The sequence below is a fragment of the Achromobacter sp. genome (assembly GCF_032113835.1).
Taxonomy (GTDB): domain Bacteria; phylum Pseudomonadota; class Gammaproteobacteria; order Burkholderiales; family Burkholderiaceae_B; genus Achromobacter.
The window spans coordinates 1-55603 of the sequence record NZ_DAMCTG010000022.1 but is presented as its reverse complement, the minus strand read 5'-3'; the positions used below and the strand labels follow the sequence as shown (position 1 = coordinate 55603).

Annotated in this window: 57 protein-coding genes (1 of these 57 cut by a window edge); 21 read left to right on the top strand and 36 right to left on the bottom strand. The window is 62.2% G+C overall.

What is annotated here, in order from left to right; all coding sequences use genetic code 11:
* The 9 genes from lipB to RT697_RS10775 all read right to left on the bottom strand — a co-directional run.
* Positions 1 to 333 carry the 5' portion of a lipoyl(octanoyl) transferase LipB gene (gene lipB, locus RT697_RS10815; protein WP_313698787.1) on the bottom strand. 306 nt of this gene lie to the left of the window's left edge, so the window shows 333 of its 639 coding nt (coding positions 1-333); its start codon is at positions 331 to 333; the stop codon falls past the left edge of the window.
* Between the two features lie 12 nt (positions 334 to 345).
* On the bottom strand, positions 346 to 621 hold the full coding sequence (locus tag RT697_RS10810; protein ID WP_312431014.1) for a YbeD family protein: 276 nt from the start codon (positions 619 to 621) through the stop codon (positions 346 to 348).
* 126 nt (positions 622 to 747) lie between these two features.
* Positions 748 to 1614 (bottom strand): D-amino acid aminotransferase, encoded by an 867-nt coding sequence (locus RT697_RS10805; RefSeq protein WP_313698785.1) that lies wholly within the window; start codon positions 1612 to 1614, stop codon positions 748 to 750.
* A 133-nt stretch (positions 1615 to 1747) separates the two neighbouring features.
* Positions 1748 to 3010, bottom strand: a complete 1263-nt coding sequence (locus RT697_RS10800; RefSeq protein WP_105241189.1) for a D-alanyl-D-alanine carboxypeptidase family protein — start codon at positions 3008 to 3010, stop codon at positions 1748 to 1750.
* Positions 3011 to 3163: 153 nt separating this feature from the next.
* On the bottom strand, positions 3164 to 3817 hold the full coding sequence (locus RT697_RS10795) for an alpha/beta family hydrolase (protein ID WP_313698784.1): 654 nt from the start codon (positions 3815 to 3817) through the stop codon (positions 3164 to 3166).
* Between the two features lie 103 nt (positions 3818 to 3920).
* The gene (locus tag RT697_RS10790) at positions 3921 to 4526 is read right to left on the bottom strand and encodes an ABC-type transport auxiliary lipoprotein family protein (RefSeq protein WP_313698783.1); all 606 of its coding nucleotides are present in this window, start codon (positions 4524 to 4526) and stop codon (positions 3921 to 3923) included.
* Between the two features lie 5 nt (positions 4527 to 4531).
* Positions 4532 to 5479 (bottom strand): MlaD family protein, encoded by a 948-nt coding sequence (locus RT697_RS10785; protein ID WP_313698781.1) that lies wholly within the window; start codon positions 5477 to 5479, stop codon positions 4532 to 4534.
* Entirely contained in the window at positions 5466 to 6305 is an 840-nt protein-coding gene (locus RT697_RS10780) for an ATP-binding cassette domain-containing protein (protein WP_312430826.1), read from the bottom strand. The genes RT697_RS10785 and RT697_RS10780 overlap by 14 nt, the downstream gene beginning before the upstream one ends.
* Positions 6305 to 7435 carry an ABC transporter permease gene (locus tag RT697_RS10775; protein WP_313698807.1) on the bottom strand — a complete coding sequence of 377 codons (1131 nt, stop codon included), beginning with the start codon at positions 7433 to 7435 and terminating at the stop codon, positions 6305 to 6307. The genes RT697_RS10780 and RT697_RS10775 overlap by 1 nt, the downstream gene beginning before the upstream one ends.
* A 94-nt stretch (positions 7436 to 7529) precedes the next feature.
* On the opposite strand from RT697_RS10775, the gene RT697_RS10770 reads away from it, so the two are divergent.
* From RT697_RS10770 to RT697_RS10760, 3 genes are read left to right on the top strand one after another with little or no spacing between them, the layout of a single operon-like run.
* Positions 7530 to 8375 carry a biotin--[acetyl-CoA-carboxylase] ligase gene (locus RT697_RS10770; protein ID WP_313698778.1) on the top strand — a complete coding sequence of 282 codons (846 nt, stop codon included), beginning with the start codon at positions 7530 to 7532 and terminating at the stop codon, positions 8373 to 8375.
* The gene (locus tag RT697_RS10765; RefSeq protein ID WP_313698776.1) at positions 8372 to 9178 is read left to right on the top strand and encodes a type III pantothenate kinase; all 807 of its coding nucleotides are present in this window, start codon (positions 8372 to 8374) and stop codon (positions 9176 to 9178) included. The genes RT697_RS10770 and RT697_RS10765 overlap by 4 nt, the downstream gene beginning before the upstream one ends.
* A 12-nt stretch (positions 9179 to 9190) precedes the next feature.
* Positions 9191 to 9355, top strand: coding sequence for a hypothetical protein (locus RT697_RS10760; protein ID WP_175124874.1), 165 nt, complete (start codon positions 9191 to 9193; stop codon positions 9353 to 9355).
* On the opposite strand, the gene RT697_RS10755 is transcribed toward RT697_RS10760, so the two are convergent.
* Together RT697_RS10755 and waaC are read right to left on the bottom strand one after the other, a co-directional pair.
* Positions 9352 to 10641 carry a 3-deoxy-D-manno-octulosonic acid transferase gene (locus tag RT697_RS10755; RefSeq protein ID WP_313698774.1) on the bottom strand — a complete coding sequence of 430 codons (1290 nt, stop codon included), beginning with the start codon at positions 10639 to 10641 and terminating at the stop codon, positions 9352 to 9354. The genes RT697_RS10760 and RT697_RS10755 overlap by 4 nt on opposite strands.
* 1 nt (position 10642) lies before the next feature.
* Positions 10643 to 11680: a lipopolysaccharide heptosyltransferase I gene (gene waaC / locus RT697_RS10750; RefSeq protein ID WP_313698773.1), complete on the bottom strand. Its 1038-nt coding sequence runs from the start codon at positions 11678 to 11680 to the stop codon at positions 10643 to 10645.
* A 365-nt stretch (positions 11681 to 12045) separates the two neighbouring features.
* On the opposite strand from waaC, the gene RT697_RS10745 reads away from it, so the two are divergent.
* The gene (locus RT697_RS10745) at positions 12046 to 12885 is read left to right on the top strand and encodes a hypothetical protein (protein ID WP_313698771.1); all 840 of its coding nucleotides are present in this window, start codon (positions 12046 to 12048) and stop codon (positions 12883 to 12885) included.
* Between the two features lie 30 nt (positions 12886 to 12915).
* The gene (locus RT697_RS10740; RefSeq protein WP_313698769.1) at positions 12916 to 14265 is read left to right on the top strand and encodes a hypothetical protein; all 1350 of its coding nucleotides are present in this window, start codon (positions 12916 to 12918) and stop codon (positions 14263 to 14265) included.
* Here RT697_RS10740 and RT697_RS10735 read toward each other — a convergent pair.
* From RT697_RS10735 to RT697_RS10725, 3 genes are read right to left on the bottom strand one after another with little or no spacing between them, the layout of a single operon-like run.
* The gene (locus RT697_RS10735) at positions 14252 to 15535 is read right to left on the bottom strand and encodes an oligosaccharide flippase family protein (protein WP_313698767.1); all 1284 of its coding nucleotides are present in this window, start codon (positions 15533 to 15535) and stop codon (positions 14252 to 14254) included. The two genes, RT697_RS10740 and RT697_RS10735, sit on opposite strands and share 14 nt — an antisense overlap.
* 54 nt (positions 15536 to 15589) lie before the next feature.
* Positions 15590 to 16735 carry a glycosyltransferase family 4 protein gene (locus tag RT697_RS10730; RefSeq protein ID WP_313698766.1) on the bottom strand — a complete coding sequence of 382 codons (1146 nt, stop codon included), beginning with the start codon at positions 16733 to 16735 and terminating at the stop codon, positions 15590 to 15592.
* On the bottom strand, positions 16732 to 17346 hold the full coding sequence (locus tag RT697_RS10725) for a CatB-related O-acetyltransferase (protein ID WP_313698764.1): 615 nt from the start codon (positions 17344 to 17346) through the stop codon (positions 16732 to 16734). The genes RT697_RS10730 and RT697_RS10725 overlap by 4 nt, the downstream gene beginning before the upstream one ends.
* A gap of 419 nt (positions 17347 to 17765) precedes the next feature.
* On the opposite strand from RT697_RS10725, the gene RT697_RS10720 reads away from it, so the two are divergent.
* The 13 genes from RT697_RS10720 to RT697_RS10660 all read left to right on the top strand — a co-directional run bounded on the left by RT697_RS10720 (position 17766) and on the right by RT697_RS10660 (position 31016).
* Positions 17766 to 18113: a hypothetical protein gene (locus RT697_RS10720; RefSeq protein ID WP_313698762.1), complete on the top strand. Its 348-nt coding sequence runs from the start codon at positions 17766 to 17768 to the stop codon at positions 18111 to 18113.
* Between the two features lie 79 nt (positions 18114 to 18192).
* Complete coding sequence (locus RT697_RS10715) at positions 18193 to 19332, top strand: N-acetyl sugar amidotransferase (protein ID WP_313698760.1); 1140 nt, start codon at positions 18193 to 18195, stop codon at positions 19330 to 19332.
* Positions 19329 to 19943 carry an imidazole glycerol phosphate synthase subunit HisH gene (gene hisH / locus RT697_RS10710; RefSeq protein WP_313698759.1) on the top strand — a complete coding sequence of 205 codons (615 nt, stop codon included), beginning with the start codon at positions 19329 to 19331 and terminating at the stop codon, positions 19941 to 19943. Before RT697_RS10715 ends, hisH begins: the two co-directional genes overlap by 4 nt.
* 1 nt (position 19944) lies before the next feature.
* Positions 19945 to 20730 (top strand): AglZ/HisF2 family acetamidino modification protein, encoded by a 786-nt coding sequence (locus RT697_RS10705; protein WP_313698757.1) that lies wholly within the window; start codon positions 19945 to 19947, stop codon positions 20728 to 20730.
* 38 nt (positions 20731 to 20768) lie between these two features.
* Complete coding sequence (locus tag RT697_RS10700; protein WP_313698755.1) at positions 20769 to 21806, top strand: polysaccharide biosynthesis protein; 1038 nt, start codon at positions 20769 to 20771, stop codon at positions 21804 to 21806.
* 2 nt (positions 21807 to 21808) lie between these two features.
* Positions 21809 to 22915 (top strand): UDP-2-acetamido-2,6-beta-L-arabino-hexul-4-ose reductase, encoded by a 1107-nt coding sequence (wbjC, locus tag RT697_RS10695; RefSeq protein ID WP_313698753.1) that lies wholly within the window; start codon positions 21809 to 21811, stop codon positions 22913 to 22915.
* A 1-nt stretch (position 22916) separates the two neighbouring features.
* Positions 22917 to 24050: a non-hydrolyzing UDP-N-acetylglucosamine 2-epimerase gene (gene wecB, locus RT697_RS10690; protein ID WP_313698751.1), complete on the top strand. Its 1134-nt coding sequence runs from the start codon at positions 22917 to 22919 to the stop codon at positions 24048 to 24050.
* Positions 24047 to 25285 carry a glycosyltransferase family 4 protein gene (locus RT697_RS10685; RefSeq protein ID WP_313698749.1) on the top strand — a complete coding sequence of 413 codons (1239 nt, stop codon included), beginning with the start codon at positions 24047 to 24049 and terminating at the stop codon, positions 25283 to 25285. The genes wecB and RT697_RS10685 overlap by 4 nt, the downstream gene beginning before the upstream one ends.
* Positions 25282 to 26163 (top strand): NAD-dependent epimerase/dehydratase family protein, encoded by an 882-nt coding sequence (locus RT697_RS10680; protein WP_313698747.1) that lies wholly within the window; start codon positions 25282 to 25284, stop codon positions 26161 to 26163. The genes RT697_RS10685 and RT697_RS10680 overlap by 4 nt, the downstream gene beginning before the upstream one ends.
* Positions 26164 to 26221: 58 nt before the next feature.
* Entirely contained in the window at positions 26222 to 27253 is a 1032-nt protein-coding gene (locus tag RT697_RS10675) for a glycosyltransferase family 4 protein (protein WP_313698745.1), read from the top strand.
* Between the two features lie 85 nt (positions 27254 to 27338).
* The gene (locus RT697_RS10670) at positions 27339 to 27926 is read left to right on the top strand and encodes an acetyltransferase (RefSeq protein ID WP_313698744.1); all 588 of its coding nucleotides are present in this window, start codon (positions 27339 to 27341) and stop codon (positions 27924 to 27926) included.
* A 19-nt stretch (positions 27927 to 27945) separates the two neighbouring features.
* A complete protein-coding gene (locus RT697_RS10665; RefSeq protein ID WP_313698742.1) occupies positions 27946 to 29781 on the top strand; it encodes a nucleoside-diphosphate sugar epimerase/dehydratase in 1836 nt (611 codons plus the stop codon).
* A gap of 317 nt (positions 29782 to 30098) precedes the next feature.
* Complete coding sequence (locus RT697_RS10660; protein ID WP_313698740.1) at positions 30099 to 31016, top strand: DapH/DapD/GlmU-related protein; 918 nt, start codon at positions 30099 to 30101, stop codon at positions 31014 to 31016.
* 88 nt (positions 31017 to 31104) lie between these two features.
* On the opposite strand, the gene rfbB (RT697_RS10655) is transcribed toward RT697_RS10660, so the two are convergent.
* From rfbB (RT697_RS10655) to RT697_RS10605, 11 genes are all read right to left on the bottom strand, one after another.
* Positions 31105 to 32190 carry a dTDP-glucose 4,6-dehydratase gene (rfbB, locus tag RT697_RS10655; RefSeq protein ID WP_313698738.1) on the bottom strand — a complete coding sequence of 362 codons (1086 nt, stop codon included), beginning with the start codon at positions 32188 to 32190 and terminating at the stop codon, positions 31105 to 31107.
* Entirely contained in the window at positions 32187 to 33350 is a 1164-nt protein-coding gene (gene rffA / locus RT697_RS10650; protein ID WP_313698736.1) for a dTDP-4-amino-4,6-dideoxygalactose transaminase, read from the bottom strand. Before rffA ends, rfbB (RT697_RS10655) begins: the two co-directional genes overlap by 4 nt.
* The gene (gene rfbA / locus RT697_RS10645; protein WP_313698734.1) at positions 33347 to 34234 is read right to left on the bottom strand and encodes a glucose-1-phosphate thymidylyltransferase RfbA; all 888 of its coding nucleotides are present in this window, start codon (positions 34232 to 34234) and stop codon (positions 33347 to 33349) included. The genes rffA and rfbA (RT697_RS10645) overlap by 4 nt, the downstream gene beginning before the upstream one ends.
* A gap of 69 nt (positions 34235 to 34303) precedes the next feature.
* Entirely contained in the window at positions 34304 to 35200 is an 897-nt protein-coding gene (locus RT697_RS10640) for a class I SAM-dependent methyltransferase (RefSeq protein ID WP_313698732.1), read from the bottom strand.
* Positions 35178 to 35576 (bottom strand): GtrA family protein, encoded by a 399-nt coding sequence (locus tag RT697_RS10635; RefSeq protein ID WP_313698730.1) that lies wholly within the window; start codon positions 35574 to 35576, stop codon positions 35178 to 35180. The genes RT697_RS10640 and RT697_RS10635 overlap by 23 nt, the downstream gene beginning before the upstream one ends.
* Before the next feature lie 34 nt (positions 35577 to 35610).
* Positions 35611 to 35847, bottom strand: coding sequence for an acyl carrier protein (locus RT697_RS10630; protein WP_313698728.1), 237 nt, complete (start codon positions 35845 to 35847; stop codon positions 35611 to 35613).
* Positions 35848 to 35849: 2 nt separating this feature from the next.
* A complete protein-coding gene (locus RT697_RS10625; RefSeq protein WP_313698727.1) occupies positions 35850 to 36773 on the bottom strand; it encodes a ketoacyl-ACP synthase III in 924 nt (307 codons plus the stop codon).
* On the bottom strand, positions 36770 to 37387 hold the full coding sequence (locus RT697_RS10620; RefSeq protein WP_313698726.1) for a hypothetical protein: 618 nt from the start codon (positions 37385 to 37387) through the stop codon (positions 36770 to 36772). Before RT697_RS10620 ends, RT697_RS10625 begins: the two co-directional genes overlap by 4 nt.
* Complete coding sequence (locus RT697_RS10615) at positions 37387 to 38301, bottom strand: hypothetical protein (RefSeq protein WP_313698724.1); 915 nt, start codon at positions 38299 to 38301, stop codon at positions 37387 to 37389. The genes RT697_RS10620 and RT697_RS10615 overlap by 1 nt, the downstream gene beginning before the upstream one ends.
* Positions 38301 to 39302 (bottom strand): glycosyltransferase family 2 protein, encoded by a 1002-nt coding sequence (locus RT697_RS10610; protein WP_313698722.1) that lies wholly within the window; start codon positions 39300 to 39302, stop codon positions 38301 to 38303. Before RT697_RS10610 ends, RT697_RS10615 begins: the two co-directional genes overlap by 1 nt.
* Positions 39302 to 41134: a hypothetical protein gene (locus RT697_RS10605; protein WP_313698720.1), complete on the bottom strand. Its 1833-nt coding sequence runs from the start codon at positions 41132 to 41134 to the stop codon at positions 39302 to 39304. The genes RT697_RS10610 and RT697_RS10605 overlap by 1 nt, the downstream gene beginning before the upstream one ends.
* A 170-nt stretch (positions 41135 to 41304) precedes the next feature.
* On the opposite strand from RT697_RS10605, the gene RT697_RS10600 reads away from it, so the two are divergent.
* The 3 genes from RT697_RS10600 to RT697_RS10590 all read left to right on the top strand — a co-directional run bounded on the left by RT697_RS10600 (position 41305) and on the right by RT697_RS10590 (position 44227).
* Positions 41305 to 41874: a carbon monoxide dehydrogenase subunit G gene (locus tag RT697_RS10600; protein ID WP_313698718.1), complete on the top strand. Its 570-nt coding sequence runs from the start codon at positions 41305 to 41307 to the stop codon at positions 41872 to 41874.
* Positions 41875 to 41979: 105 nt separating this feature from the next.
* Positions 41980 to 43338 carry an MFS transporter gene (locus RT697_RS10595; protein WP_313698806.1) on the top strand — a complete coding sequence of 453 codons (1359 nt, stop codon included), beginning with the start codon at positions 41980 to 41982 and terminating at the stop codon, positions 43336 to 43338.
* A gap of 13 nt (positions 43339 to 43351) precedes the next feature.
* The gene (locus tag RT697_RS10590) at positions 43352 to 44227 is read left to right on the top strand and encodes a DMT family transporter (protein ID WP_313698716.1); all 876 of its coding nucleotides are present in this window, start codon (positions 43352 to 43354) and stop codon (positions 44225 to 44227) included.
* A gap of 6 nt (positions 44228 to 44233) precedes the next feature.
* Here RT697_RS10590 and rfbC read toward each other — a convergent pair whose 3' ends face one another.
* From rfbC to RT697_RS10535, 11 genes are all read right to left on the bottom strand, one after another.
* The gene (gene rfbC, locus RT697_RS10585; protein ID WP_313698714.1) at positions 44234 to 44785 is read right to left on the bottom strand and encodes a dTDP-4-dehydrorhamnose 3,5-epimerase; all 552 of its coding nucleotides are present in this window, start codon (positions 44783 to 44785) and stop codon (positions 44234 to 44236) included.
* A complete protein-coding gene (rfbA, locus tag RT697_RS10580) occupies positions 44785 to 45678 on the bottom strand; it encodes a glucose-1-phosphate thymidylyltransferase RfbA (protein ID WP_313698712.1) in 894 nt (297 codons plus the stop codon). The genes rfbC and rfbA (RT697_RS10580) overlap by 1 nt, the downstream gene beginning before the upstream one ends.
* Positions 45675 to 46727 carry a dTDP-glucose 4,6-dehydratase gene (gene rfbB / locus RT697_RS10575; protein WP_313698710.1) on the bottom strand — a complete coding sequence of 351 codons (1053 nt, stop codon included), beginning with the start codon at positions 46725 to 46727 and terminating at the stop codon, positions 45675 to 45677. The genes rfbA (RT697_RS10580) and rfbB (RT697_RS10575) overlap by 4 nt, the downstream gene beginning before the upstream one ends.
* 71 nt (positions 46728 to 46798) lie before the next feature.
* On the bottom strand, positions 46799 to 48010 hold the full coding sequence (clsB, locus tag RT697_RS10570) for a cardiolipin synthase ClsB (RefSeq protein ID WP_313698708.1): 1212 nt from the start codon (positions 48008 to 48010) through the stop codon (positions 46799 to 46801).
* Positions 48007 to 48870: an endonuclease/exonuclease/phosphatase family protein gene (locus RT697_RS10565; protein WP_313698706.1), complete on the bottom strand. Its 864-nt coding sequence runs from the start codon at positions 48868 to 48870 to the stop codon at positions 48007 to 48009. The genes clsB and RT697_RS10565 overlap by 4 nt, the downstream gene beginning before the upstream one ends.
* Positions 48871 to 49176: 306 nt before the next feature.
* The gene (aspS, locus tag RT697_RS10560) at positions 49177 to 50964 is read right to left on the bottom strand and encodes an aspartate--tRNA ligase (protein WP_313698704.1); all 1788 of its coding nucleotides are present in this window, start codon (positions 50962 to 50964) and stop codon (positions 49177 to 49179) included.
* A gap of 36 nt (positions 50965 to 51000) precedes the next feature.
* The gene (locus tag RT697_RS10555) at positions 51001 to 51666 is read right to left on the bottom strand and encodes a DUF502 domain-containing protein (RefSeq protein WP_409517421.1); all 666 of its coding nucleotides are present in this window, start codon (positions 51664 to 51666) and stop codon (positions 51001 to 51003) included.
* Positions 51667 to 51683: 17 nt separating this feature from the next.
* Complete coding sequence (locus tag RT697_RS10550; protein WP_313698700.1) at positions 51684 to 52028, bottom strand: FmdB family zinc ribbon protein; 345 nt, start codon at positions 52026 to 52028, stop codon at positions 51684 to 51686.
* Between the two features lie 206 nt (positions 52029 to 52234).
* Complete coding sequence (locus RT697_RS10545; RefSeq protein ID WP_313698698.1) at positions 52235 to 53518, bottom strand: putative Na+/H+ antiporter; 1284 nt, start codon at positions 53516 to 53518, stop codon at positions 52235 to 52237.
* A gap of 124 nt (positions 53519 to 53642) precedes the next feature.
* Positions 53643 to 54539, bottom strand: a complete 897-nt coding sequence (locus RT697_RS10540) for a DUF6999 family protein (protein ID WP_313698696.1) — start codon at positions 54537 to 54539, stop codon at positions 53643 to 53645.
* Positions 54536 to 55603, bottom strand: a 1068-nt coding sequence (locus tag RT697_RS10535) for an iron-containing redox enzyme family protein (RefSeq protein ID WP_313698694.1), incomplete at its 5' end; no start/stop codon positions are given. The genes RT697_RS10540 and RT697_RS10535, both read right to left, overlap by 4 nt.

Sequence of the window (55603 nt, the reverse complement as noted above, 5' to 3'; positions counted from 1 at the left end):
CAGCTGCTCAAGCGTGTCGATGACGGCCGATTCCAGCAGCGCCACGTATTCCTTCACGTACATGTCGGCGCGGCGCAGATCAAACAGCGCGTACGCCATGACCTGACCGGGACCGTGATAGGTCACCTGGCCGCCGCGGTCGCAATGGACGATGGGAATGTCGCCGGGGTTGAGCACATGTTCCGGCAGGCCCGCCTGGCCCAGCGTGTAGACCGGCGGGTGTTCGCACAGCCAGATTTCATCCGGCGTGCTGGCGTCGCGCTGGCTGGTGTACGCCTGCATGTCCTGCCAGACCGGCAGATAGTCCGCCGGCCGCGCGAGCCACTTGATCACAGCGGTCTTGCCTTACAGGACGATGGACACCATGGGGTGGCCATGCAGCGCCCGGTACAGCGCATCCAGTTGCTCGCGCGAGGTGGCGCGCACCGTGAAGGTCAGGCCGAGGTAGTTGCCGCCCTTGCTGGGGCGCATTTCCACCGTCGCGGCGTCGAACGCGGGATCGAACTGCAACACGACCTCGGTCAGCGTCTGCGCAAACTCGGGATGCTGCTTGCCCATGACCTTGATGGGAAAGTCGCTGGGATACTCGATCAAAGAATCTTCGGGCGGAATGTTCATGATGTGCCTAAAAAGAGTTGCCCCTGAATGTTCTTATATGGGGGCAAGCGGCGCGCCGGCAAGTGCCGGCGGGCGCTGGGGCGGGCGGCCGCCGCCGGTTGAAGGCGAGTATGCCGCCCCGCGCCAGGACTACAGCGCCGCGATGCGGGCATCATAACCCGCACGCAATTGCTCAAAAACAGGGCCGGGCTTGCCCGAGCCCACGGGTTTGCCGTCCAGCGACACGATGGCCAGCACTTCCTTGGTGGCGGACGACAGCATCAGCTCGTCGGCCTGCTCCACCTCTTCTTGCGAGATGCGGCGCGACTCGAACGGGATGCCGGCCTCGGCGGCCAGTTCGCCCATCAGGCCGTAGCGGATGCCTTCAAGGATCAGGTTGTTCTTGGGCGGCGCCAGCAGCTTGCCGCCGGAGACGACCCAGATGTTGGTGGACGCGCCTTCGGTCAGATAGCCGTCGCGGAACTGCAGGACTTCGTCGACGTGGGCGTCCACGGCCTGCTGCTTGGCCAGCACGTTGCCCAGCAGGGACACGGACTTGATCTCGCAGTGCAGCCAGCGCTCGTCGGGGATGCTGATGGCGGACAGACCCTGTTCGCGCTGGGCGGCTGGCGGCGGCGACCAGGCCGCGATCATGCCGAACACCGTGGGCGTGACGGCCGGCATGGGGAACGGATGGTCGCGCTTGGCAACGCCGCGCGTCACCTGCAGGTAGACGATGCAGGTGTCCAGGTTGGAGCGGTCGAGCAGCTGCTGGATCAGGTCGATCCACCCGCTGCGGTCGAACGGCGGCGCGATGCGCAAGGCAGCCAGGCTGCGATCGAGGCGGTCGAGGTGTTCGGCCATGCGGAACGCATTGCCTTGGTACACGGGGACGACTTCGTAGATGCCGTCGCCGAAAATGAATCCGCGGTCCAGGACGGAGACCTTGGCCTCGTCCACGCGCAGGAATTCACCGTTGAGATACACCTGGCTTTCGCCCGGCACGCCCGGAATCATGAGGCACTCCTGAATTTGAAATGGAACAGGGACGAGCCGCGCGGCTCGCCCCCGAAGAATGCAAAACGGGCGTTTCGCGCACGAAACGCCCGCTGCTAGCTTACACCCGCGGCTGCGGCCGCGGGGCGCCGATTTACTGGAACCAGCGCTTGACGGTGTCGACCATGCGGCCAAAGAAGCCGGCGCGTTCGACGGCGTCCTGCACCACCAGCGGTTCGGTGCGCAGCACCTTGCCGTCCAGCGTGAATTGCAGCGTGCCCACCTGTTGGCCCTTGGCCAGCGGCGCGATGAGCGGATCGGTGCGCTGCGCGACCGGCTTCAATTCGCCAGCCTTGCCGCGCGGCACGGCGATCGACACCGGGTTGGGCGGACCGAGCTTGACGTTTTCGGCGGTGCCTTCCCAGACGCGGGCGTCGATGCCGGGCTGGCTCTTGTCGAACAGCTTGACCGTGTCGAAGTTCTGGAAGCTCCAGTTCAGGAGCTTCAGGCTTTCTTCGGCGCGCGTGGCTTCGCTGTCGGTGCCCACCACCACCACCAGGATGCGGCGATCGCCGCGCACGGCCGTCGACACCAGGCAGTAGCCGGCCGAATCCGTGTGGCCGGTCTTCATGCCGTCCACCGACGGGTCGGCCCACAGCAGGCGGTTGCGGTTGGGCTGCGTGATCTTGTTGTAGGTGTAGCTCTTCTGCTTGTAGTAGTGGAAGAAGTCCGGGTGATCGGTGATCAGGTGCGCCGACAGCGTGGCCAGATCGCGGGTGGAGGTCATGTGCTGCGGATCGGGCAGGCCCGTGGCGTTCATGAAGTGCGTGTTCTTCATGCCCAGGCGATCGGCTTCCTGGTTCATCAGCGCGGCAAAGGCGGACTCGCTGCCGCCCACGGCTTCGGCCAGCGCCACCGAGGCGTCGTTGCCCGATTGCACGATCATGCCCTGGTTCAGTTCGTCCACCGTGACCGGCTTGCGCGGCTCGATGAACATGCGCGAGCCGCCCGTGCGCCAGGCGTGCTCGGACACCGGCACGGTCTGCTCCAGCGTCAGGCGCTTTTCTTCCAGCGCGTTGAACACGACGTAGGCCGTCATGATCTTGGTGAGCGAGGCCGGCTCGACCTTCATGTCGGGATTGGAAGCGGCCAGCGTCTGGCCGCTGTTCACGTCAACGACGATCCAGGCCTTGGCCGCGATGGTGGGCGCCGGGACGGCCGAGACGTCGCCGACAGGCACCGCGCCCGTGGGCGACGGAGCCTGAGCCGCCGCGGCCGGCGCGGCGGCGGGTGCGGCTGGCGCCTGCTGCGCCCAAGCTGGCATGGAGGCCGCCAGCATCGCTGACAACACCGCGCCTGAAACGAGACGACGGGTAAAGACAACGGGGGATTGAGCGGAGTGAGGCAATTTCTTCATCGGCAACGTGGGTCCAGGAATGACGCCCGCCGGCGCGGGGCAAATGGCTGACAATTATAGGCAGTCGATCAGACCCATCCCGGGCGTGCAGGGTTCCCTGCGCGCCTAAAACATGCAACCTGATGCAACCTGCGAACTGCCGCGGGGCTGGATTCAGTCCAGCGCAACCTTCAAACGGGCCTGCACCAGTTGGCGCAGCACGAGCAACTTGCCGTGGAAGAAATGCGAGGCGCCCGGCACCACCACCACCGGAATCGAGCGCGGCCGCGCCCAGTCCATGGCTTCGGACAGCGGCACCACCTCGTCTTCTTCGCCGTGCACCATCAGCGTGTCGTCGGGCACCTGCACTTCATGCGACTGGAAGCGGTTGACGGCCGGGCCCATCAGCATCAGCGCCGACGGCAGCACGGCGTCGCCCGCATCGGCCAGCGCGGCGTAGGTCTGCGCGGCCACCGCCGTGCCGAACGAAAAGCCCGCCAGCACCCACGGCGCCTTTGCCAGTTCGGGATGCAGTTCCCGCATCTGCGCGACCACGGCCAGCATGTCCTGCGTTTCGCCGACGGATTTGTCGAACGTGCCTTCCGATTGGCCGACGCCGCGGAAGTTGGGGCGCACCGCCACCAGGCCATGCTGCACGCAGGCGCGCGACAGGGTCGTGACCACCTTGTTCTCGCGCGCGCCGCCCTGCAGTGGATGCGGATGCAGCACCAGCGCCCAGCCGCGCGGCGCGTCGGCAGGCCAGTCGATGGCGCAATCGATACGGCCGGCGGCGCCGGCAAAAGCGTGGATTTCAGTGCGTGCGGACATGGCGGGACTCAACGTGCGGAAAAAAGAAACGATGTTAACCGCCCGGCCCGCCCGGCGAAATGCCGGCTGACCGCAACCGGCGCGCGCGGGCGCGAGCCGAGACTCACTTTCCGCGCGCGGCGGCGGCGGGCGGCCTCAAGGTGGCGGCAAGCCACTGCGCGAGCTGGTCGCTCGCGTCGTCGGTGGCCTGGCGCAGCGCCGCGACGCCGCCTTCGGCATCCTGTGTGGGCGCGGGCGCGGCCACCAGGATGCGCTTCTGGTCCACGACGTTACGCCCGTCCAGCAGCACCGCCTGCAGCAGGACGCGTCCCTGGCTCGACTGGCCGTCCTCGGAAAAGACCTGTTCGAACTGCGCCAGCGAGACCTGCAGCTGCGGCGTCTGCAACGTGACGCGGTCGCTCAGGACCGCGCCTTGGCGCGACAGGCGATCGGTGATGCGTTGCCGGACGAGGTCAGCGGGCGACGCGGCCCAGCGGTACGTGGCATAGGAACGCGGCGCGGCGCTGTCGCCCACGCGCCAGATCATGCCGGTGTCGGTCAGGCCGGGCGCCGACTGGAACGTCAGCGCGATCGGATCGCGGGCCGGCAAGGCGGGCACGGGCCGCGCGTCCAGCCCCAGGTCGAACAGCGTGGGCGGCGCGTCCACGCGGCCGATGCCGCAACCGGCCAGGGCCAGGGTCAGGATCAGAATGGCGCTGCGCATCTTCATGAGGTCTATCTCCGGAATCCGGCAAAGCCGGGTTCGCCGGGTCCCGGCGCGATGGGCGCGGGACCGAACAGGAACGATTGCGGCGTGCTGTCCACACGGCGCAGGGTGATGGCGGCGCCGCGCGCGGCCGTGCTGACGTTGTTCGCCATGGTGGTGAAGGCCGGCAGCGTCTCGCCATCCAGCCGCGCGGCGGCCAGGGCGATGTCGTTCAGGCTGCGCGTTGCGATGGCCAGCGGGCCGTCGGGCGCATTCAGGCGCGCCAGCGACTGGCGGGCCTGCTGGGCCAGGTCGCCGATCTCGCGCGCGGCGCGGTCGGCCTGGCGCGACGTGCTGTTCAGCGAATCCATCAGCGGACCCAGCTTGGCCAGCGTGGGCGCGAGGTCGCGGCTGGCTTCCTTCAGGGACAGCGAGATATCGTTGGCGTTCTGCAGGCTGGCCGTGAGCGCCTGCACGTTCTGTTCGCTCAGCACGCGCTTCAACTGCTCGGTCGCGACTTCGACGTTGGAGATCAACTGGTCGCCGCGCTTCTCGATGCGGTCCAGAAAGCCCGGACGCAGCGGAATGGCTGCCGGATGCTCGGCGGTGGACGTCAGGCGCTTGAGCGACGAGCCATCGTCGCGCAGGTCCACGTTGGCCATGCCGGTCACGCCCTGCACACCCAGTTCGGCCCATGTCGATTCGGTGATCGGCGTGTTGGGCGCCACGCCGATGCGGATGCGGACCTGCCCAGGTTTGTTTGGATTGAGCGCCAGCGACTGCACGCGGCCAACAGGCACGCCCTGGTAGCGCACGGCCGACTGCGGGTTCAGGCCCGTGACGGCCGTGGCCGAAATGATTTCGTATGGCTGCAGTTGCGTCCGGTCGCGGCCGATCCAGATGGCCGTCAGCGTCGCGGCAGCCAGCAGGACCAGCGTGAAGATACCGGCCATGAGCGCATGACTACGGTTTTCCATGGTGCATTCCCTTCGGTGCCAGGTCTCCCAGCGCGCGCAGACCGCGCTCGCCCAGGAAGAATGTATGTATGAACGGGTGATCGAACTTCAGGACTTCAGGCACCGTGTCGCAAATGATCACCCGCTTCTCCGCCAGCACGGCCACGCGCGTGGCCAGCGCCAGCAGCGTGTCCAGGTCGTGCGTCACCATGACGACGGTAAAGCCAAGCTGCCGGTGCAGGCTGCGCACCAGGTCCACGAACTCGTCGGACCGCAGCGGATCGAGCCCGGCCGTGGGCTCGTCAAGGAACAGCAATTCCGGGTCCAGCGACAGCGCGCGCGCCAGCGCCACGCGCTTGACCATGCCGCCGGACAGATCCGACGGGCGCTTGTCCGCATCGCGCGACGACAGGCCCACCATGGCCAGCCGGCACATGACGACGTCGCGCACCAGGTCTTCCGGCACCGTGCGCAGTTCACGCAGCGGCAGCGCCACATTGTCGAACACCGACAGCGCCGAGAACAGCGCTCCCGCCTGGAACAGCATGCCCCAGCGGTATGACAGGCGCCGGCGCTCGCCCGCCGTCAGTTCCGACAGCGTGTGTCCCAACACCTTCACGGTGCCCGCGGCCGGCACGTCCAGCCCGATGATCTGCCGCAGGAGCACCGTCTTTCCTGTGCCGGAGCCGCCGACCAGCACCAGAATCTCGCCCGGAAACACCGTCAGGTCCAGATTCTCGTGAACAACGTGGTCGCCAAACGCGGTGCGCAGACCGCGCACGGTAATGACCGGCTCGACGGTCACGCCCTCTTCGGTGAACAGCCGATTCTGGGTGGCGTTGTTCATCAGATGCCCACCGAACTGAAGATGACCGCGTACACCGCATCCAGCAGAATCACGCCCGTGATCGACGTGACCACGGACGTGGTGGTGCCGCGGCCGAGGCTCTCGGTGTTGGGTTGGATGCGCAGGCCGAAATGGCAGGCGATGAGCGCGATCAGGATGCCGAAGGTCACGCCCTTCAACATGCCGATCCAGTAATTGGTCAGCGTGATCGCGTCGGGCAGCGATTGCAGGAACCATTGCGCGGACACGCCCAGCTGCGCCTGCGCCGCCAGCATGCCGCCCAGCAGCGCCATCGCGCTGGTCCACAGCACCAGCAGCGGCATCGTGATCGCCAGCGCCACCACGCGCGGCAGGATCAGCCGCTGGCCGTGCGAAATGCCCATGACCAGCATGGCGTCAAGTTCCTGGGTGACCCGCATCACGCCGATCTGCGCAGTGATTGCAGACCCTGAGCGGCCGGCCACCAGAATGGCCGCCAGCACGGGTCCCAGCTCACGCACGATGGAGACACCCAGCAGTCGCACGATGAAGCGATCGGCGCCGAACATCTGCAGTTGCTGCGCCGACAGATAGGACAGCACCACGCCGATCAGAAAGCCCACCAGCGCCGTGATGCCCAGCGCCTGCGCGCCGGTCCGGTACACCTGCGCGGAGATCTCGCGCCACGGACCCAGCCAGGGCCGGCGCAGCAGCGTGCCCACGTCCAGCACCAACTGGCCCAGCATGATGAGCAGCGCCTTGCCGTTTTCGGCGGCCTGCAGGATCGCGCCGCCCGTGGCGCGCACCCACGTCCAGGTTTCCGGTTTGGCGGCGGGCGCGGGCGCTTCGCCCTTGTTCATCGCCAGCGCGTTGAAGACGTCCTGCTGTCCGGCGCCCCAGCGCACGCGCTCGGGCAGCTTTTCACCCCAGGCCTGCCAGATGATCAGCGCGCCGATCGTATCCAGCCGGTGGATCGCGTGCATGTCCCAGCGCGCGCCGTCCTTGGCCGCCCGCGCGAGCGCCGCGCGCCTGCGTTCGACTTCGCCCGACTCGGCCAGCGCCAGGACGCTCCAGTCGCCGCCGACGTGGCAAACCCCGCCTTCATGGCGGAAAGGCGCGGCGGCGGTCGCAAGCAATGCGGAATGCGGCATGTCGTCGGGGTACGGATGCAAAAATGTATCGCCAATCATAAACGCAGGGACCCTGCAGCCGCGAGCGCGGCCCGCGTGCCCTACAATCGCGGCCATGCCCGCCCCCGATTGCCCCATCGACCTGCCCGCCCCGGAAATGCTTGCCCGGACGCTGGCGGAACGCCTGCCCGCCTTCCAGGACGTCACCTGGACCGGCAGCACCGGATCGACCAATGCCGACCTGCTCACGCGCGCGCGATCCGGCGCCGGCGCGGGCAAGCCCTGGCTCTTGGGCACGCATCAGCAGGACGCCGGCCGGGGTCGCGCGGGCCGTCCGTGGCAGAACCGCTCGGGCTCCACGCTGATGTTCTCGTGCGCCTTCGACGTGCATCTTCCCGCCATGCAGCTGGCGGCGCTGTCGCCGCTTGCCGGCGTCGCCGCCTGCGAAGCGCTGCGCACCGTCGCCGGACCGGCGTCGCGGGGCCTGTGCATGAAGTGGCCCAACGACATTCAATGGCACGACGCCAAGCTGGCGGGCATCCTGGTCGAGACCACCCGCAATCCGGGCGGCCGCGACACCGGCTACACCGTGGTGATCGGCATGGGCGTCAATCTTGCCGATGCGGCCGAGCTGTCGCGCGCGCTGGGCCGCGAGATCGCCGACTGGACGCAGGTGCAGGCCGGCGCCGCGAACGCAGCCGCGGACCTGATCTGCGCCAGCGCCGCGGCGTGGCACGAGGCGGTCCGCACACTTGAACGCGACGGCTTCGGCGCATTCCGGCAGCGTTTCGACCAGGTGGACGCGCTGGCGGGCCGCAAGGTGAACGTGCTGGACAAGGGCGCTATTCTTCTAAGCGGCACCGCCTGTGGCGTGGACGAGCAAGGCCGCCTGCTGGTGCAAACGCCCGAGGGCGCCACACCGATCTCGGTCGGTGAAATTTCGATTCGACGCCAAGCATGATTATTCTCATCGACTCCGGCAACAGCCGCCTCAAAGTGGGTTGGCTGGACGCCAGCAATCCAGACATGCCGCGCGAGCCCGCGGCCGTCGCCTTCGATGGCCTGGACCTGAACGCGCTGGATGATTGGCTTGCCGCCCTGCCCCAGCCGCCGCGGCGCGCGCTGGGCGTGAACGTGGCCGGCGCGGCGCGCGGCGACGCCATCGCGGCCATCCTGCAAAAGCACGGCTGCGCCGTCACCTGGTCGCCGTCGCAGGCGACGACGCTGGGGCTGGTCAACAGCTATCGCACCCCCACGCAACTGGGCGCCGACCGCTGGGCCTCGTTGCTAGGCGTGCTGTCGCGCCTGCCCGGCACGCACCCGCCCTTCGTGCTGGCCAGCTTCGGCACCGCCACCACCATCGACACCGTCGGACCGGACAACGTCTTTGCGGGCGGCCTGATCCTGCCGGGTCCGGCCATGATGCGCACGTCGCTTGCCCATGGCACGGCCAACCTGCCCATCGCCAACGGCCAGGTCGTGCCCTATCCCACGGACACGCACGAGGCCATCGCCTCGGGCATCGCCGCCGCGCAAGCCGGCGCCGTCGTGCGCCAATGGCTGGCGGGCCGCCAGCGCTACGGCCAGACCCCGCAGATCTACGCGGCCGGCGGCGGCTGGCCCGAAGTGCATCAGGAAATCGAGCGCTTGCTGGCCGACGCGGGCGGCGCTTTCGGCGCCACGCCGGTTCCCGTCTACCTCGACCATCCCGTCCTGGACGGCCTGGCCGCCGTGGCGCGCGCCACCTTGAACACCACTCCCTGACGAAGGTCCGGCATGCGCGTGCTCTTCATCCTGATCCTGCTGGCGAATCTGGGCGTCTATGCGCTGGGACAGGGCTGGCTAGGCGCCCGGCCCGAAGACGAAGGCCGCGATGGTCGGCGATTCAGCCAGGAATTGAATCCGGGCGCAGTCACGCTGGCGCCGCGTAAAACGCCTTAACGGCCCGGCGCCGGTCCATCCAGCCAGGGCCCCAACGCATCCATCGTCCGCCCCGTGGCGCCCGCATGCTGGTCGAACCACGCCCGCGCGGCCTTGCTCGCCTGCTGCCTGCGCGACCTGTCCTGCAATAGCGCGATCGCAGCGTCCACCGCCTGCGCCGGATCCTCGGCGCGCAGCGCGGCGCCGGCGTTGACGGCATCTTCCGCCGCCTGCTTGAAATTGAACGTGTGCGGCCCGACGATGACGGGCACACCCGCCGCGCAGGCTTCGATCAGGTTCTGACCGCCCAGCGGCGCAAAGCTGCCCGCCACGATCGCCACATCCGAAGCCGCGTAATAAAAAGCCATCTCGCCGAGCGAATCCCCAAGCAGCACGGCGGCATCCGTCGGCGCAAGCGTGCCGTCTGAACGGCGCGCAAATCCCACTTTCGCGTCCGACAGCAGACGCGCGGCTTCGTCAAAACGCTGGGGATGACGCGGGATCAACAAGAAAAGCGGCGCGCCCGGCGCGGCGGCCTGACGTTTGATCGCCTCGATGAACGGCGCGTCCTCGCCCTCGCGCGTGCTGGCGACGGCAACGACCTGGCGCCCGAGCTGCGCGCGCCACGCGCGTCCCGCCTCTACCTGGGCGGTCGGCAGCACCAGATCGAACTTGAGATTGCCGGTCACCATAGCCGCCGGCGCACCCGCCTCCGCGAGCCGTCCGGCATCTTCCGCCGTCTGCGCCAGCACCATGTCCAGCCCGGCCAGCGCCTCGCGCATCACGCTGCCCATCCGGCGCGCCTGGCGCAGCGACGACGCCGAGTAGCGCGCGCTGACCAGCGCCATGGGCACCCGTGCCTGCCGCGCGGCGGCCAGCAGGTTGGGCCAGATCTCGCGTTCCATCAGAAGGCCGCAGCGCGGCCGATGCGCCGCCAGGAACCGGCGGGTCGCGCCGGGAAAATCGTAGGGCAACCAAACCTGCCGCAGATGCCCCTGCGCGATGGCGTCCTTGAACAGACGCTCGCCCTCCGCGCGGCCGGTCGCCGTCGTATGCGTGAGAAGTACCGGCAGGCCACGCGCCAGCAGCGCGTTCAAGAGCGGCAGCGCGGCGCGGGTCTCGCCCAGGCTGACGGCATGGACCCAGACCGGGTTGTCCGGCAACACAGTGGCCGTATCTGGACGGCCGAAGCGTTCGGGCGAGAAGATTTCCCAGCGGCCCCCGGCGCGCTTGGCGCGGCGGGCCATCCATAGCCAGATCAGCGGCGCGAGAGCCCGAAGCCCAAGCGTGTAGACGCCGCGGTTCATGTCACTGCGCGGCGAGCGCCTGCTCGACCGACGCCATGACGGCCTCGCGCGACGGCGAGGCGCCGCGGTCACCCAGGCTGGCGGTGTAGTTGGAACCGACCAGGGGGGTACGCACGGGCGTCGACGCCCGGTAGATGCCGATCGTCGGGCGCCCCAGCGCAGCGGATAGGTGCGTCAGACCGCTATCCAGTCCCACCATCAGGCGGGCGCCGGCGAGCAGCTTGGCCACGGCGGACAGATCCATGCGGGGCATGACCTCGGCGCCCTCCATGCCGGCCACCAGCAGCTGGGCGCGCTCGGCTTCCTGTTCGTTGCCGGCCAGCAGCTTCAGCGTGCAACCGGCCTCGCGCAGACGGCGGAACACCACACGCCAGTCTTCCTCGGGCCACAGTTTGTCGTCTCGGCTGGCCGACGGCATGATCACCGCATAGCCGCGGTCGGTGTCCAGGTGGTGAAGCCGGGGCAGCTCGGCGGCGTCCAGACCGCCGCTGCCCACCTCCACGACCGGCTCGGGCGCCTGGGTCGCCTGACGCGCGAAAGCCTGCAGCCCAAAATCGGGCAGGCCGGCATGTTGATAGCCGAACGTCAGACCGGCCAGCTTGCGCTGGCGGATCACTGCGGGCTGCCAGAACTCGACGCGATGACGCACGTTGTAGAACAGCGAAGCCAGGGGCTCGCGCGCCGACCGCCAGTCCAGCCCATGCTTGACGCCCTGCGTCTGGCGCACCAGCCACGCCGATTTCAGCAGGGCCTGCATGTCCAGGACGACGTCGTAGCGCACGCCTCGCAGCCGTTCACGCAGCGCGCGGCGCTCGGCCCGCACCTGGGCGGACCACCACGACTTGCGCCAGCGCCGGTGCGCGACCTTGATGATGTCGTTGACGGCGGGATGCCACGACGGGATCTCGGCAAACGCTTCCTCGACGACCCAGTCAATCTGCGCGTCCGGCACGTGCCGGGCGATATCAGATATAGCGGGCAACATGTGCACCAGATCGCCGAGGGACGATGTGCGAACGATGAGAATGCGTGTAGGCATCAAGGCAAAGAAGGTTCAGTCAGAACCGCGAATGTACAACACAACGTCTTTCCTATAACGGCTAGCGGCCAGGTTGGTGTGCGACATGCTATGGCAACCCTTCTGCTCTGTGCTGCGGCCTGCCAGTCACAGCTTCAAAATCAAGGAGCGGCCACTTGCTTAACCTCAATTGGCATACAATTCCCACGTCAAAAAAAGACTCGAATGAACATCGAGCCACCAAAGTCCGGGGATTTCCCGAACTCTTCAGTCTCCTGATTTCCTACTCATAATTGCTGACACTGGCGATCGCCCAGGGTGCCATCATCCGCACCCGCTTGATCCGCAAGTGCCCGCTGTAGCACATCGACACGATAGACGCCCATATGAATGACAGGTCCCCCTCTTATAACGACTCCGAAGACAGCCGTTTTCTGCAAAATCTTCTGATTTCCCACTGGGTTGCAATAATCGGCGGAGCATTGGCTGGCCTTGTTATCGGCGTTGCGATTGCGATGGCTCAGCCGAAAGTCTGGCCCGCGATGGCGCTAGCGAAAATCGGCCAGATCGGCGGCGCACGCGCCGTAATCGAGCCCGCAGCCGTGCTCGCCCGCACCCAGTTTCCCTCGTTCATCCAGGATGCCCTGCGCGCAGCAGGCATGTCCCTCGATGTATCGGGCAACACCGAAGCAAAATTAGCCAAGAAAACATTCATTACGCAGGTGCAAAAGGGCCCGGACCTTTTCCAAATGCAGGTCAATGGCTATACCCCCGAAGAGGCCAAGCAATTCCTGACCGGCGCTCTCACCGTGTTGCAACGGGAACACAAAGTCTTGCTGGATCTCGCCATCAAGGAAAGACAGGATCGGCTCGATAGTTTGAAAACCGCTATCGAGGCCAATCAGAAGGAACACCAGGAGATTCTCAGCAGCATTAAATCCAATGCGGAGCTGGCGAATCAGCTGCCCGATACGATCTCGGTTTCCTATCTCTTGCGAGCCAATGAAGTGGAGCGCGCCCGTTTCCTGGAACAACAAACCATCCTGCAGGACCAGCTCCAAGAGGCCAAAACATATAACACCCGCCTGGAAGCGCCGATTTACGTGACCGAATCGCCCCAAGGCACCAGCAAGATCATCGCCGCCTTCGTCGGAGCCCTGCTGGGATTCGCGTTCATGGTGGCTCTCTTCGCCTTGCGGAAGTGGTTGTCGCCCAATCGCGCTTGACGCTCCGTCCCCGTCCGACGCTTTGCCAAAATGCCCGTAATCGCGCCCTCATCCCCTGCGAAGTCCAGATTCATCCTGCTCTGCGCAGTTTTGTTCTACGGATTCTCCATTTCCGTATCGCATGCGCTTTACCTCAGCGCTGAACAGGCATATTGGGGGTTTTTCCAGCCGTCGCTCGACGTCTCGAAAATCGTCGCGATGGTAATCATGCTGACGGTTACGACGTTGGCAATGCCCATCCGTTTCAACCGCGCGTCCTCAATCATCCTATTGCTGCTGTTCCTTCTTGTCTTCGTCCCGGCGGTCGTCATAAACCTGGAAAATTACGAAGATAGCCTGGAACGATATGGGTTCCTGATGGGCGCTCTGGCCTTGGGCATGACGCTGCTTTTCGCGTCTGTTCGCGCGTTCGGCTCAGAGCCATCCGCCACGCCTGTCTTTGTCCCCAGCAAAAGAGTTGCTTCGTTCTTCTTCCTTGCCTGGCTCGGTTGCTGCGCGGTGCTACTGGCGATCTACCACGACAGCATGAGCCTCCAGAGCCTCGGGGACGTTTACGGCCAAAGGGCAAGAGGTGCCGCGACGTCTCTCGCGGTTGGTTATGTGCAGGTCTATTTCGCCTTCCTCATCAACCCTTTCCTGTTCGCCTACGGTCTGGCGAACCGACGCTGGCTGGCTGTGGCCGTGGCCATGGGCGGATTCCTGATCGCCTATATGATCACCGCCGAGAGAACCATCTTCCTGCTGCCTTTCGCGATGTTTCTAATCTACAAGGTGGTACGCCTTAGATTTTTGACGATTCAGCACGTGACGGTGTTGGTTCTGGGATTCTCGACGCTCACGCTCTTGATCAGCTTTCTATGGCGGTCAGTGGGAGCCATGGAAAAACTAGGCTTCTACTTCCTGACGCGACTGCTCGCCTATCCCGGCGTTTTTGTGGCGCAGTATTACGATCTTTTTTCGCAGCTGGGCTATACGTATTGGTCCCATGTTTCAGGCGTGAATAGAGTAGTAGCCGCCCCCAACCTGCTCGACTACGACGCGAAATGGCCCATACTCGGACGCATGTTGGCCGAACGTTCGTTCAATGTGGAAAGCAACTCGAACGCCAGCCTGTTCGCCACGGATGGCGCGGCGGCCCTAGGGCCGGTTGGCATCGTCGTCATCAGCGTCTTGCTGGCATGCTGGCTGATCCTCCTGGACCGCGCCTCCCGCGATTGGAAACGGCAATTCGTGCTTCCGTTGCTGCTGCCTGTATCGTTGGCGTTGGTGAACGCGTCTTTCTTCACTGTGCTGCTGTCTTTCGGCGGCATTTTCTGGACCTTGTTTTTCTACGGCTCCAGAGTGTCCGCCGACCGCGTCGCACCGATCAGGCCGAAATAGGCTTGCCTATGGTCCGGCCGCATGCGGCCCAATACTGAAGAACGAAATGCAAGGCATACATGACGCAGAAACCGGCGACCAGGAACACCACTGAATAAAAAAGTGAATTCAGGAAGTACCACCCCGCCCAAATGCCTGCTGCCACCACGATGAGCCTGACCAGCTGGTATATCAGATCGAGCCGATACATCTTGGTCAGCAGCACGGTATAGCTCAACGGCGAAACCACCGTCTGGAAAAATATCAGGGCGCCCAGCACGGCAGATATTTCCCCCGCCTCTGCCCAAGCCTCTCCAAAAACGATAGGAAATAAATACGGAGACGCGACCATTGCGGCCACGGCAGGGACGGCGCCCAGGATCGCAAGCTTCTTGGCGCTCCTCAGGAACACCGAACGGCAATTACCCATCTTGTTGAACGCCGCAGACGCTTCCTGGCGATACACTTCCCCAATCGATGCCGCAATGAAGGCGCACGGCATGACCAACACCCGTTCAGGTAGGGAATACAGCCCGACGGCGTGCGAATCGTACAGAAGCGCCAGCAGGATGACCGGCGCCTGCCCTGATATGACGTTCGCCAGTTGGCCGATGACCATGAACCTTGGGAAATCCTTGTAGCGCTTGGCCGCCGCACACACACGCCTGAAGCTCGCCGTGCGCCAGAAACGGCGGAATTCCTCCGTATATTCGTGCACCAACTTGACCATCATGCAAAGCGCGCCGAATGCATGGCCGAGGATCAGTCCGAATCCGCTCAAAGACAACGCGCCCAGACTCAATTGCCCCGAACAAAGCGTGACCGCCTGGATGACACGGGCCTGCGAAATGCCCTTATAGCGTTTTCGTCTCGTTCCCCAGGACGTCAGGATCTGGTTGGTGGTCGTCAGAAATATCCCGATCGTCAGCATCGGGAATATCACGAAGGAGGGAATGTGCCGGGAGATCAGGTCGGGAACGGCCACCACGACAATTCCAGACAGAACAATGAAACCAGCACTGAAAATGCAGGTCAACCCGAAGGCGAGCAGCAGCAGGTAATAGGCATACCGGTCAGAAGGCGCCAGCACAATCGTCAACTCGAACCGAAGCGAGGCGAAAACTGCGCCGATAGCCGCCAACGATGCATAGACGGCCAGATACCCGAACTGCTCAGGGGAAAAGAACCGCGATAACAGCGGGCTCAACAAGAGTGCGATGAATAGCGCAATCGAACTGCCGCTCAAGAGCGTCAGCACGTTCTTGGAAAAATCGCTTTTTATTAATTTCACAGTCTTTCTGCAAGTTTGAGTATCGAGCGCAGCCTCATGCCATAGGTTCTCTCGCTACTGCAGAATGCGGCGCGCCATCTCTGAATAATCCAGCAAACGCCGTGCAACTTCGAGCGAGCGGCCCGACATGGCTTCGAGCCGGCCCTTGTCCGCCTCGATTTCAAGAAAAACCTTCTGCAGATCGCTCTCGCTGCGGACGAGCCAGCCGTTCCCCTCAACGAATGGCTGGTGGCTCAGCACATCATCCACGATAACGGGGCGGCGGCAGCACAACGCGGCCTGCATGGACGCCGACTGGCTTCCCGGCTGCACATAAACATCGGCTGCGCACAGCAGTTCGTGCAATTCCTCGGACGTCTTCCATCCGAGGAAACTGACCCTGGAATCAGCCGAAATAAGCGGATTGATCTCCGCCGCCACGCTATCGGAGATTGCTCCGGCCACGACGAACTTCAGCTTGGAGCCGGACGTCTTGGCGAATGCCCGCAAACTTTCGCCCAGTTTTTTCTTGGCGTCGAACTTGCCGGACTGAAGAAAAATTACTTCATCGGCGGCGAACCCGAATTTCTCTCGCGTGCGCTTGCGAACCTCGGCGTATTCCACATCATTCAGGATAGTTCCACCCAACGGGAAAAACTCCAGTTTCTCTCTGGGAATGTCGTACTGGCGATGGCAGAAGTCGATGGATTCCAGCGAAATGCTGAGTACCTTCCGGATATAAGGCAGGCATGCCTGAATAATCCGCCTGTAGTACTGCCTGTGCAGCAAATGCTTGGATATGAAATTCGTCGCGCTGTTATTCGCGTCTTCATGGCTGTCGGCGTAGAAAACCACCTCAGGATGCCGACGGACATATCGGGATACTGTAAGCAGTTCCCAACCGCACAATCCATGAAACATAATGGCGTCCGGTTTGATCCGCTCTAGAATGGCGTCAATGCCAGGATGCACGCGCAATTTTCGCCGGACCGCCTCCGGAAATGGTCCGGAGTAGGGCAACCGTATTACGTTGGCGCCTTCTTTACCGACATAAGATCCGGGTTCGATATAACCCAAATCCATATTGTTTACGAACGTTTCAGTTGAAGCAACTACGGTGACTTCGTGGCCGGCCTGCACATGCTCGCGTATGAGCTCGTTCTCTTGATATCGATAGCCATCGATGTAAAAACAGGATACGCAAAAATGGACGATCTTCACAGCAAGCCTTTTTCCTTGAGGAGCGCGATGGGGTCCACGAACAATGGCGCCATCGCCGATATTTCTTCGTCGCTCAGCGACCACCACTGCAACTGCTCCAACGCCGCAATCACGTCATCGGAAAAACGGCGGCGAATCAACTTCGCCGGGTTACCACCCACGATGGAATAGGCGGGCACATCCTTCGTAACCACGCTGCCCATTCCGATTACCGCGCCATCCCCGATCGAAACGCCTTCCTTTATCAGCACACGTTCGCCGATCCAGACATCATTGCCGATACGCGTTTCCAGCGAACTGGAATACACGTGACGAGACAGTTTCGTCTTAACGCTGTCTTTATGCGAAAGAAAAACCGGACTAGTGGACACATATTCGATCGGGTGCCTGACCCCTCCCACGATCACGGCATTGGAGATCGAGCAGAACGCGCCGACCCGGGTATTCAGAAACGTGCAGTCATACCCGCAAAATGAATGGCGATCAAAACTGGAATTTACCAGGACACTGCCAGATTCTATTTTGGAGGTAGGGTGAACTCTGGAATTCTGAATGGCGGAACCACGCAGCTTCCGCAGCACTCGCGAATATATATAGGAGAGAGATCTCATTAGACTCTGGGCAAAACAGGATTTTTTAAAAACGGTTTTCAGAAAAGAAGGCGCAGTTCGCGCGGCGCCGATCGTTTGCTCTCATCCCGGCAGCATCTTGCCCGATCGTTCTAATTGAAAGAACGCCTCAAAAACTATTCCACCATGTATTTTTTCGCAGCAAATTGCTAAACAGAATGGCACATAGGCCAGATATCACTGTTGCTGCAGCGCACTTTTGCAACCCGCAAAACCCGTCCCCCACGACTTATCCAGGTGGCAGAACGCAGGCGGCTATAGTATAGTCTCCGGCGTTGCTGTGCGCAGTTATAAAGCCCCGGATAGTCCCGAATGCCCAGCGCTTCGTCTACCAGCGATGTCGGGAGCAATGCCTTTCATTGCCCCCGTTCCTGCCTACTATTCGCCCTACAGTCGCCCCAATGAAGCACGTAGCCCACGTGGAAAGCTTTGACCGGCGCTATCACCACGCCCCAATCAGGGTGAACAGCCGGCTCGGTGCACCCCACGTGGCCATCCTGCTTCCCAAGCTGGAAGTCCTCGACGAAGCATGGGACTTGGCGCGAAGGTTGCGCGGCGGCCGAGCACAATCCGATTCCGCTGAACCAGCCGCCGGCTTTACGCGGCGGCTTGGCAAACCTCTTCCGCTCGGCGAGCATCTCGCCGAAGAGGTCATGAGCCTGCCCATGCACCCGTATCTGGACCAAGACGTCACACAGCAGATCATTCAGGCGGTCACTCAAGACATCGAACGCAACGCGCAGCGCTGATGCTTCGCCTGCGCCGCCACCACCCGTAGGCGGCGCAGACTTTTTGTATCGCCTTCCCTATCGCCAACCCCACGACAACATGAGCCAAAGCTACCGAATCTGCACCCGTACCATCATGGACACAAGCGACCCGAACATCACGTTCGACGAACGGGGCGAGTCCGACTACTGTGCGAATTTCGACACGCAAATCAAGCCTAATTGGCATACGGATGCGCGCGGCGAAGCTGAACTCATGCGAACCGCCGAGAAGATCAAGGCGGCAGGCAAAGGCAAGGACTTTGATTGCATCATCGGCTTGAGCGGCGGCCTGGACAGCTCGTATACGGCTTACATCGCGAAGGAAAAGATGGGCTTGCGCCCGCTGCTGTTCCATGTCGACGCAGGCTGGGATACCGACCAGGCCGTTGGCAACGTGGAAAAGCTGGTCGATGGGCTGGGCCTCGAGCTGTACACCGAGGTCATCAACTGGGAAGAAATGAAGGACCTGCAGGTCGCATTCCTGAAGTCGCAAATTCCCGACCAGGATCTGCCCCAGGACGTGGCGTTCTTCTCCGGCCTGTACAAGTTCGCGAACAAGCACAAACTCAAGTACGTGCTGACCGGCGGCAACTATTCGACCGAATGCTGCCGCGAGCCGGAAGAATGGGGCGGATATCCTGGCATCGACAAGCGCCTGATCCTGGACATCCACAAGAAATTCGGCAAGCGTCCGCTCAAGACGTTCCCGATCGTCGACATCCTGACGTACAAGCTCTACTACCGCTACGTGTTGGGGATGCAGGTGTTCAAGCCGCTGAACCTGGTGCCCTACATCAAGGCAGATGCCGAACAAGAGCTAGAATCGCGCTTCGGCTGGAAGAAATTCCAGCACAAGCACCACGAATCGCGGTTCACCCGTTTCTACGAAGACTATTGGATGCCCCGCAAATTCGGCTACGAAAAGCGCCGCGCCCACTTTTCCAGTCTGATCCTGACCGGCCAGATGACGCGCGACGAAGCGTTGGACCGTATCTCGCGTCCAGAGCTCGATGAGCACTTCTCCCGGCAGGAATTCCGGTACGTTGCGCACAAGCTGGACCTGACCGAAGACGAGTTGCAAGCCATTTTCGACGGCCCGAATCGGACCTTCCGCGACTATGCCAACAAGAAGGCGGTGATCGGTCTGGGCGCGACCGTCATGCAAAAGCTCGGCCTGGAAAAGAGGCTGTTCCGATGATTGCCATTATTGACTACGGGCTGGGCAACGTCCTGGCCTTCGCCAACATGTACCGCCGTATGGCGGTGCCCGTGTCCATCGCGCGCACCGCCGAAGAACTGGCGGATGCCACCAAATTGATCCTGCCCGGCGTGGGTGCGTTCGACTACGCGATGGAGTCGTTCCGCCGCTCGGGCATGTACGACGTCGCCGTCGAACGGGTCACCAAGGACAAGGTCCCTGTGCTGGGCATCTGCGTTGGCATGCAAATGCTGGCCGAAGGCAGCGAAGAAGGCTCGGCGCCCGGCTTGAATTGGGTGCCCGGCATGGTGCGCAAGCTCGACACCACCCATTTCACTCAGCGCACGCAATTGCCGCACATGGGCTGGAATGACGTGAATCCGAAGCAATCCTCGCCGCTGTTCGCCGGCCTGGAGACGGATGCACGCTTTTACTTCCTCCATTCCTACTATTTCGAATGCCAGGACCAGGCGGACATGCTGGCCACTGCAGAGTACGGCTCGCGGTTCGCATGCGCGGTCAATCACGAAAACGTGTACGGCGTGCAATTCCACCCCGAGAAGAGCCACGATTTCGGTGCGCGTCTCCTGAAGAACTTCGCGGATATCTAAAGTGCTTCGTCCCAGAATCATCCCCTGCCTGCTGGTCCGAGACAAAGGTCTGGTCAAGACCGTGAAGTTCTCGTCCGACAAATACGTCGGCGACCCCATCAATGCCGTCCGCATCTTCAACGAAAAGGAAGTGGACGAATTGATCGTGGTGGACATCGACGCGACCACTAAGGGCCTCGGCCCCGATCTGAAAATGATCGAGCGCCTTGCCGCTGAATGCCGCATGCCGTTCTGCTACGGCGGAGGCGTCAAGACGGTCGAACAGGCTCAGGCCATCATCAGCCTGGGCGTGGAGAAGGTTGCCCTGAGCTCCGCGCTGGTCGACGATCCGTCTCTGGCAAGCCGCATCGCCGACAAGCTCGGCCGCCAAAGCGTCGTTTCGGTGCTGGACGTCAAGAAGAAGCGCTTCAGCTCCCGCTACGAAGTCTGGACGCACAACGCGACCCGGAATACGCACTTGAATCCGTTGGAGCTGGCCCCCTTGCTGCAACAGCATGGCGTGGGCGAGATCGTCATCAACTCCATCGATCACGACGGTGTCATGAAGGGCTACGATCTCGGCATCGTCGAACAGATCCGCGACGTGACGACCGTCCCGATGTCGGTTCTCGGCGGAGCTGGATCCGTTGCCGACATCGGCGAACTGATCAAGAAATTTGGAATCATCGGCGCTGGCGCCGGGAGCCTGTTCGTATTCAAAGGCTCGTACAAGGCCGTGCTGATCAATTACCCCACATTGGCCGATCGCGAAGCGCTGGTGCGCGCGGCGCATCTGCGCAGTGCCTGAGCCGCATTGCGCCGTTCCACAGACAGAGACTTGCGAATATGTTGAAACCAAACGCCAAACTGCTTATTACCGGCGGCACGGGATCCTTCGGCAATGCCGTCCTGAAGCGATTCCTGCAGACCGACATCGGCGAGATCCGGATTTTCAGCCGTGACGAGAAGAAGCAGGATGACATGCGCAAGCGCTATTCGCATCCGAAGCTGAAGTTTTATATCGGCGACGTCCGCAATAGCCAGAGCCTGCTGAATGCGACGCGAGGCGTGGACTATATCTTCCATGCCGCCGCGCTCAAGCAGGTGCCTTCCTGTGAATTCCACCCGATGGAAGCGGTCTACACCAACATTCTCGGTACGGAAAATGTGCTGGAAGCGGCCATCCGCAACAAGGTCAGCAAGGTGGTCTGCCTGAGTACCGACAAGGCCGTCTACCCCATCAATGCAATGGGCATCTCCAAAGCAATGATGGAAAAGGTGATGGTTGCGAAATCGCGGGATCTGGATGCCAGCGAAACGGTCATTTGCGGCACGCGTTACGGCAACGTGATGGCATCGCGCGGTTCCGTCATTCCACTGTTCATCGACCAGATCCGGGCCGGCACGCCCATGTCGATCACCGACCCTGACATGACTCGGTTCATGATGACGCTGTCGGACGCGGTGGATTTGGTCCTGTACGCATTCGAGCACGGCAACAATGGCGACCTGTTCGTGCAGAAGGCCCCTGCGGCCACGGTGCAGACCTTGGCGCAAACGCTGGCACGCATGATGGGCAAGCCCGAACACTCCATCAATGTCATCGGCACACGCCACGGCGAGAAGCTCTACGAAGTGCTGCTGAGCCGCGAGGAAATGGCCAACGCGGAAGACATGGGCGATTACTACCGCATCCCGCCCGACCTGCGCGACCTCAACTACGCGAAGTTCGTCGAGCAGGGCGAAGAGAAGATCTCCCGCAGCGAAGACTACAACTCACACAATACCCAGCGCCTGGACACCAAAGGCATGGAGCAACTCCTGCTCAAGCTGGCGTTCATGCAAGCTATTCAGCGTGGCGAGCACGTCACGCCCGAGGAGTAAGCATGAAGGTTCTCATCACCGGCAGCAACGGATTCGTTGCGCAAAATCTCATCGCCACGCTGGCAGAACGCAACGACGTCGAAATCCTGCGCTTCACGCGCGATGACGACGTTTCCCGGCTGGACGAGCTGACGGGCCAGGCGGATTTCATTTTCCACCTGGCAGGCGTGAACCGCCCCCAGGACCCCGCCGACTTCAAAAGCGGCAATACCGGCCTGACACGGCAACTGTGCGACAGCATTGCGCGCAGTGGCCGGCGCACGCCGGTCATCTATTCCTCCTCGACCCAGGCCGCCCAGGACAATCCTTACGGTCAGAGCAAGCGCGAGGCGGAAGATGCGCTGTCGGCGCTGGCCGAGCAGCATGGCTCGCCGGTCCATCTCTTCCGACTGCCGAACGTATTCGGCAAATGGGCGCGCCCGAACTACAACTCCGCCGTCGCCACGTTCTGCCACAACATCAACCGCGGCCTGCCGATCCAGATCAATGACCCGACTGCGGCGATCACGCTGGTTTACGTCGATGACGTGGTAGCCCGTTTCGTCGAACTGATGGATGGCGCGGTATCGGACGACCGGTACTGCACCATTGCGCCGCAGTACCGCATCACGGTGGGCGATCTGGCCGCGCAATTGGAGACGTTCCGCGACAGCAGAAAGACGCTGATCACCGCGGCCGTCGGCACCGGCCTGACCCGCGCGCTCTACGCCACGTATGTCAGCTACCTGGAGCCCGAGAAGTTCTCCTATGAGGTGCCCAAGTACGGCGACCCGCGAGGCGTGTTTGTCGAAATGCTCAAAACGCAGGACAGCGGGCAGTTCTCGTACTTCACCGCCCATCCCGGCGTGACGCGCGGCGGCCACTATCACCACTCGAAAACCGAGAAATTCCTGGTCATCAAGGGACGCGCGCGCTTTCGCTTCCGCCACATCCTGACCGGCGAATTCCACGAGCAGGATACGGCCGGCGACAAGCCGGAAATCGTGGAAACCGTGCCCGGCTGGACGCACGACATCACGAATATCGGCGACGACGAAATGGTCGTCATGCTCTGGGCCAACGAGATCTTCGACCGCGCCCGCCCCGACACTTACGCCCGCCCTCTCTGACATGAAAAAACTCAAAGTCGCCACCGTCGTTGGCACCCGGCCGGAAATCATCAGGCTGTCGCGCGTGCTCGCGAGCCTGGACCGTCATTGCGACCACGTCCTGGTCCACACCGGCCAGAACTACGATTACGAACTCAACGAGATCTTCTTCCAGGACCTGGGCATCCGCAAACCGGACCATTTCCTGAACGCCGCGGGCGCCACCGGCGCCGAAACCATCGGCAAGGTGATCATCGCCACGGACCAGGCCCTGGCCGAGATTCAGCCCGACGCGCTCCTGGTGCTGGGCGACACCAACAGCTGCATGGCGGTCCTGCCGGCCAAGCGCCGCAAGATCCCGACCTTCCACATGGAAGCGGGCAATCGCTGTTTCGACCAACGCGTGCCCGAAGAGATCAACCGCCGCATCGTCGACCACACCTCCGACATCAATCTGACATACAGCGACATTGCGCGCGAGTACCTGCTGCGCGAAGGCTTGCCGGCCGACCGGATCATCAAGACCGGCAGCCCCATGTTCGAAGTGCTGAACCACTACCGCGACGGCATCGAAGCCTCCGACGTGCTTGACCGGCTTGGCCTGACCCCGGGCCAGTTCTTCGTCGTCAGCGCCCACCGCGAAGAGAATGTCGATTCGGACCACAACTTCGCCAAGCTCGTAAAGTTGCTGGATACGGTGGCCGCCACCTACGATCTGCCCGTTATCGTCTCCACCCATCCGCGCACGCAAAAGCGTGTGGACGCGATGGGGGTCGAGTTCCACGCGAACGTACGCCTGCTGAAACCCCTGGGCTTCAAGGATTACAACAAGCTGCAGGTGTCCTCGCGCGCCGTGCTGTCCGACAGCGGCACGATCACCGAAGAATCGTCGATCCTGAATTTTCCAGCCCTCAACATCCGCGAAGCGCACGAGCGTCCCGAAGGCATGGAGGAAGCGTCCGTGATGATGGTGGGCCTGGAAACCGACCGGGCGCTGCAGGCACTGGAGCTGTTGGCGCAACAGTCGCGCGGCGCAGATCGCGATTTCCGCCTGGTGGCGGACTACAGCATGCCGAACGTGTCCGAGAAGGTGGTGCGCATCATTCATAGCTACACCGACTACGTCAACCGCGTCGTATGGAAAAAGGCGAATTGAAGATCGCCCTCGTCACCCAGTACTTCTGGCCTGAGTCCTTTTCCATCAACGATCTCGTTGAAGCTCTGGTGGCCCAGGGCCATACCGTGGAGGTATTCACGGGCAAGCCGAACTATCCGGACGGAAAGATATTCCCCGGCTACCAGGCGGAAGGCGCATCCGAAGAACTGTTCAACGGTACCGTTCCCGTGCACCGCGCGCCGCTGCGTCCGCGTGGCGCGGGCGGCGCGGCGAACCTCGCGCGCAACTACGTTTCGTTCGTCTGGAACGGTCTTCGTCACTTCCCCCGTCAAGCCAAGGGCAAGTCGTTCGATGTCGTTTTCGTCTTTTCGCTGTCGCCCATCACGGCCGCCATTCCCGCGATCTACCTGAAATGGCGGCTGCGCAAGCCCATGGTCATGTGGGTGCTGGATCTCTGGCCGGAAAGCCTGAGCGCCACGGGCTTCATCAAGAACAAATTCGTGCTGGGCGCAATCGGCCTGATGGTCCGCTGGATCTATTCGTGCGCTGGCCTGATCATGGTGCAATCGCGTGCATTCATCGAGGCCGTCTCGCGCTATGCCGACCCTGCCAAGCTGGTCTACTACCCTAACTGTTCGCGCGACACGCCCACGGCACTGCCGGTCGACACGCAAGTGCCCCAAGCGTTGCTGCGTGAACTGGAGTCGCATTTCTGCGTCGTCTTCGCCGGCAACCTCGGCACAGCCCAGGCCGTCGAAACCCTGGCCGCTGCAGCCGAACAGCTCAAGCATCTGCCGGACGTCCGCATCGTGCTGGTCGGCAGCGGCAGCATGTCGGCTTGGCTGGCCGAGCAGAAGCAGGCGCGGAACCTGGACAACGTGATTCTGGCCGGGCGTTATCCCTCCAGCGAAATGCCGCAGTTCCTGTCACGTGCTCAAGGGCTGATCGTTTCGCTCAAGCGCAGCGAGATCTATGCGCAGACCGTACCCGCCAAGATCCAGTCCTATTTGAGCGCCGGCCGTCCCATCCTCGCATCGATCGATGGTGAAGGCGCCCGCGTGGTTGAGGAAGCCGGCGCCGGCCTGGTCAGCCCGGCTGAAGATGTCGATGAGCTGGCCCGCAATATCGAACGGCTTCACGGCATGTCCTCCGAGGCGCGTACCGCCATGGGCGAGCGCGCCCGCGCCTATTTCCTTGAGCACTTCGAACTGAACAAGCAGGCGTCCCGCCTGGCCGAATTGCTGCAGCAACACATTGACAGAGGTGCGCAATGAACGGACCCGTCACTGTTGGCGTCCTCGGCGCGACATCTCCGGCAGGCCGGCAAGTGCTGGCCCAGCTGACCGCCAGCGGGCATCGCGTCGTGGCCTTTTCCCGAAACGAACAACCCGCTTCCGAACTGGACGGCGTGCGTTGGATATCGCTGTCGGACCCCAACCTGGACACAACCACCCAGGCTGCAGGTCCGATTACGCACTGGATCGCGCTGTGCCATATCTGGGTCGTCGGCGAACATTTTGAATTCATGCGCAGAATGGGCGCGCAGCGCGTGGCCTGCCTGTCGTCGACCAGCCGCTACACCAAGATCAGCTCCCAGAACCCGTATGAAGAATCGCTGGTGCAGCGCCTCTCCGACGGCGAAAGCGCGCTGGCGAAGTGGGCCGAAGGGGCAGGCATCGGCTGGACCGTGCTGCGCCCGACCCTGATCTACGGTCGCAGCACCGATCGCAATCTGTCGGAGATCGTCCGCATCATCCGCAAGCTGCATGTCTTTCCGGTCTTCGGCGCGGCAGGCGGACTACGTCAGCCTGTCTATGTGGACGACGTTGCGCGGGCAGCCGTGATTTCCGTGTTTGCGCCAGCGGCTGCCAACAAGGGCTACAACATCTCCGGCGCCGAAGTGCTGAGCTACCGGGAGATGGTGACACGCATATTCAAAGCGATGGGAAGAAGGCCCCGTCTTCTGACCGTCCCGATCTGGCTGTTCAACACCGCCCTGTTTTTCCTGCATAAGATTCCGCGGTACCGAAACTGGAATGCGGACATGGTGCAGCGGATGAATCGCGACATGGTTTTTGACCACGACGATGCGGCACGGGATTTCGGCTATAAACCTCAGCCGTTCATCCTGCGTGATATCGACGTGCGCTGACTTTCAGAACGCCCTGTTCCCCATTGGCCCATATTCGGCTATTTCTGCATTTAAAAAGATGGATGCCATATCGCTACCGTGGTGGTTGTTCGCAATATTCGCGGCGCTCGCCTGGCTGTTGACCGGCGCGCTGCGGCGCTACGCGCTTACCCATAATGTCATCGACGTGCCGAACGCACGCAGTTCGCATAAAAGCCCCACCCCCCGGGGCGGCGGCATCGCGTTTGTCATCAGCTTTCTTCTGGGACTGGCAACGCTAGCCCTGACCGGCAATGTCGCGCCCGTGGACGCGCTGGCGCTCGGCGGCGCGGGCGCCTGGATCGCGCTCATCGGGTTCCTGGACGACCACGGTCATATCCAGGCCCGCTGGAGACTGCTGGCCCACTTCGTCGGGGCGGCATGGGTACTCTACTGGATCGGTGGAGTGCCCGTCGTTTCGTTCTGGGGTCTGGAGATGCAGAGCGGTTGGCTGCTGTCGGTCCTGGGAGCCTTCTATCTGGTCTGGATGCTCAACCTGTACAACTTCATGGACGGGATTGACGGCATCGCGAGCATCGAAGCCCTTTGCGTCACGGTGGGCGGCTGCGTCCTTTATGCACTGGCCGGGCAACCGCTGGCAGGAGCGCCCAGCGCGCTACTGGCCGCAACCGTGGCCGGCTTCCTACTCTGGAACTTCCCCCCGGCGAAGATTTTCATGGGTGACGGCGGCAGCGGCTTCCTTGGCCTGACACTGGGCGCGTTGTCCCTCTTGGCCGGTTGGCATTCGCCCGCCATGTTGTGGGCCTGGCTTGTAATGCTGGGCGTATTCATCGTCGATGCCACCGTCACCCTGATACGCAGGCTTTGCCGTGGCGAAAAGGTTTATGAGGCGCATCGGACGCATGCATATCAATATGCGAGCCGAAAATACTCAAGCCATCGCCGCGTAACGCTGACGGTGCTTGCGATTAATCTGTTGTGGTTATTCCCTTGGGCGATGGCTATATCAACCGAACGTCTGGACGGCATGACAGGCCTGATCTGCGCATATGTCCCGTTGATTGCGGCATCAATCTGGCTCAAGGCGGGAACGCCGGAAAGCGTCGACTGAACATTTGGTAGCGCGGCAGGCAGCGCACCTGAGTAAAATTCGCTATGCGCGCAGATGACGCGCTAGATTCGGAGTAATTGGCGTAATGATGGAATCCAAAGGCATTTTGCTCATTGTCGGCAGCGGTGGACACGGCCGTGCCGTGGCCGAGGCCGCTGCGCTGACGGGCGAATGGACCGAAGTCATGTTCGCCGACGATTCGTATCCCGCCCAGCAACAATCCGGAGATTGGCGCATTGTCGGTTCGACTCAGCAATTGCCGGAGTTGGCCGCCAGGTGCCAGGCAGCGATCGTCGCCATCGGCAATCAATCCGTGCGGGAACGCCTGATCGGGACTCTCGCGGATCTCGGCGTTCCTCTTGCCACTATCGTCCACCCCCGCGCCTGGGTCAGCAATCTGGCCGAGGTCGACGGCGGTTGCGCCATCATGGCGGGCGCTGTGGTCGGCGCCTGCGCCCGTGTTGGGCGGGGCGCGATCGTCAACGCCAACGTTACCGTCGATCACGACGCCATTCTTGGCGACTTTGCCCATCTGGGCGTCGGTGTGCAACTTGCCGGAGGGGTTGTCGTCGAAAGCCGAGCCTGGCTGCAGGCAGGGTCCTGCGCCGGATACCGCGTCCGGGTTCCAGAGGGAGCCGTATTACCTCCGGGGTCCCGTTTGATTGCGGATTGATTACTACAACTACTAGACAATGATCATCCCCACCCGCTTCCGAACCGCCCTGGTTTTTTTATTTGACCTGGCGGCGATCATCATCGCCTGGCTGGGCTCGTTCCTCATCCGCCTCAATTTCGAATGGCCGACCGAATGGGAAGGCCCGATTGCGCGCGCACTGCTCGTGTTGCTGCCTGTGCAGCTCATCGCCTGCCGCTGGGCCGGCCTGTATCGCGGCATGTGGATTTTCGCCAGCCTGTCGGACCTCAAGCGCGTCTTGAACGTCGTGATCGCGTCCACCATCACGCTGCTGCTCTTTGCCTTTCTCAATCGCGGCCAGCCCGCGTTGCCGCGCTCCATCCTGGTGCTGTACCCCCTGCTGCTGTTGCTGATCATGGGCGGCGGCCGGGCCGCCTGGCGCATGTGGAAGGAGTATTGGCTCTACCGCGAAGGCGTTGGCCATGGCAAGCCTGTCGTCGTCGTCGGCGCGGGAACCGCCGGCGCAATGTTGGTGCGGGAACTGGGCAGGAGCTCTGACTGGCATGTCGTGGCGCTCGTGGACGATGACCCCGCCAAACGCGGCCTGGAAATTTCCGGCTGTCGCGTCGCGGGCGGAACCAACCGGCTCCCCGAGATCCTCTCCGATTACGGTGCGAAGCACGTGATCCTGGCCATTCCTTCGGCAAAGGCGTCCTCTATTCGCCGGGTTTCCGACATTGCGACGCGTGCCGGCGCCGCGCTGTTCACCGTGCCGGGATTGAGCGAGTTGATGAGCGGACGCGTCGCGATCAACATGATGCGGCCCGTCAAGATCGAGGACCTGCTCGGCCGGGAATCGGTCAACATCGACAACATCAATATCAACGAGATGATCGCGGGCAAGCAGGTGTTGGTCACCGGTGCCGGTGGATCGATCGGCAGCGAACTGTGCCGCCAACTGGCACGATTTTCGCCGGCCGCGATCATCCTCTATGAGATCAGCGAATTCGCCCTTTACACCATTGAACAGTGGTTCAAGGACAACCAGCCATCCGTTCGCGTCATCCCGCTGGCGGGCGACGTGAAAGACGCCACGCGGGTGGAAGAAGTCTTCGCCCGCCATCGGCCGGATATCGTGTTCCACGCTGCCGCGTACAAGCACGTGCCGCTGATGGAGATCGACAACGCCTGGCAGGCTGTGCGCAATAACGTGCTCGGAACGCTGAATGTGGCGCAATGCGCGGAGCGTTTCCAGGCGCAGCGTTTCGTCCTTATTTCGACCGACAAGGCCGTCAATCCAACCAACGTCATGGGCGCAACGAAGCGCATGGCGGAAATGGTGTGCGAAGTGCTGCACGGCCGTAGCAGCAAAACCCGATTCCAGATCGTGCGCTTTGGCAACGTGCTGGGCAGCACGGGCAGTGTGATCCCCAGGTTCCAGGCCCAGATCTCGCGCGGCGGCCCTGTATCGGTCACGCATCCCGACATCACGCGCTATTTCATGTCCATTCCCGAGGCAGCCCAACTCGTGCTGCAGGCGGCAGTGATGGGCCGTGGCGGCGAGATTTTCGTGCTGGACATGGGCGAGCCCGTCAAGATCGCCGACCTGGCACGAAACATGATCCGCCTTTCGGGATTCACCGAAGAGGAAATCCGCATCGAGTTCACGGGCCTGCGCCCGGGCGAAAAACTCTATGAGGAATTGCTGGCGGACTGCGAAGAGACGTTGGAAACCCCACACCCGAAATTGCGCATCGCCCGCTCTCGCCCGGTGCCCGAAGGCTTCCAGGCTTCCGCCATCGGTTGGGTTGCCTGCATCGAGCCCGTCCCGGATGATGAGGTGCGCGCGGAACTCAAGCGCTGGATGCCCGAATACGAGCCGTCAAAACAGTAAGAGCGCAGTTCCAGGCGCCCCTGAAATCCCGACAGGGTTTCGACGGCAACGGCGCACTCAAAGCCCAGTCCGTCGCGTGGTAGCATCACCCACCCGACGGCGCCATCGCCCCTCGCATTAACGTCGCAATTGATCGACGGCGCGACGAGGGCAACGGTTGTGGCCGTTTGGAGACGACTCAGCAATAATAGGCCACACTACTATTAAAACCAGCCCACCGATTGCGTTGGAGAGGAAGAGCGCCTTGCCGGCGGTCGCATGATCCGTCGTTCTTCGTTCCCGGTGGCTTACTTTGCGGTCACACACCAGTGATACCGATGAAAGATCTATCCTACCTACAGATGCCGCTGCGCATCGATTCGGCATTGTTGAAGCGCGTGCTGGGCGTTGAATGCGAGGGCGCCAGCTTCGACGGCATCTCTGATGTGCACGGGCACAACGGAAATGCCTTGCTGACATTCCTCAGTGATCCCGAGTTCGTCGATACCGTCAATGCCAACCCCTGTGTTGCCGGCGTCTTCTGCCGTGAGCCGACGCGCGCGTTGTTGCGCGATGGTATCCAGCCGCTCGTGGTCGACGATCCAAAGTTCCATTTCTTTACGCTCATGGACTCGCTGGCGCGCGAGTATTGCGCGCAGTTTCCCAATACTATCGGCCGCGATTGCGTCATTGCGCCGAATGCATCGATCGCATCACACTCGGTTTGGATTGGCGACCGGGTGACGATCGAACCGGGCGTATTTATCGCCGCTGGCACTGTCCTTGCCGACGATGTAATCGTGCGCGCAAATGCGTCTATCGGTGTCGACGGTTTCCAGCATCAGCGCACCAGTCGAGGCATGGTCAGTCCGCTGCATTGCGGGTTGCTGTTTGTGGGCGCACGTGCAGAGATCGGCTATTCAGCCAACATCTCGCGCGGCTTCAGCTACCGGCATACGGTGATTGGCGCGGATGTTAAGACGGACGCATTCGTTTATATCGGGCACGGCACCGAGATAGGCGACCGCACCCTGGTATGTGCGCACGCCTGCGTCATGGGGCATGTCGCCGTTGGCAGCGACGCCTGGATCGGACCGAACTCTACCGTTACCAGTCGCGCCCGGCTCGGCAATAAAAGCGCAGTTTCGCTCGGTTCGGTGGTGACGAAAGATATACCGGACGGCGAGCGCTACAGCGGTAACTTTGCCATTCCGCATGATCGATTCATCGCCAATCTGAAATCACGATTGAACTAAATCTTGGCCTTTCCTCGCTGTGAGCCAACAATAAATCATCAGCGATGCGGCGGAATAGAACCAGAAGCTCAATCTTCGAATCAAACGATTAGGTCTTTCCCAAGCGCTCGCGCCGATAACTCCCAGCCTGTACCCGCCGGCACCAGTCCTGGTTATTCAAGTACCACTGTACGGTCTTTCGGATGCCAGTCTCGAATGTTTCGGCGGGCTGCCAGCCCAACTGACGCTGGATCTTCCCGGCATCGATGGCGTAGCGGCGGTCATGGCCCGGACGGTCTTGAACATGCGTAATCAGGTCACGGTATTGCTTGACCGGATGCTCCGCCGCGGGCGGTGCCAGCTCTTGCAGGATGTCACAAAGCGCCTGCACCACCTCCAGATTCCGTTTCTCGTTATGGCCGCCGATGTTGTAAGTCTCTCCGACTTTGCCCTTGGTGAGGACCGCGTAAAGCGCGCGCGCGTGGTCTTCGACATATAGCCAGTCGCGTATCTGGTCGCCGTTCCCGTAGACTGGAAGACGCTTTCCCTCCAGCGCGTTCAGGATCATCAATGGAATCAGCTTTTCCGGGAAATGGTAAGGGCCGTAGTTGTTGGAGCAATTGGTCAGCAGTGTCGGCAAACCGTAGGTCCGCATCCATGCGCGCACCAGATGATCAGAACTGGCTTTGCTGGCGGAATAGGGGCTGCTTGGAGCATATGCGGACGTTTCTGTGAACAAGTGGATTTCCGCTCCCTGGACATCGGCAGGGTGAGGCAGGTCTCCATAAACCTCATCCGTGGAGATGTGATGAAAGCGGAACGTCCGACTGCGCTCATTGTTCAACCCTTGCCAGTAGCTGCGCGCCGCCTCCAGCAACTGGTAGGTGCCGACGATATTCGTTTCAATGAACGCCGCCGGGCCGTCTATGGAGCGGTCGACGTGGCTCTCGGCCGCCAGGTGCATGACAAGGTCAGGTTGATGGACAGCGAACACCCGCTCCAGCGCCGCGCGATCGCAAATGTCGACCTGCTCGAACGCATAACGGGCGGAGCTGGCAACCTCGCGCAAGCTCTCCAGATTGCCGGCGTAGGTCAGCTTGTCGACATTGACAACACTGTCGCCGGTCTCGCGGATGATGTGTCGGATGACTGCCGAGCCAATAAAGCCGGCGCCTCCCGTAACCAGGATCTTCATTTCGGCCTTGTTTCTCTGGCGGCCCCGCCGACGGCATCGGCCAGGACCTTGGCAATGCCCTCTTGCTGTTCGAGCGTCAGGCCGACCCACAGCGGCAGTCGAACCAGCTGCTCCGACTGCCTGTCGGTGAATTTCAATTCGCCATGCGCGCGGCCATAGCGTTTTCCGCCCGGCGAGGAGTGCAATGGGACGTAATGGAACACCGAAAAAATATTGTGCTTCTTCAGTTCGTCGAGCACGGCTTGCCGCTCAACCTCCGGTGCCAGCAACACGTAGTACATGTGTGCGTTGTGCGCGCATTCATCCGGCACAATGGGCCGGCGCAGCATGCCCTTGGCCTCAAGAGGCTCGAGCAGAGCGTGATAACGGTCCCAGACATCGAGGCGATCCCTGGTGATCTGCTCCGCATTTTCCAGCTGGGCCCACAGGAATGCGGCGATCAGCTCGCTGGGCAGGAACGAGGAGCCCACCTCCTGCCAGGTGTACTTGTCCACTTCGCCGCGGAAAAAGCGGCTGCGGTCGGTGCCCTTCTCCCGGATAATTTCGGCGCGAACCGCCAATGCGGGATCGTTCACCAGCAGGGCGCCGCCCTCACCTGAGATGACGTTCTTGGTCTCGTGGAAGCTATAAGCTCCCAAGTCCCCGATACTGCCCAGCTTCCGGCCTTTGTAGGTCGACATCACGCCTTGCGCCGCGTCTTCCACGACTCGCAGGCCGTGGCGCCGGGCGACGTCCACGATCACGTCCATCTCGCAAGCCACGCCAGCGTAATGCACCGGCGCTATGGCTCGGGTGCGCGGAGTGATTGCTGATTCGATCAGACGTTCATCGAGGTTGAGCGTATCTTCGCGGATATCGACAAACACGGGAACGCCTCCTCGAAGAACGAAGGCGTTGGCGGTAGACACGAAGGTATATGAGGGCATGATGATCTCATCGCCCGGTTCGATATCCAGCAGCAGCGCCGCCATTTCCAGTGCGGCCGTGCAGGAGTGCGTGAGCAACGCCCTGGCGCAGCCGCTATTGCTTTCCAGCCATTCGTGGCAACGCTTGGTGAAAGGCCCGTCGCCCGCTAGCTTGTGCCCGAGCTTAGCTTCGGTGATGTAATTCAATTCCTGACCGGTGATGAACGGCCGGTTGAACTGGATTTTTTGCGTCATTGCCGTTCCCTCTGCAATCTGTGCCGCTCATCGGCCACGCCGCGCAAATACTCGCGGTACTCGCATTTCGGCATCTTCTCGATCAGTTGCTCGAACTGATCGAGGGAAAGAAATCCCCTGACCAGCGCAGCCTCTTCCGGGCAACCGATTTTTATACCCTGCCGCCGCTCGATCGCTTCGATGTACGACGATGCTTCGTGCAGGGCAGTGCTGGTGCCAGCGTCGAGCCATGCAAAGCCGCGGCTCAACCGGCGAACCTGCAATTTGCCGCGCCTCAGGTATTCTCGATTGACATCAGTGATTTCCAACTCGCCACGGGCGGACGGCTTCACCGATTTTGCGATGTCCAGCACGCTATTGTCGTAGATATAGACGCCTGGAACCGCATAACTGCTTTTCGGATTTGCGGGCTTTTCCTCGATCGAGATCGCCTTCCCCATCCGGTCGAACTCCACCACCCCGTAACGCTCGGGATCCTTGACGTGATAGGCGAAAATGCTTGCGCCTTCGCTGAAGCTGCGCACGGCGCGCGGAAAATCATCGCCACCAGAAAAGATGTTGTCGCCTAGCATCAGGATGACGTTATCCGTGCCGACAAAATCCGCGGCAATCAGAAAGGCCTGCGCGATTCCTTCGGGACGCGGCTGCTCGCGGTATTCAATCTCGACTCCCCATTGCGTTCCGTCTCCCAGCAGGTTCTTGTACCTGGGCAGATCCTGGGTGGTGGAGATCAAGCAGAACTCCTTTACGCCCGATGCGATCAGTACCGTCAAGGGGTAGTAAATCATCGGTTTGTCGAAAACTGCCTGCAGTTGTTTGCTCGAGACCTGTGTCAGGGGATACAAGCGAGAGCCCGCTCCGCCGGCCAAAATAATTGCTTTCATTCCGAATGTCCAATAAGAGCCAGGCAACCGTGCTCCCGGTCGGCATGGCGTCCGCGTATTTGACGAAAATCACCTGCGCCGAAGCACCACCAGCCTCGACCCTCCGATAGGCAAGGATATTCCCATTTTGATCAGGAACGTCTCCACTCGCATGACGGCTTCCATCACACGGTTGAGCGACGGACTCAAGGCCAAGGCCTCGTTTCCCGTCTTTTTGTTCGACCGCCGAGCCGTAAATCGCGAAAGCAGCATGAGAGGCAACAGCAACATGACGAAAGACGTGCTGTGGACGATGTCAAAGCCGGCAGCTTTGACTTTGTCGTGGAGCTCCTTCGCAGAGTAGCGCCGTTGATGGCAGGCGGCTTCGTCCACCGGGCTCCATAGCCACTGATGCTGCGGGACGGTGATCAGACATCCGCCGCCGGGCTTGACCGCTTGATAGATGTTCTGCAACACGAGCTCGTCTTCGGCTATGTGCTCGATGACGTCGAACGCCGCGACGATGTCAAATTCGGACTCATAAGGCAGCTTCCGGGCGTCCATCTGTATCAGCTCGGTATGAGGCAACCGTTTCGCGGCATAGGCAAGCCCGGCAACATGTATTTCGCTGCCCGCGGTTCTCAGAGAGGGATACTCGCGCGTGATGCCCGACAGTACGAAACCCGTTCCGCATCCGACCTCCAGCAGCGATTTGAATCCGGGGAAATACTTTCGCAAGGCCCATAGCACGATCCGATTGCGTGCCCGAAACCAGAAATTGCCTTCTTCCACCCGCGCCAACGCATCGAAATTGTGTTCATTGAAGCCGTCGTTATGATGCGCCAGCTCTGGGGCCCATGCGAGAAAACCATCTATTCGGGCGGGTTTGAAGCTGCAACTGGAGCAGCCTGCTTCCGCATCGATATTCTTCTGCCCGCACGAAGGACAAATAATCATGAAACCCTCAGCCAGGTCGGCGATTTTCAACAAAAACGTAGTATTTGAACAAAATGAAAAGAACGCCAGCCACGATAAATATTGCCGCTATCTGCACCAACTGATGAGGGAATCCCAGGCGAGTGGAAAGAAAATAAAGCAATCCTACATTTATGGAGTACCCGATAACATGCGCAATGACATATCGTCCAACTCCACGGGCGCTATGGCGCTTGGCAAACGTATATTTCGCATGCCCAAAGTATGCCAGCGTTGCTCCGATCGGATACATGAACGTGACCGCCACCTCGGGGTTGACCCCCAGCCACGTAATCAACAGGTAGATCAGGTAACCGCGCAGATTGTTCGCCAGCCCCACTAAGCCGTAACGAAAAAGCTGGGCGAACAGAGCCTTATTTATCACCATGACCGCGCGCCGAACACCGCCATTCCAGCCCCAATCAATTTAGGCGTGCATTGATGTAGGCGGCCATCTGGTCAATCGAATGAAGCCCGTCGATATCGTCATCCGAAATTTCGATTCCATACTTCTCCTGCAAGGCGAGGATCACGCTGAACATGTCCAGCGAATCGATACCCTGGTCAGTCAACTTCAAATCCGGCCGCAGCTTTTCGGGGCAGTCGACCACGTCGGCCTGGCGAATGGCGGCGACGATTTCTGCTTGCGTTACTTGCATTTTCAATCCTTGCGTTGAATAACTGTGCTAGCCCACGACAGACCGAGTCCGAATCCGCACAACAACATGCGTGCATTCCCGGGCTCCTGCATCAGTTCGCTCAGCATGAGCGGAATGGATGAGGAGACCGCATTGCCATACGTGGCAGACATGAAGGGCACCTTGACGCGGTCCACGCCCAGGCGATCGGCAATGGTATCCACGATATAGCGGCTTCCCTGGTGCAGGACAAATCGATCGACGTCGTCCAGACCAAGGCCATTTAAGGCGACCGTATCCCGGATACTCACCGGCACCTTTACGGCTGCGAAATTGAACACGGCGCGGCCGTTCATGAAGAGCACGCCATCATTGCAAGCGAGCTTGTCCGCTTCGCTGCCCTGCGTACCAAAGGTGAAGCGCCCCAGCGAATACGTCGGGTCGTCGTCAAGCAGCGTGGCCGTGGCAGCGTCGCCAAAAATCAGCGCTGTCGCCTTGTCATTCATATCGACGATGCGCGAATAGGGATCCGCCGTCACCAGCACGCCGCGCTTCAAGCCGTTGGCCTGCATGAAGGAAGTCAACACGGACAGGCCGTAGACGTAGCCGGAACATCCCAGACCCAAGTCGAAGCAAGCGCAACTGGTCGGCAGTCCTGCTTTACCATGCAATTCCGCCGAAAGATGGGGAATGTTGCGATCGGGGTTCTGCGTGACGACGACCAGCGCTTCGATCTCCGTCGGATTAACAGCGGCATCCTGCATTAATCGGGCCAGCGCCTTCGCGGCCATATCCAGGGCCCCTTCTCCGCTTTCCACGCGCGCCACCTGCCGGAAACCGATGCGCTCACTGACTTGCTCGGACGTGGAACCTAGCGATGCCGCGCGCGCGAGATTATCGACGCGGCCAGATGGAATATAGGTTGCGATCTTCTTGATGCCAATCATGATGCCGCCTTTGCGCTGAAATATATCTGTCCGAGCGTTTCCTGGCCGAGCGCCACATCGGCGCGCGTCAGTCGCGTGCCGAGGGTCTGCTTCAGCCTGATTGTCACGCCGCTGAGATCAGCAGGCAATGGCCATGCGAAACCGTCCCAACGGCAGAAAACCCAACTGGTCTGCGCCGGCTTTTCGAGCACAGCGAGGTGCAGCGCCTTGTTCATCGAGACGAGAACTTCAATCTGGCTGAAGCCGGAGATATCCCTCGAAAGCCGGATGTCGCGGGTCGTCGTGTCGATTTGACAGCAGCTTTCGATCCTGGCCTCGTCATAAGGCACTCGCGCCGCGGGCGCCCCGTCGTCCGACACGATTCGAGCCTGCATGGCCTGTCCGCCGGCTGTGAACCTCATAATGGCAACGGAATTCGCGGCGGCAATATCGTGATATTCCTCCACAACCAACCGCAAATTCACGCTCGTCATCTCGTGAATGACAAACTTGATGTCGGCCAACTGGTTGTATCCGGCTTCCGCCAGCAACCGGACGGTTTCATCAAACATTGTTGTGCCATGCACATAATTCCGTGCACCTTTAAAAACGAGCTTGAGTTTGCGATCGTTCATTAAATAGCGCCTTTGAGATAACGTGCCATATTGATCCGGTGATTGACGGCGAAGTTGCCGGACACGGACGCCCCCGGCGGCACGTCCGCCACCACCACAGAGCCCATCTTGATCTGCGCGCTTTCCCCTACAGTCAAGCCCTGGGCCACCGATGCCGACGTGCCCACCCAGACTCTGTCTGCCAGGCGGCTACGGCCAGCGATCACGCTATTGCCCGAAACCACGCAAGCATCGCTAACGTACGCGCCATGGCCGATATTGGCCATAATGCCGATCTGGCTATGCTTGCCAATATGGGTAAAGCGCCGGAAGAGCGATTTGGCTATCACCGCACCGGCCAGAATCTGGCAGCCGTCGCCGATTTCGACGCCGCCGGCATGGCGAATGCGCACCAGGCTGCCGTCCGGCCTTCGGATGGTCAGCAGTCCTTCGGCGCCAATCACCACATTGGGACCGATATCGACGTCATCGCCGATGCGGGAATAATCTTCGATGACGGCGTTCGCCCCGACCACGACGCGATTGCCGAGCCGTGATTTGGAAGAAACCACCGCCGTAGGATGTATCCGGCAGTCTTCGCCAATGCCGAAATCCATCTCGGGCAACATCGCGCCGTTTGCCGTCAGACGCAGATACAGATCGAAAAACTGCTGGCGAGGATCGTCCGCCAGGATAACCGCACCGCTGAAGTCCTTCAGTTCGTCGCCCAACGCACGCGGGCAAAGAATGGCGGAGATATGCACGTTTTCCGCTGCCATCTGTAGGTAATGCAAATTTTGGCAATAGACAAGGCTGCCCGGCGTGGAAGTATCGACCTCATCGAGAACCGAAAAGGATCCGTCCCGGAAGATTTCACCGGCAGTAAAAAAATCGCCGACCTGCAAATGATGGTTATTGGGTTGATCTGATTGCATCACAGGCGCTCATCAAACACGGAAAACTGCTGGATCTTGCTGGACTCTTCGACCATGCGGCCCAGATACTCGCCGAGTATGCCGAGCGCCAACAGGATATTGCCAGAGAGAAAAGATACCAGCACAGCCAATGATGCCCAGCCCGGCAACGCATAGTCCCCCATCATCGCTCGAGCCGCCACCCAAAGGGCATAGGCCATGCTCAACAGACTAATGGTCGTGCCCCACCCCACCATAAAGCGTAAGGGCATGTAGGAATGGTTGATGACCAGATACGAAAGAATCTTGACCAACTTATTCAACGAATAGGAGGTGGGCTTGCCATCGCCTCGCGGTGCATGGCGGATGTCGACATTACAGATCAGAGAGTGCGGCACGGTCTGGAACAGCATCGCCGCGATATGGGGATGTGCACCTTTGTAGGCGGTGAGCCGGCGCGCGACATTGAGCGTCATCGCCCGGAAACTGGAAAGGCGCAGAGAAGCGGGTTTGCCGATGATTTTGCCCGCAAGGTGCTGGTTAACTCGTGAGCCGACATTGCGCCACCAATGATGCTGCTTCTCCGCCCGGCCTATTCTCCCGATGACCAAGCATTGACCGGCATTCAATTGTTCCACGAACAATGGCATATCCTCGGGATAGCATTGCAGATCGTCATCGATTGTGAAAACGTAGGCCTTGCTCGCGTAGCCCAGCCCGCAAAGCGTCGCGTGCTGCTGCCCATGGTTGCGTGCGAAGCGGATGCACTTCACCCTGCTGTCCGCGGCATGCAAACCGACCGCGATATCCCAAGTACCGTCGGAACTGGCATCGTCGACTAGAATCAATTCCCAATCGTCCGTCAAGGCATCGAGTTGCGCACTCATTCGGGCGTAAAAGGCGCGCAGGCTGCCCGAACTGCGAAAGACCGGCACGACGACGGTGATTCCACCTGCGGCGTTGGCCTTCTGCGAAAAGCCATCAAAGCGGGCAACATTCCCAGTTTTCATTTCGTGAAGCATTATTGGCCCCTAGCCGCGCGGCACGATTGTATATTTTCCTGCTGCGTTGACGGTGCATACAGGTACTGCTTTCGCCGTTCGACATAATCACCCGCTCCCGAGGCCGAAACCCAGCTGCCGGCGAGCCGGTAATCGCCCGGAAATTTGATGCCTTGCAAGGCCAAGAGATCCACTGAAATGCTGCGCGGTCCGTCTGGTTCAAAAAGAACCCAGGCGGAAGCTATTTTTTCGCAATCCACCAGCCGAAGTGCAGCGGCAGCGCGTTCCAGGCTGCCAGGATATCCACCAATTATCCAAGCTTGGCCAATGCTTTCTGCCCCCAGTACATACAATATCCCTGGAGATTGCCCGGACAGATCGAGCACCGGCATTCCCGGTTCAAATCCGGCTGATCTTGCTGCTGTAGTAGCGCTTTCTATGTAAGCCGCGTAGTCGGCAGACAAGACTAGTTTGGATTGTTGATGGGAGCCGATTTCCAACACTTTTTCATTGGTGCGGAGAGGCTCTGGTTGGCGATACGGCCGCTCCCATCCAGTCACCAAAAGCGTCGCCATAACTGCTTGAACAACCAATGCGAGCGGCAGCACGAACGTGCAATTCAATCTATTCCGCCCCATCCGCACCAGCATTCCCACACCTCCGAGAAGCCAGAAAATTCCTGCCCAGCTGCCCACTTGCCAATAATTGTTATTGGTGCCAAAAGCGTAGATGTGGGGCATTACAAAAAATAGCGCAACCAGTACCCACTGCTCTAGGGTGATGTTTTTTAATCCTTCCGCTCGACCAATTGCCAAACCCGACAAAATCGTGGCGCCCACAACACCAAAAATCAATAACCTCTGGAACAGACCAAGATTTCTCACCGGATGAATTTCACCGGCAATCAGGCTCGCAATATAGACAAAGGCGGCAAGCGCCACAAAAAGGGAAATTATCTGCCCAATTCTATTTGCCCCAATCGCGCCCCCTGTGGCGAGAAACGATGCAACTCCAACGAAAACAACAGCCTGCTTGGCGCCTTCAGCAAGCTGAAAATCATCGATGCGCAAGATCTGCATCAATGAGTGGCCGCCACCAAGCAGCTGATTAAATTCAATACCCAGTTGGAGCCGCTGTACGATGCCTCCCACTGAGCCGTCAATCACCAGTGCACTCAGGAAAAGAAGAAACGCCACGACTACCGCAGCAAGTAGCGCCAACCGAATCGTGAGCTTTCGCGAAACCAGCAGATACACGAAAGCGCCTATAGCCAACGCTAACGCCGTACTGGGCTTGGCCATGAAAGCCAACCAACCCCCTGTCGCCAGCATTATCCAGCCGGACACGCTTGCCGCAGTCGACTTTTTCCCAGCCAAGACCAAGCCAATACTGGCAAGAAGCAGCGCTTGGAGCGCCAAGCTGTTGTAGCTCGGCGTTATCAGCCAGGAATCAAAAATAGCGAAGACACTGGTAGCCAGACCCGCCGCAGCTACGAGCAGGGCAATCCGACTTTCTTCATCCTGCAATGCGAACGATTTAAACAACGCATACACCAAGCCCCAGGCCAGAACGAACGTAAGCAATACATTAGCCCGCCTGAGGGCGGCAATATCGCCGCCAACAATTGCGTAAAGGGGATGATAAATAAAACCGAACTGGCTCGTCGATCCATCATAAATGAAGGGATTCGATACCCAATTCAAATAAAACCCCTCATCGGTAAACTCGATGCCGTAAGCGCTGTATTTGAGGGACCAGATCAGGATCAACAACGTCCCTGCTGCGGAAAGCCCGATCAATGCATTGCGAAGAACGGCAGCGCTGGCACTTGATGTAGTTTTGTTTTGAACCATTTGGCGTTGCTCGTTCAGCAACTCTTTGAGAATCGAGGAATGGGGGTCGAGACGCGACAAATGCCGCTTGAATGCTCACTTGCCGCGAAAGCCCTTCCCCAGTCTCTTGGCGTTTCGTTGCTTCTAGTCCACAATGAATTGTCTGCGACGCACCACACGAGGAGACAGCCATGCGCATTGTAGATGCTCAGTGGATTCCTTCAACTCAGCACCAGACGTGGGATGCGTTGATAGATCCCGAAGTCTTGCAGCGATGCATACCGAATTGTGTCCAGGTTGTTCAGCGCAGCCCGACCGAGTACACGGTCACACTGCGGGCCAAGGTCGCTGGGATCGACACCGACTATGACGGCGAGATCCTGATGGCTGACGTAAATCCCTACAACAGCTGCACGCTAGCCTTCGAAGGCAAGGGCCGCGCTGCTTGCCTAGCCATTGGTACGGCACAGATCAATCTCAGCGCCAAGGACGACGGCACGCGGCTGACCTATACCGTGGCCTGCATGGCGGGCGGCAAGCTGGCGGAATGTGGCGAGGATTTGCTGGTGAAGGCCGCCGACAAGATCATCCAGAAGTTCTTCGCTTCCTTCATTGACCATATGGCGGGCCAGCCCAGGCTGGCACCTCCGCCTCCACCGGCAGAACCCGAACCGCGCGGGCTGTCCAATTCCCGATGGTCCTGGATCATGGTGGTGCTCGTCATCGCGGTTTTCTGGGGTTACCACGCGCTCTACAAGTGAAAGCCCTGAAGCCCCGGTGATATGCTTTGCGGCATGACGACGCCGCCCGATTCACCGCCATCACCTCCACCTGCAGCTCCCGCCCACACCCGACGCGACCTGTTGATGGGAATGGCGGGGGTTTCCGCAACCGTCGTGCTGGCCGCGCTGGATTCCACCATCATCAGCACCACTCTGCCGCGCGTGGCCGAGGCGCTGAACGGCATGGCGCTCTACGCCTGGGTCGGCACGGGCTATCTGCTGGCCACCGCGGCTTCCATCCTGATCTTCGGCCGGCTGGGCGACATGTTCGGCCGCAAGCCCTTGATGCTGGTGTCGGTGCTGATCATCGCGCTAGGTTCCATTGCCTGTGGCCTGGCGCAATCCATGACCCAACTCATCGTCTTCCGCACTTTGCAGGGGGTGGGCGGAGGCATGATGATCGCCACGGCATTCGCCGCGCCGGCGGATCTGTTTCCCGACGCCAAGCAGCGAGTCCGATGGATGGCACTGGTGTCCGCGGCCTTTGCCATGGCCAGCGGCATCGGCCCGGTGCTGGGCGGCGCGGCCACGCAGGCCCTAGGGTGGCGCGCGGCGTTCTTCATCACGCCTATCGCGGCCGCTGCCGCCTTCTTCCTGCTCGCGCGCTATTTTCCGCGCATCCGGCCCATCCACGATGGTAGCCGCAAGATCGACTGGCTGGGCGCCATCCTGCTCGTGCTGGCGGTGGGTGCGCCGCTGGCCGCGCTGGAGCTTGCATTTGCCAGCGGCGAACACGCTCATCCAATGCTCGGCCTGACGCTGGCGCTGGTCGGCGCCGCCGCCATCGCCATCCTGATTCCGACCGAACGTCGCGTGAAGTCGCCGATCTTCCCGCTGCGCGTCTTGTCCGGCCGCGATCCGCGCCTCTTGAACGTGGCGGCGATGATGGTGGGCGCGGTGATGTTCATTCTGATCTTCTACAGTCCGCTGCTGCTGCAGCAGGTGTTGGGCTATACGCCCAGCCAGGCGGGTCTGCTGCTGACGCCGCTGGTGGCCGCGATCTCGGTCGGCAGCATCATCAACGGCCGCATGTTCCCCAAGCAGACCGAGCCGCAGCGGCTGATGGTGTTCGGTGGCGGCCTGTTGGCGGCCGGATCGCTGATGGTGCTGCTGATTTCGCCGGGCACGTCGGCGTGGTGGATCTTGTCCGCGTTCTTCGTCAACGGTTGCGCGCTGGGCTTTCTGCTGCCCAACCTGACGCTCTTCATGCAGATGCTGAGCGAGCGTCGCGACGTAGGCGTGGCCTCGGCGCTGGTGCAGACCACGCGCGCCATCGGCAGCGCGTTGGGCACCGCGGTGGTCGGCATCCTGATTTCGCACAGCACGGTGCTTTCCGGCGTGCGCACAGGGCTGGTTCTGTGTATCGTCCTGTCCCTGACCTGCGCGCTGCTGGCGCACCGGGTGAAGATGCGAAACCTGGTCACGAGCCGCGGACAGGGTTGATTTCGAGCTGAACATGCAACGCCGCGATCTGCTGGACCTGATGATTCTTGCCGCCGTCTGGGGCGGCTCGTTTCTTTTCATGCGCGTTGCCGTGCCCGAGTTCGGGCCGGTGGCCCTGATCGAGCTGCGCGTGGGACTTGCCGCGCTGTTTCTGCTGCCCGCCGCGATCTGGCGCAACAAGCTGCCGTTGATAGCGCGACGCTGGAAAGCCATTCTCGTGGTCGGCACTTTGAATGCGGCATTGCCCTTCCTGCTTTATGCCTATGCTGCCCAGTCGCTCGGCGCGGGGTTCCTGTCGGTCGCCAACGCCGTGACGCCGGTGTGGGGCGCCGTCATTGGCTGGCTGTGGCTGAAAGACCGGCTGCCCTGGACCCGCTCGCTGGGGCTGCTGATCGGCATGTCCGGCATCGTCGTGCTCGTCTGGGACAAGCTCGACTTTCAATCCGGCGGAACCGGCTTTGCCGTGCTTGCCGCCATCTCCGCGCCGGTCTTCTACGGCGTTGCCGCAAACTGGACGAAGCGGTTCCTGACGGGGGTGGATCCGTTGACCAGCGCGACGGGCAGCATGGTGTCGGCCGCACTGGTCCTGCTTCCGGCGGCGCTGGTCACCTGGCCGCAGCAGCCGGTCTCCTGGGAAGCCTGGGGTGCGACGGTCCTGCTTGCCGTCGTCTGCACCGGCGCCGCGTACATCGTGTTCTTCCGGCTGATCGCGAACGTCGGCCCCACCGGCGCGGTCAGCGTGACATTTCTCGTCCCCATCTTCGGGGTCGTCTGGGGCGCCTGGTTCCTGGACGAAGCCATCACCACGCCGATCCTTGCGGGCGCGGGCATCATCCTGGTTGGAACCGCGCTTGCGCTGGGACTGGTCGGGATGAAACGCCGGATCTGACCCGGTTCAGCCCACCACAATCCGGGGCGCTTGCCCCAAGCCGAGGCCTTCGCGGTCTTTGTCCGACAGGATCGGCCGGCCTTGCGCCGGCCAGGCAATCGCCAGCGCCGGATCGTCCCATCTCACGCAATGCTGGTGCGCCGGCGCGTACGGCGCGGTCGTCTTGTAGACCACGTTGGCGTAGTCAGACAGCACCAGAAATCCGTGTGCGAAGCCTTCCGGCAGCCAGAGCTGGCGAAGGTTCTCCGATGACAGGATTTCGCTTGTCCATTGGCCGAACGTGGGCGATCCCTCGCGCATGTCCACGGCAACATCGAAGATCTCGCCTTCCGTGACGCGCACCAGCTTTCCCTGCGGATGCAGCGTCTGATAGTGCAGGCCGCGCAGGACATGGCATCGCGAATGCGACTGGTTGTCCTGCAGAAAATGGACCGGACGGCCAACCGCCGCATCGAAGACCGATTGCACATAGGTCTCGACGAAGTAGCCGCGCGCGTCCTGATGCTTCACGGGGTCGATGCGCAGGACATCGGGCAGGGACAAGGGCGTGATGCGCATCAGTGCGGCAGCCGGGTAAGAAGATTCATCAGGTATTGGCCGTAGCCGCTCTTGACCAGCGGCCGGGCCAGCGCTTCCAGTTGCGCCGCGTCTATCCAACGCTTGCGGAACGCAATCTCTTCCGGGCAGGCGACCTTCAGTCCTTGCCGGCGTTCGAGCGTCGCAATGAACTGCGATGCATCGAGCAGGCTGTCGTGCGTGCCCGTATCCAGCCAGGCATGGCCTCGTCCCATGATCTCCACATTGAGCGCGCCCAGGTCGAGGTACGCCTGATTCAGATCGGTGATTTCCAGCTCATTGCGCGCGGACGGGCGAATCCGGCGCGCCAGTTCGATGACCCGGTTGTCGTAGAAATACAGCCCGGTCACCGCGTAATTGGACTTGGGCGACGCCGGCTTTTCCTCGATGCGCAGCGCGTTGCCCTGCGCGTCGAACTCGACGACGCCGTAGCGTTGCGGGTCCTGCACATGGTAGGCAAAGACGGTGGCGCCCGTCTGCCGCGCCATCGCCCCAGCCAGCAGTTGGGGGAAGTCGTGCCCGTAGAACAGGTTGTCGCCCAGCACCAGCGCGCACGGCGCCTGCCCGATAAAGTCCGCCCCAATCAGAAACGCCTGCGCCAGGCCTTCGGGCGCCGGCTGCACCGCGTATTTCAGCGACAGTCCCCACTGCCCGCCATCGCCAAGCAACTGCTGAAAGCGGGGCAGATCCTCGGGTGTCGAGATGACCAGGATCTCGCGTATGCCGGCCAGCATCAGTGTGGACAGCGGGTAATAGATCATGGGCTTGTCGTAGACAGGCATGAGCTGCTTGCTCACCGCGAGGGTCGCGGGATGCAAGCGCGTTCCCGACCCGCCTGCCAGGATGATGCCCTTGCGCGCGACCGTTGCCGTCATGGCTCATCCCCTTCGAATGGCTGCGACCGGGTGGCCGCCTTCTGCAGCCATTGCGGGTGATCCAGATACCACCTGACGGTCTTTTCCAGGCCCGAGGCAAATGTTTCGATGGGCTGCCAGCCCAGTTCCTTCCGCGCCTTGCCCGCATCGATGGCGTAGCGGCGGTCATGACCGGGCCTGTCGGCGACCAGCGCGATCAGCTCCCCGTACGCGCCGCCATCGGCGCGCGGGCGCAAGGTATCCAGCAAGGCGCAAACGGCAGTGACGACCTCCAGCGTGGTGCGTTCGTTTCCCGCGCCCAGGTTGTAGGTCTGACCGGGCCGGCCCTTTTCCAGCACGCGGCGCAAGCCGTCGCAATGATCGGCGACGTACAGCCAGTCCCGCGCGTGCAATCCATCGCCGTACACCGGCAGGGGCTTGCCCGCCAACGCGTTGTGGATCATCAGGGGAATGAGCTTTTCGGGATACTGCCGGGGACCGAAATTGTTGGAGCAGTGCGTCATGAGCACCGGCAATCCATAGGTCTGCGCCCACGCCCGCACCAGGTGATCACCCCCTGCCTTGCTGGCGGCGTAGGGGTTGTTCGGCTGATAGGGGCTGGCTTCGGTAAAGCCCGGGTCGGCGGGCGCCAGCGAGCCGTAGACTTCGTCCGTCGAGACATGCAGGAAGCGGAACGCATCGCGCTCGGCGCCGTCCAGCCCGCTCCAGAACGCGCGCGCGGCTTCCAGCAGCCCGAAGGCGCCGCCCACGTTGGTGCGGACGAAGTTGCCGGCCCCCGCGATCGAACGATCGACGTGCGTTTCCGCCGCAAAATTGACGATGGCGCGCGGACGGTGCTCGCGCAGCACCTCGGCCACCCGATGCGTGTCGGAGATATCCGCCACGACCAGGACATGGCGCGGGTCGTGTGCCAGGCCGGCGAGATTGGCGCGATTGCCGGCGTAGGTCAGCTTGTCCAGAGTAACGACCGTCTCATCGCCATGCGCCAGCCAATCCAGCACGAAGTTGGATCCGATGAACCCGGCGCCCCCGGTGACGAGAATACTCATTGCGTTGTGCCTGGTCGGAGGGTGCCCCTCCAAAACGCGTAGTTTACTGCCCTGCCGCCCCGCGCCCGCGTTCAGTATTTGTCCGACGTACCCGTGAACGCCACACCAATCCTAAGCAGCGCATACGACGCCGCATCGATCCACCGCCGCACGAATCCCCGGCGCTGATAATCCAGTGGCCGGATGAAGCGGCCGCCCTCGCGAATGGCGGTTTCAAGGCGCTCCTGCAGGTCCCAGGCGAACGGCTGGCTGTCGACCACGACATTGGCCTCGCGCGCCAGCAGCAGGCTAAAGGGGTCCAGGTTCGACGACCCCACGGTCGCCACGTTGTCGATCACCGCGACCTTCGCGTGCAGGTAGCTCGGCATGTACTCGTAGATCTCGATGCCGTCGCGCAGCAGCTTGTCGTACAGCGACCGCGTGGCGTGATACTGCATCCGGTATTCGACCTTGCCCTGCAGCAGCAGGCGCACGCGCACGCCGCGGGCCGCGGCCTTGGCCAGCGCGCGGCGAAAGCGCACGCCCGGAAAGAAGTAGGCATTGGCGATCAGGATGTCGCGCCGCGCGCGCGAGATGCCGAACAGGTAGGCGCGCTCGAATGTCCTGCGGAAACGCAGGTTGTCGCGCAGCACCAGCGCGGCGCGCAGCATGCCGCCCGGCGGCGCGGGCACGTCGCGCGGCTTGAGCAGCTGCAGCCGATGCCAGTCGCGCGGATGGCGGCGCAGGCGCGCCCAGTTCAGGCGCACCCACAGGAGTTCCTGCGCATGCGCGGCCTGCGTGACGAGCGGGCCTTCGACCTGCACGGCGAAATCGAAACGCGGACCGGTCAGGCCGTCGGTGGGATCCAGGTCGTCGTAGTCGTCAATGACGTTGATGCCGCCGATGAAGGCTATGTGGCCATCGACGATCGTGACCTTGCGATGCAGGCGCCGCAGGCGGCTGCGTGACGGCACAAAGCGCGCGAACCAGCGCGGCTCGGGCCGGAAGATGCGGCACTGCGCGCCGGCATTGGTCAGCGCGGTGCGCACGCGCTCGCCATGCAGCGCGCTGCCGAAGCCATCCAGAACCACGCGCACCTTGACGCCGCGGCGCGCGGCCGCCGACAGGCATTCCAGCACCTTCGTGCCGGTGCGGTCGAGCATGAAGATGTAGGTTTCCAGATGCACGCTGACCGTGGCCGCGTCGATCGCCGCGCACAGCGCGGGAAAGAAGTCAGCGCCGTTCTGGAGCAGACGGATATCGTTGCCCTGCACCCACTCCAGCCTGTCCTGCTCGTCCTTCACGGGAGTTCCAGCTCCGCGAGCAAGGGGGAATGATCGGACAGCTTGGCCCACTCGCGGCCGCGCAGCACGCGGGCGCTGCGCACGGCAAAGCCGCGCTGGTAGATGCGGTCCAGGCGGAACCACGGAAACACGGCAGGGAACGTGCGCGGCGGCGCCTGCAGCCGAGAGCTGCCGTCCATGCCGAGCTGGTTGTTGCGCTCCATGACCGAGACGCCGCTGCTGGGTAATCCGCGCAGCGCGTTGGATAGCCGTTTGACCGAGTCGCGCAGGCGCGGCAGGTCGCCGCCGTGGCTGCGCGGGGCATGCGAAAACACTTCGTATAGCCCCAGCTGCTGCACGAACATGGGCGCCAGACGATCGTTCCAGTCGTTGAAATCCCCGGCGATCAGGATGGGCTCGCCATCGGGCACCATGCGCTTGATCCGCTCGGTCAGCGCAAGGATCTGGCGGCTGCGGCTGCCGGCAAAGAGGCCCAGGTGCACCACGAAGCAATGCACCGCACGATCGCCCACGTCGATGCGCGCATGCAGCAGCCCGCGTTGCTCGAGGCGGTGGTCGGAGATGTCGAGGTTTTCGTGGTCGAGGATGGGATAACGCGACAGCAGCGCGTTGCCGTGGTCGGTGGCGTGGCGGATGGCGTTGCGGCCATAGGCCACATCCAGCCGCAATGCCGCGGCCAGCGATTCGTGCTGGGCGTCGAGCAGCGACTTCTGCTCGTTGCGGCCCTGGACCTCCTGCAGGAAGACCAGGTCGGGGCGCAGGCCGTACAGGCCCAGGCGAAGTTCATTGAGGGAGTCGCGCCGGCCCAGTGCCGAACGGCCCTTGTGTATGTTGTAGCTGACGACTCGGATGAGCGACATGGAAGCAATGGCGCCTTTCAAATCTTGAGAACCGCCGGCCGGGTCCCGGTAGGTCCTCTGGCCAGCCGCCGCCGTGGTTGGCGGCGTTAGCCAGATTACTCCATTTCAGCCGGGTGTTCCCATCTTTGCGGCATGCGGTCACGCCAGACTGACCGACCAGACACTTGAAACCTGCAGTTGATTCGGGCGTGGCGCCCTGTGCGGATCGCGCTTCGAGCACACCGCCGCGGATCCGGCGCTGCCGGTCCGCCAGCGGCCCCCGTCAAGAGGGCCGCCGGGGGGGAGCGCCAACGGCGCTCCGGGGCGTTACGCTTTTTCGACGTTGCGCAGGCGGATGTGCAGCTCGCGCAGTTGCTTCTCGTCGACTTCCGACGGCGCTTGCGTCAGGAGGTCCTGGGCGCGCTGCGTCTTCGGGAAGGCGATGACGTCGCGGATCGATTCGGCGCCGGTCATCATCGTGACGATGCGGTCCAGGCCGAAGGCGATACCGCCATGCGGAGGCGCGCCGTACTGCAGCGCGTCCAGCAGGTAGCCGAACTTCTCGCGGGCTTCCTCGGCGCCGATCTTCAGCGCGCGGAACACCTTGCTCTGCACTTCCTCGCGGTGGATACGGACCGAGCCGCCGCCGATTTCCCAGCCGTTCAGGACCATGTCGTAGGCCTTGGCGAACGCCTTGCTGGGATCGGTTTCCAGGAAGTCCTCGTGACCGTCCTTGGGGCTGGTGAACGGGTGGTGAGCGGCGGTGTAGCGGCCGTCTTCCTCGTCGTATTCGAACATCGGGAAGTCAACCACCCATAGCGGCTTCCAGCCGGCCGTGAACAGGCCCGTCTTCTTGCCGAACTCGCTGTGACCGATCTTCACGCGCAGCGCGCCGATGGCGTCGTTGACGACCTTCTCGCGGTCCGCGCCGAAGAAGATGATGTCGCCGTCCTGGGCGCCGGTGCGCTTGACCAGTTCAGCCAGCGCGGCGTCGTGCAGGTTCTTGACGATGGGCGATTGCAGGCCGTCGCGGCCCTTGGCCACTTCGTTGACCTTGATGTAGGCCAGGCCCTTGGCGCCGTAAATGCCGACGAACTGGGTGTAGGCGTCGATCTCGCTGCGCGACATTTCGGCGCCACCGGGCACGCGCAGGGCGACCACGCGGCTGCCGGGCGCCGTGGCGGCGGCGGCAAACACCTTGAAGTCCACGTCGCGCATGACGTCGGTGATATCGGTGAACTCGAGCTGCACGCGCAGATCGGGCTTGTCCGAGCCGTAGCGGCGCATGGCTTCGGTCCACGGCATGATCGGGAACGGCGACGGCAGGTCGACGCCCTGCACCACCTTGAACACGTGGCGGATCAGGTTTTCGAAGATTTCACGGATTTCGAATTCGTTCAGGAACGAAGTTTCGCAATCGATCTGCGTGAATTCCGGCTGGCGGTCGGCGCGCAGGTCTTCGTCGCGGAAGCACTTGGTGATCTGGTAATAGCGGTCAAAGCCCGAGACCATCAGCATCTGCTTGAAGAGCTGCGGCGACTGCGGCAACGCGAAGAAGTGGCCGGCGTTCACACGCGAGGGCACCAGGTAGTCGCGCGCGCCTTCGGGCGTGCTCTTGGCCAGCATGGGCGTTTCGATGTCGATGAAGCCCAGTTCGTCCAGGAACTTGCGGGTTTCGATGGACACGCGGTAGCGCAGCATCAGGTTGCGCTGCATTTGCGGACGGCGCAGGTCCAGCACGCGGTGCGTCAGGCGGGTGGTTTCCGACAGGTTGTCGTCATCCAGCTGGAACGGCGGCGTGACCGACGCGTTCAGGATCTCGACTTCCTTGCAGAGCACTTCGATTTCGCCGGAGGCCAGTTCAGCGTTGGCCGTGCCGGCCGGACGCTCGCGCACCAGGCCGGTGACGCGGACGCAGAATTCATTGCGCAGGCGCTCGGCGGTGGCGAAGGCGGCGTTGTCCGGATCGAACACGATCTGCGCCAGGCCCGCGCGGTCGCGCAGGTCGATGAAGATGACCCCGCCGTGGTCGCGGCGGCGGTTCACCCAGCCGTACAGGGTGACGGTCTGGCCGAGATGGTCACGGCAAACCTGGCCGGTGTAGCAGGTACGCATGCGGGATGACTCCGTTTTGTGCTTGGTGTGTAAGGGTTACGAATCGGCGCGGGGTGCGTCCTGCACGCCCGGCGCCGGAGAGAGCGCAGCCGGCCGGACCACGGGCGTTGCCGCCGGGACCGGGGCGACCACGCCCATGGAAACGATGTACTTCAAGGCCGCGTCCACGCTCATCTGAAGGTCAATGACCTCGGCGCGAGGCACCATCAGGAAAAAGCCGGACGTGGGGTTGGGGGTCGTCGGCACGTACAGGCTGATGTGGTCGCCAGGCAGGCTGTCGGCCACTTCACCACTGGGCGTGCCGGTGACGAATGCGATGGTCCAGGCGCCTGCCCGCGGATACTGCACCAGCACCGCGCGGCGAAATGCCTGTCCGTTGGGGGCAAGCACGGTATCGCTGACCTGCTTGACCGAGTTGTAGATGGAGCGCACGAGCGGGATGCGGCCGAGCAGCGTTTCCCACTGGTCCACCATGGTGCGGCCGATCAGGTTGGCGGCGAACACGCCCGTCAGAAGCACCACCACGATGACCAGGACGAAGCGGAAACCGGGAATGTCGATGCCGAACAGCGATTCGGACGACAGGAAGCCAGGCACGAACCCTTCGAGGGTGGCGACCAGCAATCCCAGTACCCACACCGTGATGACCAGGGGAACCCAGATCAGCAGCCCGGTGATGAAGTACTTCTTGATGACGCGCATCCGCATCGCGATGCGCTCTAGGAAGCGGCGCTGCCGGCAGCGGGCGTCGCCGGGGCGGGGGCTGCTGCAGGCGCTGCAGCCGGCGCGGCGGCGGGCGCAGCGCTGTCAGCGGAGGCCGGCGCGCTTGCCGGGGCGGCGTTCGGGTTGCTGCCGTTGCCGCTGCTGCTGTTGCCGCTGCCGTTGTTACGGAAGTCCGTGACATACCAGCCGGAGCCCTTGAGCTGGAATCCAGCCGCGGTCACCTGCTTGGAAAACGTGCTTTGGCCGCATTCGGGGCAGACCGAAAGCGGCGCGTCGGAAATCTTCTGCAAGACGTCTTTGGCATGGCCGCAGGCGCTGCACTTATAGGCGTAGATGGGCATCGATGGCTCCCAGGCGCAAGCCCGGCATATCGGATTCCGCCTGCTGGCGCGCGCGGGCGCAAGGCTCGGCGGCTGGGCAAAGGCCGGAAAAATACGGGAAAGTCTTGAATTTTAGCGGTTTTTCATAAAGCGTCGGAGTCCGGCCCGGCCCGCTGGCCGCCAGCGGGCGACCGGGGCGCGGCCTCTCCGGTGCGGGCGGCCCTTTCCTACACGGGAAGCAGGAACATCACGGCGGCCACCAGGGTCGGTCCCAAGGCGCACAGGAACAGGCGCCCGGACGAAATGCTGCCGTCCGGGAAATGGTTCTTCAGAATCGCGAAACCGGCCGGATTGGGCGCGTTGGCGATCACCGTCAGCCCGCCGCCCGTGACGGCGCCGGCCACCAGCATGTAGCGCCAGGCCTCGCTCGTGCCTTCGACCAGCGACCCCAGATAGGTGAGCGCCGCGTTGTCGGTGATGGCCGTCAGCGCCGTGGCTCCCCAGAAGAGGACAAAAGGCTCCAGCCCGCCCAGCAGGTCCTGCAGCCACCATTTCTGCAATCCGCCCAGCACCACGAGACCGGCCAGGAAGAAACCCACCATCAGGCCTTCCTTGATCATCAGGCGGTCCTGATGCCGCTTGTAGGCCTCGGAGAATCCGATGAACATCATCAGCAGGCCCAGGAAGATGGCCGGATGGTGCGCGGTCAGCACGATGGCGACCAGGAACACCAGATGCACCAGGATCACGATGGCGGGCACCGGCGCGCGCTTGCCGGCACCGTCCGGCGCATCGACGCCGCCGCGCGTGCCCACCGCGCCTTCGAGCAGCGCCTTGCGGCAGATGAAGGTCAGCAGACCCGCGTTCAGGAAGACCGCCAGCGCCGCGCGCCAGCCGAAATGCTGCAGCATGAAGGCCGAATCCCAGCCGAACGTGCCGGCCACCATCAGGACGGGCGGCGCGGCGTAGGACGTGAGCACGCCCCCGATGGAGACGTTCACGAACAGCACGCCCAGCGTCAGGTACTTGAACCCGGCCCGGCCGCTGCTGCGAAAGTAGGCATCGCGCAGCAGGATGGCGGCCAGCGTCATCGCGGCGGGTTCGGTGATGAACGAACCGCCCAGCGGCACCAGGGCCATCACCACGAAAAAGGTCGAGAGCTCACGCGGCATGGGCAGCACCCGCGCCACGATGCGGACCAGCAACCCCACCAGCTCAAGAATCGGCCGGCTGGCCGCCACCACCATGATGACGAAAACGAACAGCGGCTCGGTGAAGTTGCGCGTGTCCATGTAGTCGATGGCGGCCGACGGCCCGGCTAGCGCGGCCATGGTCACGATCAGCGCAAAGGCCCAGACGCCGAAAACAGCCTCGACCTCGGAAAACAGATGCCAGAAGCCCGCGTGCGGTCCGCCCCGGTGCGCCAGGCGCGCAAAGAAGGGAACCGAGAAGGTGTGAAGAACCGCCACGGCGAACAGGAGGGTGGCGATGACTTCTAGCGTCTGGGGCATGTGCAGCAATTCCTATGACGCCCGGCGGATACGCGCTCCGGCGGGCTTGTCGGACAAGCGTCGCAATATAGCCCAGCGGCCCGCCGGTGTAACGCAGGGTCAACACTGATCCCTGCCGCCTTTTCTACGCGATCGGGGCCGGCGGTTCGGCGCCCGCCTGCGCCGCCTTCATCTCCATTAGCAGGCTGTGCAGCATTTCCGTGGACAAGCCATGCAGCACCAACCGGTAGCCCGCGCGCAACGTGGACATCGGCACCAGCGGATGACTGTTGTTGACCAGGATCAGGTGCTGCGGCGCGCCCAGCAGCTTGGCCGCATAGATGCCGACGGTTTCATCGAGCTGCAGCGAATTGGCCGCGCGCCAGAAGTCGTTGTCGGTCAGCAGGAGCTGATACAGCGGCGTGAACAGCTCGATGGCGCTTTGCAGGTCCAGGAAGTTCAGCTTGCCGTGCGGCATGTCCTCCAGCCGAATCGGCGGGTCGCGCAGCATGGAAAAGTCCACGGTCTGCGGCGCGTGCATTTCCACACCCGCATCGCGCAGCGCCTGGTTCAGCCGGATGACGAAGTTGAAGAGGTTCAGGTCGTGCTTGACGAACAGATCGTCCTTCAGGTCGTCGATCGTCATCGGCTCGAGCGGCGTCGTGGTGACCGGCACCGGCGAGTTCGCCGCGATGAACGCCAGCGCCTGCGCCCCCAGATGAAAATGCCGCAGGATCAGCCAGTTGGCCTCGGGCGACACGAAGCGCTTCAATCCCCACGCCAGAATGCGGTGCAGCACCCGGGAATGCGACCAGCGGCGCGGCAGGAACGTCTTGACGACCTGGATCAGGATGATGAACGCCCGCGCAAGCGGCCGCAGGAACGGCAGCAGATACTGGCGCGACGCACAGCTGGAATCCGTCAGCCAGGCCTTCTTGACCTTGTCGGGCAGCGGCGTGCTGCGGTCCAGATACAGCGCGAGCCAGGGGCTGGGATCCGCGGGATCGTGTTCCCGGGCAAGGAATTCGGGCTCCTTGTTCATGCCGCGTCCGCCTCCATCACGTGATGAAACTGCATCAGGTAAAGCGCCGCCGTGCGGCGCGCCGTGTCGACGATGCGTTGCTCGGCGCGACCGTCCTCGTCGCAGTCGAGCGCCAGCTCCACGGCCGAGAGCCAGCGCGCCAGATGGTGCTCGTCGTTGTGGCCGTGGTACTCCAGGAAGCGGAAGGCGTCGGGCGGCAGCTTCAGGCTGGCCTTGAGCAGCGGCAGCAGCGCCGGCACGATGCGCTGCCCCGTGCCTTCGATGATGTAGATCGCGCCCAGGAGCCCGATCGGATCGCGCGTGGCGGCCAGGCTGTGCAGGTAGGCATTGAGCGCTTCGCCGCCGGGATTGCGGCGCAGGGCGTCGAGGCTGTCCACGGTGCCGCCGGCGGTGCGGTAGTCCTGGAACAGGATCTGGAAGTCGTTCTGCTCCTCGCCCGCGTGCATGTCGATCAGCGCGGCCAGCGGCGCGTACTGCTCGGTCAGCGACGCAGCGCCTTCGCGCATCCACTTGCTGCCTTCGCGCACCTGCGGAATCCAGTTCTCCATCCACGTCAGGTAATCCGCGGTCTGGAACTGGCGGTTGCGCAGCCGGCGGACCACCGGCGTGCGCCACACGCGCGAGCGGTAGTCGTGCCAGATCGCCGCCAGTTCGGTCAGCAGTTGGCCCAGGCCTTGCGGCGCCATGTCGGGGTCATGCGGCGGCGCGATGGCCTCGGCGTCGGCGGACGCCGCGTCCTCGCGCGCGGCGGCGCCCGGCGTAGCGACGCCCGGCGTAGCGACGCCCGACGCGCCTGCGGCAACCGCGGGTTTTGCGTGCACCGCTTCAGCTTCCAGCAGCATATAGGCCGCCATGAAGCGCCCGGATTCGGGGATGTAGCAGAAGATCTGCTCGCCCGGCTTGACCTCGCGCGTTTCCAGGAACTCGGCCAGCATGATCATGATGGAAGCGGCGCCCGTGTTGCCGCGCCACGCCAGGTTGCTGAACCAGCGCTCGCGCGGAATCACCAGGCCGGCCTTTTCCATCAGGTCTTCCACGACCGGGATGAATTTTTCCGACGAGTA

What these genes read in the sequence shown, in the direction of transcription:
- RT697_RS10805 (WP_313698785.1), bottom strand. Translation starts at nt 1,614, where the DNA reads ATGATTCCGGGCGTGCCGGGCGAAAGCCAGGTGTATCTCAACGGTGAA.
- RT697_RS10800 (WP_105241189.1), bottom strand. Translation starts at nt 3,010, where the DNA reads ATGAAGAAATTGCCTCACTCCGCTCAATCCCCCGTTGTCTTTACCCGT.
- RT697_RS10795 (WP_313698784.1), bottom strand. Translation starts at nt 3,817, where the DNA reads ATGTCCGCACGCACTGAAATCCACGCTTTTGCCGGCGCCGCCGGCCGT.
- RT697_RS10790 (WP_313698783.1), bottom strand. Translation starts at nt 4,526, where the DNA reads ATGAAGATGCGCAGCGCCATTCTGATCCTGACCCTGGCCCTGGCCGGT.
- RT697_RS10785 (WP_313698781.1), bottom strand. Translation starts at nt 5,479, where the DNA reads ATGGAAAACCGTAGTCATGCGCTCATGGCCGGTATCTTCACGCTGGTC.
- RT697_RS10780 (WP_312430826.1), bottom strand. Translation starts at nt 6,305, where the DNA reads ATGAACAACGCCACCCAGAATCGGCTGTTCACCGAAGAGGGCGTGACC.
- RT697_RS10775 (WP_313698807.1), bottom strand. Translation starts at nt 7,435, where the DNA reads ATGCCGCATTCCGCATTGCTTGCGACCGCCGCCGCGCCTTTCCGCCAT.
- RT697_RS10770 (WP_313698778.1), top strand. Translation starts at nt 7,530, where the DNA reads ATGCCCGCCCCCGATTGCCCCATCGACCTGCCCGCCCCGGAAATGCTT.
- RT697_RS10765 (WP_313698776.1), top strand. Translation starts at nt 8,372, where the DNA reads ATGATTATTCTCATCGACTCCGGCAACAGCCGCCTCAAAGTGGGTTGG.
- RT697_RS10760 (WP_175124874.1), top strand. Translation starts at nt 9,191, where the DNA reads ATGCGCGTGCTCTTCATCCTGATCCTGCTGGCGAATCTGGGCGTCTAT.
- RT697_RS10755 (WP_313698774.1), bottom strand. Translation starts at nt 10,641, where the DNA reads ATGAACCGCGGCGTCTACACGCTTGGGCTTCGGGCTCTCGCGCCGCTG.
- waaC (WP_313698773.1), bottom strand. Translation starts at nt 11,680, where the DNA reads ATGCCTACACGCATTCTCATCGTTCGCACATCGTCCCTCGGCGATCTG.
- RT697_RS10745 (WP_313698771.1), top strand. Translation starts at nt 12,046, where the DNA reads ATGAATGACAGGTCCCCCTCTTATAACGACTCCGAAGACAGCCGTTTT.
- RT697_RS10740 (WP_313698769.1), top strand. Translation starts at nt 12,916, where the DNA reads ATGCCCGTAATCGCGCCCTCATCCCCTGCGAAGTCCAGATTCATCCTG.
- RT697_RS10725 (WP_313698764.1), bottom strand. Translation starts at nt 17,346, where the DNA reads ATGAGATCTCTCTCCTATATATATTCGCGAGTGCTGCGGAAGCTGCGT.
- RT697_RS10720 (WP_313698762.1), top strand. Translation starts at nt 17,766, where the DNA reads ATGAAGCACGTAGCCCACGTGGAAAGCTTTGACCGGCGCTATCACCAC.
- RT697_RS10715 (WP_313698760.1), top strand. Translation starts at nt 18,193, where the DNA reads ATGAGCCAAAGCTACCGAATCTGCACCCGTACCATCATGGACACAAGC.
- hisH (WP_313698759.1), top strand. Translation starts at nt 19,329, where the DNA reads ATGATTGCCATTATTGACTACGGGCTGGGCAACGTCCTGGCCTTCGCC.
- RT697_RS10700 (WP_313698755.1), top strand. Translation starts at nt 20,769, where the DNA reads ATGTTGAAACCAAACGCCAAACTGCTTATTACCGGCGGCACGGGATCC.
- wbjC (WP_313698753.1), top strand. Translation starts at nt 21,809, where the DNA reads ATGAAGGTTCTCATCACCGGCAGCAACGGATTCGTTGCGCAAAATCTC.
- wecB (WP_313698751.1), top strand. Translation starts at nt 22,917, where the DNA reads ATGAAAAAACTCAAAGTCGCCACCGTCGTTGGCACCCGGCCGGAAATC.
- RT697_RS10680 (WP_313698747.1), top strand. Translation starts at nt 25,282, where the DNA reads ATGAACGGACCCGTCACTGTTGGCGTCCTCGGCGCGACATCTCCGGCA.
- RT697_RS10675 (WP_313698745.1), top strand. Translation starts at nt 26,222, where the DNA reads ATGGATGCCATATCGCTACCGTGGTGGTTGTTCGCAATATTCGCGGCG.
- RT697_RS10670 (WP_313698744.1), top strand. Translation starts at nt 27,339, where the DNA reads ATGATGGAATCCAAAGGCATTTTGCTCATTGTCGGCAGCGGTGGACAC.
- RT697_RS10665 (WP_313698742.1), top strand. Translation starts at nt 27,946, where the DNA reads ATGATCATCCCCACCCGCTTCCGAACCGCCCTGGTTTTTTTATTTGAC.
- RT697_RS10660 (WP_313698740.1), top strand. Translation starts at nt 30,099, where the DNA reads ATGAAAGATCTATCCTACCTACAGATGCCGCTGCGCATCGATTCGGCA.
- rfbB (WP_313698738.1), bottom strand. Translation starts at nt 32,190, where the DNA reads ATGAAGATCCTGGTTACGGGAGGCGCCGGCTTTATTGGCTCGGCAGTC.
- rffA (WP_313698736.1), bottom strand. Translation starts at nt 33,350, where the DNA reads ATGACGCAAAAAATCCAGTTCAACCGGCCGTTCATCACCGGTCAGGAA.
- rfbA (WP_313698734.1), bottom strand. Translation starts at nt 34,234, where the DNA reads ATGAAAGCAATTATTTTGGCCGGCGGAGCGGGCTCTCGCTTGTATCCC.
- RT697_RS10635 (WP_313698730.1), bottom strand. Translation starts at nt 35,576, where the DNA reads ATGGTGATAAATAAGGCTCTGTTCGCCCAGCTTTTTCGTTACGGCTTA.
- RT697_RS10630 (WP_313698728.1), bottom strand. Translation starts at nt 35,847, where the DNA reads ATGCAAGTAACGCAAGCAGAAATCGTCGCCGCCATTCGCCAGGCCGAC.
- RT697_RS10625 (WP_313698727.1), bottom strand. Translation starts at nt 36,773, where the DNA reads ATGATTGGCATCAAGAAGATCGCAACCTATATTCCATCTGGCCGCGTC.
- RT697_RS10620 (WP_313698726.1), bottom strand. Translation starts at nt 37,387, where the DNA reads ATGAACGATCGCAAACTCAAGCTCGTTTTTAAAGGTGCACGGAATTAT.
- RT697_RS10615 (WP_313698724.1), bottom strand. Translation starts at nt 38,301, where the DNA reads ATGCAATCAGATCAACCCAATAACCATCATTTGCAGGTCGGCGATTTT.
- RT697_RS10610 (WP_313698722.1), bottom strand. Translation starts at nt 39,302, where the DNA reads ATGCTTCACGAAATGAAAACTGGGAATGTTGCCCGCTTTGATGGCTTT.
- RT697_RS10605 (WP_313698720.1), bottom strand. Translation starts at nt 41,134, where the DNA reads ATGGTTCAAAACAAAACTACATCAAGTGCCAGCGCTGCCGTTCTTCGC.
- RT697_RS10600 (WP_313698718.1), top strand. Translation starts at nt 41,305, where the DNA reads ATGCGCATTGTAGATGCTCAGTGGATTCCTTCAACTCAGCACCAGACG.
- RT697_RS10595 (WP_313698806.1), top strand. Translation starts at nt 41,980, where the DNA reads ATGGGAATGGCGGGGGTTTCCGCAACCGTCGTGCTGGCCGCGCTGGAT.
- RT697_RS10590 (WP_313698716.1), top strand. Translation starts at nt 43,352, where the DNA reads ATGCAACGCCGCGATCTGCTGGACCTGATGATTCTTGCCGCCGTCTGG.
- rfbC (WP_313698714.1), bottom strand. Translation starts at nt 44,785, where the DNA reads ATGCGCATCACGCCCTTGTCCCTGCCCGATGTCCTGCGCATCGACCCC.
- rfbA (WP_313698712.1), bottom strand. Translation starts at nt 45,678, where the DNA reads ATGACGGCAACGGTCGCGCGCAAGGGCATCATCCTGGCAGGCGGGTCG.
- rfbB (WP_313698710.1), bottom strand. Translation starts at nt 46,727, where the DNA reads ATGAGTATTCTCGTCACCGGGGGCGCCGGGTTCATCGGATCCAACTTC.
- RT697_RS10565 (WP_313698706.1), bottom strand. Translation starts at nt 48,870, where the DNA reads ATGTCGCTCATCCGAGTCGTCAGCTACAACATACACAAGGGCCGTTCG.
- aspS (WP_313698704.1), bottom strand. Translation starts at nt 50,964, where the DNA reads ATGCGTACCTGCTACACCGGCCAGGTTTGCCGTGACCATCTCGGCCAG.
- RT697_RS10555 (WP_409517421.1), bottom strand. Translation starts at nt 51,666, where the DNA reads ATGCGCGTCATCAAGAAGTACTTCATCACCGGGCTGCTGATCTGGGTT.
- RT697_RS10550 (WP_313698700.1), bottom strand. Translation starts at nt 52,028, where the DNA reads ATGCCCATCTACGCCTATAAGTGCAGCGCCTGCGGCCATGCCAAAGAC.
- RT697_RS10545 (WP_313698698.1), bottom strand. Translation starts at nt 53,518, where the DNA reads ATGCCCCAGACGCTAGAAGTCATCGCCACCCTCCTGTTCGCCGTGGCG.
- RT697_RS10540 (WP_313698696.1), bottom strand. Translation starts at nt 54,539, where the DNA reads ATGAACAAGGAGCCCGAATTCCTTGCCCGGGAACACGATCCCGCGGAT.